This is a genomic window from Pseudarthrobacter sp. P1, assembly GCF_050156935.1.
Lineage (GTDB): Bacteria > Actinomycetota > Actinomycetes > Actinomycetales > Micrococcaceae > Specibacter.
The window spans coordinates 967,945-1,024,065 of record NZ_CP189584.1; the positions used below are offsets into that span (position 1 = coordinate 967,945).

Genomic DNA, 56,121 nt, shown 5'->3' on the forward strand with positions numbered 1-56,121 from the left:
TCGCCGGTTCCCAGGCGGACCGCGGCCGTATTGAGGCCATGGTGGATGACCTGCCGGACCACCGACGCCGGGGCGGTGCCGGCCTGGTGGTGGGAAATGGCAACAAGGGCCGCGTCCCGGGCAATCGCCCGGTAGACGTCCCCCAGCCCAGCGGCGAAGGGCCCGTGGGCCGTCACGGCCACGGGCATGGTGGGGGGCCTGTGCCGGTACAGGCCCCCGGCGAGGGTGTGGTCATGGATGATGTCCACGTCCGCCATGCCCGCGTAGGCGATGATGCTGTGCCGGAGTTCGTCCACGCAGGCCCCGATCGAGGCCGCGTCCCCGACGGGCAGGCCCGGCAAAAGGTCCACCGGGCAGGTGCTGTCGGCGGACGCCGCCAAAAGCACCTCGTGGCCGGCTGCAGCCAACCCGCGCGCCAGCGTGTCGACCATGGATTCTATGCCGCCGTAGGCGGGCGGCGGTACGGGGATCCAGGGCGGTGCCACCAAGCCGATGCGCATGCTAATCCTCCTGTTGTTGTCCGGCACCGACGCGGTGCACGTCAAGCAGATCCGACAACGGTTTGCGGGTCCCCAGATGAAGTCCAATGCTGTCCGGCAGGCCCCCGACCACGACGCTGCCGCCGGAAACCTCAACGGAAATCCGTGACCCGGCCAAGAGAATGTTCCCTATCCTGACGTCACCAAATCCGGCCGGCAGTTTCGGGGCCAACCAGAGTCCGCCGTGGGACAGGCAGGGATCAAAGCCAAGGAGGATGCGCATCAGATGAATCGGAGTAGCGGCGGCCCATGCCTGCGGAGAGCACGAGGCCGGGTACGGAACCGGCACGGGATACGCGGTCCTGTCCAGGCCGCAAAAGAGCTCCGGCAGCCGCCCGCCGAATGCCTCGGCCGCATCCAGGAGTCCGGTGGCGATCCGCTGCGCCGCGCCCACAAAGCCATAGTGCCTGAGGCCGCCGGCGATCAGCGCATTGTCATGCGGCCAGACCGACCCGTTGTGGTAGCTCGCCGGGTTGTAGGCCGCCATGTTCGAAGCCAGCGTCCGCACGCCCCAACCGGTGAACATCTCCTTGGACATCAGCCGTTCCGCGACCAAGGCGGCCTTGTCGTCGTCGACGATGCCGCTCCAGAGGCAGTGGCCCATATTGGATGCACACGAGTCCACGGGCTGCTTGTTCCGGTCCAGCGCGATGGCAAAATAACCCCGTTCCGGCAGCCAAAACCGCTCGTTGAATTCTTCCTTTAAGGCAGCCGCCCGCGCCCCCCACTGCGCTGCCAGATCCGCATCGCCGGCGTCCTGGGCCATCAACGCGCGGCTCAGATACGCGGTGTACACGTAGCCCTGGACCTCACACAAGGCAATGGGCGCCGCAGCCATCGTTCCGTCGGCGAAGTTGATCCCGTCCCACGAGTCCTTCCAGCCCTGGTTGATCAGACCGTGGTCGGTGGCGCGGGCATACTCCACGAAGCCATCACCGTCGGCGTCGCCATAGTCGCGTATCCAGTCCAGGGCCCGGTCCACGGCCGGAAGGAGGGATCTGGTGACGTCGGACTGGAATCCCCAGCGGGTCAGCTCCCCGGCGAGGGTGACAAACAGGGGTGTGGCATCGACCGACCCGTAGTAGGCGCTTCCGCCGCCCAGCGCCAGACCGGTGCTCGCCCCGAACCGGACCTCATGCAGGATCCGGCCCGGTTCCTCTTCACTGCGCGGGTTAACTTCCCGCCCCTGCCGATCGGCCAGCGTCTGCAGCGTTCCCAGTGCCAATGACGGATCCAACGGCAGGGTCATGAAGGAGGTGAGCAATGAATCACGCCCGAACAGCGCCATGAACCATGGGGACCCTGCGGCGACCACCACCCGGCCGGGATGGTCGGGATCAAAGATCCGCAGCGAGCCCAGGTCCTCCCGGCTCTGCTGGAGGACCTTCGCGACGGCGTCGTTGGCGAGTTTCGCCGTGGGGACGTGGCTTTGCCACGCCAACAGCCGTTCTTCCGGAAGGGCGGCCGACAGTACACGTTCGGAGGCCGGGATGTCCGCCTCGGGACCGATCCCATCAATGCTTGGCGTGATGGTGAGGGTGGCAGACCAGTACCCTTGTGGGGCGATGTCGACCTGGTAGGTGATCGTGTGGGAATCGATGGTGGCGCCGGGAGCCGCGATGGTGACCATCCGATGCTGGCCCTGCCGCGCTGACTCAATGACCAGCAGGTCGCCGTCGTGGCGGGCGGTATGCCCCAACTCGTGGCGCGTCCGGCCGTCCTTGACTTCGAAGAGGTCGGCAAAGTCCGCCCGGACGGTCAGTGCGACCGAACATTGGGCGGTTCCGCCGGAATAGTTTCTAACTGTCAGTTCCTCCCGAACTCCCCCGTACAGGCTTCTGCGGCGTTCGATCAGCAGGTGGCTGTCGGCCAGACCGTCGGTGCGCGCGGCACGTCCGATGAAGTTGGCCCGAAACGGGTCGGTGGTCGTGTTGCCCAGTGATTCGACGGGGCTGCCATTGATGGCCAGCGTCCAGCCGGACACAAACCGGGTGTCCCGGAAGAAGACGCCGTGCGGGCGCGCCGGCTCCATGTCCCCATTGGCGGCGGAGATGCAAAAGGATGTGCCGGCCAAAAGGGTCACGGCCCCCGCGCCGGCGGATCCTGCACCGTTCTCGGCGTTCCACCCGGCCATCACGGGCCCCCTTGTCCCAGGCGACGGGAGAGGGGAACATCTTCGTGCGAGCGGACTCTGGTGGGCGGCCCCGCGGCGGCACGCGGCGGTGGTGGACCGAAAACTTTCGTTGGGTTGCAGGTTCCGGGCATGGGCTTCCAATCCAAAACTCCGTTGTAGAGAAACTCGTTGGCGGCGTTCAAGTCAGCCGCAAACGGCTTGTCCCGCTTCCCCCATGCGGAAGGATGCTGTCTCTGTGAATCTTAGCAACGGCACCCTGGCATGAGAAGGTCGCGCGGTGGAGACGCGCACCCCTCATCCGGCCTATGCGATTCGTGGAACAGGGAGCGGCCCGGCGTGGCCGCCCCTGCAGATGGGCCTGGCCATGGACGAGCCCGCCCGGTGCCTACCGGTGCACCGGCGTCGGACTGTAGCTGCCCTGCCAGATGGCCCGCGAGCCGGCGTCGCCCACCAGCACCACCTCGACCACCATCCCGGCACAGGCAAACAGCACCACCACAACCGCGAGCGCGGTGAGCACGCGGGCGGCGGTGGTGCCGATCCGCCGGGTGAGAGTGGTGCCGAGGTTGAGTTTGTGCCAGAGCCAGGTGAGGATGCCTGCGCCAGCCAGTCCCCAGGCCCAGGGTGTGAGGTCGCGGCCGAGGGCGGCGTGGTGGGCGATGGCCGGCGTCTGGCCTACCCTGAGCAGGAGCCATTCCCCTGCCTGTTGGGCGATGTAGACCAGTGCGAGCGCCGCGATGGCGGCCAGGGGTGACAGCAGGCCGAGCCGGCGGCGTGCGGCCGGCCAGAGGACCGCGAGCGCGGTGCAGAGTGCGGCCAGTGGGACGATCACTACCACTGCGTGCACCAGCAGGATGTGCAGGGGCAGGCCGTTGAGCTCGTAGTCCATGTCTCTCTCCCGGGTAGTGCCATGATGGTGCTGTTAGCCTCAACTACGTGGTGGGTGCCCGTGCGGTTCACCTATGGGTGAACCATACCGGCTTCCCCTTCGTCTAAGGCGTAGGAGGTGGGCATGCACCCGTCACAGCAGGAGGCCCTGCGAGCGCTGCACGCGGACTATGCCGCGGTGTTGTGGCGCTTTGTCACGCGGTTGACCAGTGACAGGGCGTTTGCCGAGGATGTGGTGCAGGAGACGCTGTTGCGGGCCTGGCGCAACCCGTCCGTGCTGGAGCGTCCGGAGCCTGCGGTGCGGGCGTGGTTGTTTACGGTGGCCCGCAATCTGGTGATTGATGATTGGCGCAGTGCGCGGCACCGGATGGAGATTGGGACGGATGAGGTGCCGGAGTCCCCTACGGCCGATGCCACGGACCGGGTGCTGGATGCCTGGTTGGTCGCCGATGCGCTGGAGGCGCTTTCGGCCGAGCACCGCGAGGTGATCCGGCTTGCCTACTACGGGGGCCAGGACACCGCCGGGATGGCTGCGGCCTTGGGCATTCCGCCGGGTACGGTGAAGTCGCGTTTGCACTATGGGCTGAGGGCTTTGCGCCTGGCCTTGCAGGAGAGAGGGGTGAGCCAGTAGTGGATGCGCCATTTCCGGGTGGCGACCCCTACGCCCAGTGGGATGCTGCCTATGTCCTGGGGGCGCTTGTCCCTTCGGAGCGGCGCGAGTATGAGGCCCATGTTGCCGCTTGTGCGCAGTGCCGGGGCCAGCTCGCGGGCCTGTCGGGCGTGGGGGCTTTGCTTTCACTGGTCCCGGAGCCGTCGGAGGCTCTGCCTCCCTCCCCTGTGCCGGCGTATGCCGCGCTCGCGGGGAGGGTCCGACGGCGGCGCGCCTGGTGGGGGGGCGTGGCGGCGGCCGCGGGGATTGCGCTTGCGGCCGGTACGGCGGGGGTGACCGCCGCGGTGGTCGGCGCCGCGCCGCCGTCGGCCGGGCAGAGTGCCACGGCCTCTCCCGGAACGGTGGCCTTGGCCTTTTCGGCCCAGGCTCCGGGGCCCATTACGGCCGTTGGCTCATTGGTGCCGCTCCCCTGGGGGACGGGCATCTCCTGGGAGTGCTCCTATGCCCCGGGGGCGGCGGACTACGAGCAGCCCGGCGGCTCGGCCTACTATGTGCTGGTGGTGGTGGCCCGAGATGGGGCCGAGTCTACTGTGGCCAGCTGGAGCGCATCCCCCGGCAGCACTGTCTCGCCCACGGCAACGACAAGCCTTCCGGTGTCGGCCATTGCCCATGTGGACATCCGCAGGAGCGCGGATTCCTCCACGCTCCTGCGGGCGACTCCCTGAGACAGGGGTTTTAGTAGCCGGTGTTGGTTGCGCCGTTCCCTGTCACCTTGTCCCCATCGGGGCTGATGACCCACCAGATGCCGCCGAAGCCCTGGCCCGTGACGTCGCCGGGTTTGGCATCGGGGGTGTAGGTGTAGACGGGCAGGCCGTTGATGGTGACTTGCTTGGTGCCGTCGTCACGGGTGATGGTGCCGACCGTGCCCGTGACGCCATCCACGGCCGGAGTGGCGGAGGTGGCGACGACGGCGGGCCAGACGGCCGCGCAGCCGCCGCTGCAGGCGCTCTTGCCCGATCCGGCGGTGTCCTTGTCGAAGTAGTAGACGGTCTTCCCCACGGCGTCGACCACGATCTTGCCCAGCGTCGAGGTTGCCGCCTTGAGCACGGCCGCCGCCGAACTGCCGGCGGGCGTGGACGGGGCGGCGGAGCTGGTGCCGGGGGCCGCCGTGGTTCCCGGCGCGGTGGCGGCCGGGGTGGACGACGAGCAGCCGGCGAGCGCGGCTACGGCCAGGGCCAGCACCGCGAGGGTGGGCCAACTGTGCTTGTTCATGAGCGTGTCCTTATGTCTTGGCGAGCGCGGTGTGGAATGGCCGCACACTGGGTAAGACGGGGCGCAGCTCACTGCGGTTCATCGTCTCCGGCCAGTTCCCTGCTTAAACCCAGGTTGCCGCTCAACAGACCGCCCTCCACCGGCAGGGTGGCGCCGTTGATCCAGGCCGCCTCGCTGGAGGCCAGGAACAGCAGGGCATTGGCAATGTCGTCGGTGTTCCCTACCCGGCCTGTGGGGTACCAGCGGGCCGCCCGTTCAAAGAGGTGTGGGTCCCGGGCCAGGCGCGGCGCCCAATGCTCGGTGTCCACCGTGCCCGGTGCCACTGCATTGCATCTGATCCCCTGGCCGCCAAACTCGAAGGCAATGGAATGGGTCAGGCTGATGAGCGCGGCCTTGGCCGCCGAATAGGCCACATTGCCGAAGGACGCCAGGGCGTTGACCGAGGCCACATTGAGGATCACCCCGCCTCCCCGGGCCACCATGGCGGGGATGGCCTCCTGGCAAGCCATGAACGGTCCCATCGCGTTCACCGCGAAGTCCTGGAGGATCTCCGCGTCGCCCATAGCCAGGAACGGGGACTCACTGCAGGAGAGGGCATTGTTGATCAGGACGTCGATGCCGCCAAATTCCATTTCGGTGGCGGTCACCATAGCCTTCAGCGAGCTGCGGCGGGTGACGTCCACCTCCACGGCGAGCGCACCCGGAATCGATGCCGCCACCGCCTGGGCGGCCGGCACGTTGATGTCGGCCACCACGACGGCGGCGCCCTCGGCCGCGAAACGCCGCACCGTCTGGGCGCCGATACCGCTTCCGGCGCCCGTCACCACCACCGTGGTGCCGGCAAAGCGCCGGTCCCTGGCGGACATGCCAGCCTCTCCGGCCGCAGTGGATGCGGTGCCAGGCAAAGAAGCGGTGCCCATGGGTCCCCCTGCGGGTCGGTTCCGGCGTGTGCGCCGATCCTAACCCGCGGGGCACCCAAAGGCACCGCTTTTCAGTTTTCGAACATATATTCGAATTTGGGTTCTAGCCCCAGGGAATGGCACCCAGCACGATGCCCACGGCCAGCATCACCAGGGCCACCACCAGCGCGCGCCACAGGACCTTCTTGTGATGGTCGCCCAGCTCCACCTTGGCCAGCGAGACCAAAAGCAGGATGGCCGGCACCAGCGGGCTCTGCATATGCACCGGCTGGCCGGCGATGGACGCCCGGGCCATCTCGGCCGCGCCGATGCCGTAGTGGCTGGCGGTTTCGCTCAGGACGGGCAGTACACCGAAGTAGAAGGCGTCATTGCTCATGAAGAACGTCATCGGGATGCTCAGCAGCCCGGTGATCACGGCCATGAACGGGCCCATGCTGGCGGGGATGATGCTCACCAGGCGGACATGGCATCCACCATGCCGGTGCCGCTGAGCACGCCGGTCAGCACGCCGGCGGCCATCACCATGGACACCACTGCCATGATCGAGGGCGCATGGGCCACCAGCTGCGCGGCCTGGTCCTTCACTCGGGGGAAGTTGACCACCAGGGCCACCGCGGCGCCCACCATGAACACATATGCCAGCGGAACGACGTCCAGGACCAGGACCACCATGACGGCAACCGTCAGGGCAAGGTTGAACCAGAACAGCTTGGGGCGCAGGGTGGACCGGTGGGGATCCAGCGCGGAATCGGCCATGGCCGCATCTTTGAGGTCCACCAGCACCGGGGCATCCAGCACAGCCACGCCTCCGCCAGTGCCCCCACCATCGGTCGCCCGGCCGCCGCGCGGGCCGGACCCCGTGGCGCCGCCGGCCACGGAGCCGGCGGCCGCACCGCCGTCGCCCGTTCCCCAGAAGCGGGAATCGGCCGAACCGGCCAGCCCGGCCAGCCGGCGGCGCTCGCGCAGCCCCAGGAACCAGGCGAACAGCAGCACGGTGGCCATGCCGGCCAGCAGCGACGGGATCATCGGCACAAACACATCGCTGGGCGAGACCTTCAGCGCCGCGGCGGCGCGGGCGGTGGGCCCGCCCCACGGCACAATGTTCATGGTGCCGTTCGCCAGGCCCGCCACGCACGTCAGCACCACGGGGCTCAGGCCCAACCGCAGGTAGATCGGCAGCATGGCGGCCGTCGTGAGAATAAACGTGGTGGAACCGTCACCATCCAGCGAGACGACGGCGGCCAGCACCGCGGTGCCCAGCACCACCTTCGCCGGGTCATTGCCGAGCGTGCGCAAAATGAACTTCACCAGCGGGTCGAACAGGCCGACGTCGATCATCAGCCCAAAGAAAACGATGGCGAACATCAACAGGGCCGCGGTGGACGTGAGCGACTTCATCGACGCCAGGACCATGTCGCCCAAACCCAGACCGGCACCGGCGAAGAGGCCAAAAACGGTCGGCACAATGATCAAGGCCAGCACCGGCGTGAGCTTCTTGGTCATGATCAACGCCATAAACACCGCGATCATGGCAAATCCAAGGACTACCAACACGAGTTTCTCCTTCATACAGGGACGGCCCATCGTTGTGACCGACCCCACAGACCATATAGTGGCGCGGATCACCGTTGGCGCTTTCGGCCGGTTGAGGTGCATACTGCTTATTGCGCAGCTTTTGCGCATAAAACCCACAGTCTTTGGAGGGCATCGTGGCCCCACGGCGGAACACGCCGCTGCTGAGCTTCAGCGCCCGCATCCTGCTCTCCCAACTGGCCGTGCTGGGCGTGGTGGTGGCCCTCTGCGCCGCCGTCTTCGGCACGCTGACCTACCAGCGGCTGGGCACCGAGGCCGAACACTCCGCGCTCGCCGTCGCCCGCTCCGTGGCAGCCTCCGCCGAGGTGCGCGCCCAGACCGCCGCGCTCGCCGCCGCCCCGCCCAGCGAGCTCACGGCAGAGAAGCTGGCCGGCGGAGCGCTGCAGGCGGCCGCCGAGCAAGTCCGTGTCCGCACGGACTCGCTGTTCGTGGTCATCACGGACGAGCAGGGCCTGCGCCTGGCCCACCCGAACCCGGCATTGCTGGGCCAGATGGTGAGTACGGATCCCAGCAGCGCCCTCGCCGGCGTCGAATCCACCTCGCAGGAGCAGGGCACGCTGGGCCACTCGGCCCGGGCCAAGGTGCCCGTGTATGCGCCGGGCACCGGCACCGTGGTGGGCGAGGTCAGCGTAGGCTTCTCCAGCCAGGACGTGCTCGACAGCCTGGCCGGCAACATCCTCCCCGTGCTCGGCACCGCGGCCGTGGCCCTCGCGCTCGGCGCCCTGGCCTCCTATCTGCTGGGCCGGCGGCTCAAATCCCTCACCCTGGGCCTGGAACCGGAGGAGATGGCCACGCTCAGCCAGGACCAGGAGGCGGTGCTGCGCGGCGTGGACGAGGGCGTCATCGGCATTTCCGCCGGCCATCGGATCACCGTCTTCAACCGCGAGGCCAAACGGCTGCTCGGCCTGGAGATCAACACCGAGATCGTGGGCAGTGAACTTGCCATGGCGCCGGTTCCGGCCAGCCTGGCGCCCGTGTTGGCTCAGGTGCTGGCCCGGGCCACGCCGGAATCCGGTCCCATGGAGGCCCTGGTGGGTCCGCGGATCCTCATCGTCTCCGCCCGTGCGGTCCAACCCAGCCGCAAACCCGCCGCCCCCGGCCGCATTCTGGGCTGGGTGGTCATGCTGCGCGACCGCACCGAACTGGCCTCGCTGACCCGCCAGCTGGACGCCGTCGGTGCCTTGTCCTCCGCGCTGCGCGTCCAGCGGCACGAATTCGCCAACCGGCTGCACACCGTCTCGGGTCTGCTGGGGCTGGGTGAATACGCCGAGGCCACCAGCTACGTCCACACGCTGATGGAGCAGGGCCCGCTGCAATACCCGGCCGAGGGTGCTGCACTGCTCCGCGACCCCTACCTGCAGGCATTCATCGGCGCCAAGAGCATGGAGGCCCAGGAGCGCGGAGTCGCACTGCGCATCGGGCCCGAAACTCTGCTGCGCGGCCGGGTGACGGACCCGCAGGACGCCACCACGGTGATCGGCAATCTGCTGGACAACGCCGTCCGCGCCGCAGTGCAGGGCTCCGCGGCGGACCGCTGGGTCGAGATCGAGCTGCTGGACGAGTACACCGCCGACGGCGGCACGCTCCACGTGGTGGTGGCCGATTCCGGCGACGGCCTAGCGCCCACCGGCGGCGGACCCGGCAGCGGTGGCGCCGTCGTCGCAGGTGCCACCGGCGGTGCCGTCCCGGCGGACCGGCACGGCAGCCCTGGTGGCATCGCTGCGGCGTCCGGCGCCGCTCCAGCACTGCCCTTGCCCGCCCCGGAGCAGCCCGTCGGACCCGTGCACGGCAGGGGGTTGGGGTTGCCCCTGGTCCGCTCGGTGGCCCGGCGCCGCGGCGGGGACATCTGGGTGGCCGCATCCGGATCTCTCGGCGGCCCCGGCGCCGTCTTCTGCGCCCGGCTTCCCGACGTTGTCGAACCCATGGAATCCCAGGAGGAACCCAGTGTCGAGTGATCTCACAGTCCTGATTGTGGACGACGATTTCCACGTCGGACGGCTGCATGCCAGCTATGTGGACCAGGTCCCCGGCTTCCGGGCCCTGGCGCCGGTGGGCACGGCAGCGCTGGCGCTTCAGGCGGTGCACGCCCAGCAGCCGGATTTGGTGCTGTTGGACGTCTACCTGCCCGACGCCCTGGGGCTGGATCTGCTCCGCAGCCTGGATGTGGACGTCATGATGCTCACGGCCGCCGCCGACGCCGATTCCATCCGCCGGGCCGTGCGCCGCGGGGCCATCGGCTACCTGATCAAACCCTTCGGGCCCACTGTGCTGGCGGCACGGCTGCGGGCCTATGCCCGCTACCGCCGGCTGCTTCCCGGCCACATGGGCGTGACCCAGGACGTCGTGGAACGGGCCCTGTCGGCACTGCATCCAGTGGACGCCGCGGCCACGGGCCGGACCCGCAGCGCCACCGAGGCCGCCGTGCTGGCCGCCCTGGCCGGGGTCGAACCGCAGTCCGCCGCCGAGGTCGCCACCCGGGTGGGCGTCTCTCACGCCACCGCCCAGCGCTATCTGTCCACCCTGGCCGACGACGGCGCCGTGGAAATAAACCTGCGCTACGGCAGCACCGGGCGCCCCGAGCACCGCTACGGACCCACCGGGGCCTGAACCACGCCCGGTCGTCGGCCATGAACCATGGCCGGCACCGGGCGCCAGGCCATGGCACGGACACCGGCACCCAAGTTCCCACCGGCACGGGATCTCCGGCTCCAGCGGTGGCCACCGGCGGGCAGCCACCGGACGCACGTCCGGCCCGGCACAGCCCGGACGCAAGGAAGGGGCGTCCGCACCGGCGGACACCCCTTCCAACAACTGGCAGGCGCTAGGCGCGCTGGCCCACGGACTCCCGCGGCACGCCGTCGTCCAGGCCGCCATCCTCCGCGGCCGCACGGTCTCCGGTTCCCGCCGCCGCGGAGGCGTCTGCCCCGGCGGACTCCGGCGCACCGCCGTCGGCCTTGGCCGCCGCGACCGGCACTACGTCAATGGTGCGGCGCAGCGGGATCTCCTTGATGAACAGCACCGCAACCAGCGCCACCACGGAAATGATGGCGGAGACCAGGAAGATCATGGCAGCACCGTCGCCGTAGGCTGCCCGCACGATCATGGCGATCGGCGCGGGCATGGAGGCGATGTCCAGCGAGCCGGCACTGTTGCCCGAGCCGCTGACCGGCACATGGGCGGCCGCCAAGCCATCGGTGATCAGCGAGGTGACATGCGTTCCCATCAGGGCACCAAGCACCGACACGCCGGCGGCGCCACCGACGGTGCGGAAGAACGCCACGGAGCCGCTGGCGGAGCCAATGTCCTTGGCCGCCACGGTGTTCTGCACGGCCAGCACGAGGTTTTGCATCATCATGCCCAGCCCCAGGCCGAAGACGAACGTGTACACGCCCACCAGCGCCAGGGAGGTCTGGTGGTCCATGGTGCCGGCGAAGCCCAGACCCAGGATCAGCAGGATGGCACCGCCAACCAGGAAGCGCTTCCACTTGCCGAAGCGGCTGACCAGGATGCCCGACACCACGGAACCGGCCAGGTTCCCGGCGATCATGGGCAGCGTCAGCAGACCCGCCTCTGTGGGAGTGGCACCACGGGCGACCTGGAAGTACTGGCCCAGGAAGGTGGAGGAGGCGAACATCGCGATGCCCACGGCCACGGAGGCCAGGATGGCCAGGGCCGTGGTGCGCTGGCGGATGATCTTCAGCGGGATGATCGGCTGGGACACCTTGGTCTCCACCCAGATGAGCCCGGCGAGCAGCACGACGGCGCCGCCCACCATGAGGGCCGAGGTGCCGGAGATCCAGTCGTAGTACCCGGCCTTGCCGGCAAAGGAGACCCAGATCAGCAGCAGGCTGACACCGGCGGTGAGCAGGATCGAGCCGGCCCAGTCCACCTTGGCGGGGCGGCGCACGTGCGGCAGCTTAAGGGTGACCTGCAGCAGGATCAGCGACACCACGGCCAGCGGAACGCAGACGTAGAAGGTCCAACGCCAGCCCAGCGGGCTGTCCACAATGAATCCGCCCAGCAGCGGGCCGCCGGCGGTGCCCACGGCCATGACCGCGCCCATGTAGCCGGAGTACTTGCCGCGGTCCCGCGGCGGAATGATGGTGCCGATGATGGCCTGGGCCAGGGCCGTCAGACCACCCATGGCCACACCCTGAATGACGCGGGCGGTGAGCAGCGTCGGCATATTCTCCGACAGGCCCGCCAGCACGGAACCTGCCACGAAGATGACGATGCTCAGCTGGACCAGCAGCTTCTTGTCAAAGAGGTCGGACAGTTTGCCCCAGATGGGCGTGGTGGCCGCATTGGCCAGCAGGGCCGCGGTGATGACCCAGGCGAAGTCCGTCTGGGAGCCGTGCAGATCGCTCATGATGGTGGGCAGCGCGTTGGCCACGATGGTGCTGGAGAGGATGGCTGTGAAGAATGCCGCCAGGAGGCCGGTCAGGGCCTCCAGGATCTGCCGGTGGGTCATCGGTGCCGCGGCGGAGGCGGCCACCGCCCCGGGCTTTGCATCGGTGGTGGACTTGGCGCTCATTGGGCGGCTCCTGCGGCTGGGGCGGTGGGTGCGGTTGCGGCCGGGATGCCGGCGTGGTTCGTGCGGAAGGCGTGGGACAGCTTTGCAAGGGTGGCGGCGGCCTCGGCGGCCTCGGTTTCGCTCCAACCGGCCAGCATGCGCTCCAGTGTCCGTGCCCGGCGCGCTCCGGCGGCGGCCAGGTACTCCTGCCCCTTCGGCGCGAGGGACAGCAGCTGGGCCCGGCCGTCCGCGGGATCGGGCCGGCGATCAATCATGCCCAGGCCCGTCAGGTCGCAGACATGGCGGCTCAGGGCGGAGGCGCCGATGCCCAGCATGCTGGCAATGTCCGATGCGCGGCAGGTGCCCCGCTCCCCGACCAGGCGCAGCACACCCTCGACGGCGAGGCCGACGTCGCTGGTTGCGTCTGTGTTGGCCACCACCACACGGATGGCCCGGTTCAGGTCAAAGATGTTGTGCACCAGTTCCGATGCGGTGCCTTGCTGGACGGACATGACGGCCTTTCATTTGTTGCCTACAACAACTATATGGTAATTGGTTGGTTAGGACAACTAAATAAGGCGTGGACTGGATCACGCCGCACAGGGTGCGGACGGAATCCAGCCCACGCCGGGCCACTCAGTGCGGATCCAACCGCGGGGTGCCTGCGGGCAACCGCTACCTCAGACGCCGGGGCCACTCAGTGCGGATCCAACCGCGGGGTGCCTGCGGGCAACCGCTACCTCAGACGCCGGGGCCACTCAGTGCGGATCCAACCGCGGGGTGCCTGCGGGCAACCGCTACCTCAGACGCCGGTGAGGGTGCGGATCCAGTCGCGGCTGCCGGTCAGGTTCGCATAGTTTGATCCGGCACCGGTATCGGCGCCCGGATCGGACAGATCGCCGGTGGAGCAGACGCCCACGATTTCACCGTCAACGATCAACGGCCCGCCGGAATCGCCGTGGTTGGGGGCGCCGGAGAGGCCGTAGATGTGGATGGCCAGGCCACCATAGGCATCGTTGGAGACGTTGGTGACGGCAACGTCCGCCTCGTACAGGCCCTTGGCGGCCTGTTGGTTGGCCCTGAGCCCGTAGCCCATGATCTGCCCGGTGTCGTCACCGCTGGGCTCATAGCTTCTGGCCAGGTCGGGGTAGTGCCGCAATTCGTGCGGCGCCGAGAGATGGATCAGCCCCACATCCCCGGCGGATGAGGCATAGAGGTGGTCGGCCGGCACGGGCGTTCCCTGCTCGGTGGTGCTGTTGCTGTAGTAGACGTCCATGGTGGTGGCCTCGGCGACGCAATGCCTGGCCGTCAGAACCCAGGCATCGGCAATCGCCACGCCGGTGCACCTGTACACCGCGCCGTGCGAGGCAAAGAGCAGTTGGACGGCCCAGGCCGTGCGGTCCGCCCGGTCGCCGCCGATGACATACGTGCTGGCGCCCGACGGCGGCAGCGGAACCGCCGCAGAGGCGGCGGTGGTGCCGGCGGCCGCGAACAGCGTGGCGACGGCAAAGACAAGAAGTGACTTGAGGATTTTCTGCATGGCTTTCCCTCGCTCAGGAACAGCGCGGCCCTGGCCAGCGGGCCGTATCGAATGGAACGCCCCCACGGAGGACGGGCGGCGTTGGGCGCAGGCAGGCGCGTTCCGGATGCCTGAACCGGACGGAAGGCCCACGGGCGAAGACAGCCCGCGGCGCAATCGGACCCGATGCATGTTGGCCTGCGGATGGAACCACGGCCTCCTCCAATGCTCGCACCGAGCTTGTGGCACCCGTTTCTTTTTCAAGAGTCCAGAATGCCGCCGCACACCTGGGACTCCGTGCATCCGGGGCCGGGCATGCGTCACCCGCCAGTATGGGCCTCCCGCCGCACCAAGTCCAGCACTTTGGCGCGAGTCAGCGCCCGCGGGCCGGGTGGGCCTACCCGGCCAGCTCGGCCCGGATGGCGTCGACGCCCAGCCACACCTCGGCAAAGGAGGTGGACAGCGGGGACAACCCCAGCCTGATGCCGTCGGGGTTGCGGAAGTCCGGAATCACACCATCCCCCCAGAGCGTGGCCGTGACCTCGCGGAAGGTGGGGTGGTCCACCGTGATGTGGCCGCCCCGCCACGCGGCATCACGCGGGGAGGAAAGTTCAACACCCAATGGGGCCAGCACGCCGTCATACAACGCGATGGCGTACTCCGTCAGCGCCACGGACTTGGCCCGCACGGCGGCCATGCCCACCTCCGCCAGCAGGGCGATCGTGTCCTGCATGGCCAGCATGCCCAGGATCGGCGGCGTGCCGGAGGTGAAGGCACGGATGCCCGCGGCAGGCTGGTAGCCCTCCCCCATGCCAAACGGGTCAGCCGTGCCCAGCCAGCCCTGGATCGGCTGGCGCAGCACGCCCTGGTGCTCGGCGCGGACATAGGCGAACGCCGGCGAGCCGGGGCCGCCGTTGAGGTACTTGTAGGTGCATCCGACCGCCAGGTCGGCCCCGCAGGCATCCAGTTCCACGGGCACCGAGCCCACCGAGTGGCACAGGTCCCACAGGATGAGGGCGCCGGCACGGTGGGCGGCGGACGTCAGCGCTGCCATGTCCGCCAGATAGCCCGAGCGGTAGGCCACCTGCGAGAGCACCACGAGCGCCGTCTTCCCACTGAGGGCCGCCTCAAGGTCCGCCAGCGTGACGCCGGCCGCCGGGTCGGGGCTGATCCACCGCAGCGTCATCGAGCACTCGGCCGCGATGCCCTCCAGGATGAACCTGTCCGTCGGGAAGTTCTCGGTGTCCAGCACGATTTCCGTCCGCCCGGCGTCGGCCGAGAGCGCGGCGGCGACGGCGGCACGGGCCAGCTTGTAGATCAGCACGGTGGTGGAATCACCGATGGTGGTCTGTCCCGGCGCCGCGCCGAGCGCCACCCGGCCCAGCTCGTCCCCAATGGCTCCCGGCAGCGCCAGCCAGCCCTCGTCCCAGCCGCGGATCAGGCGCCCGCCCCACTGCTCGGTGATGAACCGGGCAATGCGTCCGGCACTGGCAGCCAGCGGGCGGCCCAGCGAATTGCCGTCCAGATAGGCCCGCACGCCGGGATCATCGCTGCCGAGAAAGCCGTCGCGGTGGTGCGCAAGGGTGTCCGCCAGGTCCAGCTGCTGGGCGTGGTAGAACGACAAAAGGGAAGCATCGGTGCTGTGGTGGGCCGTCATCCAGCCATGATACGGCCCACCACAGCCCGGTACGGCTAACCCCGCAGGGCGGACACGGTCCCCGAAAAGTGCTTGCGCCCGGTCCGCCGGTTCCAACCCACAAAGGACGACGCCGTCCACGCACCGTCGGCGTCCGTGGCATCGGCGATCCGCACCGCCACCTGGGCCGGCAGGAACACCGGGGCCGCAAAGCTGATGTCCCAGCTGAACGTCTCCGGCTTGGCGCTGCCGACGTCGCCCAGCACCCGGGAGGAAAGGTACATGCCGTGGGCAATGGAGCGGCGCATGCCCAGCGCCTTGGCACTGAACACGCTCAGGTGGATCGGGTTGAAGTCACCGGACACCGCGGCGTAGGCGCGCCCGGCGTCGACGCCCAGCTGCCAGATGCCGGTGGGGTCCGGCGCCAGGAAGTCCTCGCGCCCCTGACCACCCTCATCGGGAACGCCCCCGCCGGCAACAGGCTTGTCGAGCCCGGGCAGGTAGATCCCCTTGGCCAGGTACGTGGACACCCCGCGCCACAGAACCTCGGTGGCGCCGTCGGGCCGGATCTCCACCACCAGCTCCACGGTGGTGCCGGCTCGGTGCCCGGCCAGGTTCCGGGCCCAGGACCTAATGGACAGCGGCTGGGAAAACTGCACGGCGGCCAGGTGGTCCACCTGGTTGCGCAGGTGGATCATGCCCAGCAAGGGCAGCGGGAAGTCCTCGCGGACCATCACGCTCATGGCCACCGGGAACGCCAGCGCATGCAGATAGCCCGAGGGCATGATGTCGCGGGCCGGTTTGCCGAGCAGGTGCTGGTATTGGGTCAGCTTGGCCACGTCCGCCAGCACGCCGTGCACTTGAGTGGCGCGCGGCGGCAGGGCGACAGTCGGCACGGAACCGAGCACCCGGGTGCGGGCCGCGGTGGCCGCGGCGTGCAGGTACAGCTTGGCCAGCGAGGGCATCTCCGCCAGCTGGTAGTCATCAGCGCTCACTGGCCCACCAGGTTCTGCCCGCACACGCGCAGCACATTGCCGCTGATGCCGGCCGCGGCGTCGGAGGCTAAGAAGGCGATGGCCTCGGCCACGTCCTCCGGCGTGCCGCCCTGCTGCAGGCTGTTGAGCCGGCGGGCCACCTCGCGGGTGGCGAAGGGGATCTTGGCTGTCATCTCGGTCTCGATGAAGCCGGGTGCGACGGCGTTGATGGTGCCACCGTACGGTGCCAGCAGCGCCGCCGTGGCGCGGACCATGCCAATCACCCCGGCCTTGGAGGCGGCGTAGTTGGTCTGGCCGCGGTTGCCCGCGATCCCGCTGGTGGAGGCCACCGAGACAATCTTCGGCTTCGCATGGAAGCGCGCGTCGGCCAGGAACGCCGCATTCATCCGCAGCTGGGAGGAGATGTTGACGGCCAGCACGGCGTCCCAGCGGCCGGCGTCCATGTTGGCCAGCAGCTTGTCCCGGGTGATGCCGGCGTTGTGCACCACAATGTCCAGCCGGCCGTGGCGGGCAAAGGCGTGCTCCAGGATGCGCTCGCCGGCGTCCGCGGCGGTGATGTCCAGCTGCAGCGCTGTGCCGTGGATGGCATTGGCGACGGCGGCCAGGTGGTCCCCGGCGGCGGGCACGTCCACGGCCACCACCTGGGCGCCGTCGCGGGCCAGCGTGCGGGCAATGGCAGCGCCGATGCCGCGCGCGGCACCCGTCACCACGGCCACCCGGCCGGTGAGCGGACGGGCCCAGTCGACGGGTCCGCCGCCCCCGGGCGCGCCCGCCGTGAGGAATTGGCCATCCACAAAGGCGGACCGGCCGGAGAGGAAGAAGCGCAGCGCGGCCAGGGCGCTGGCGGCATCGGGCTCCACGCCGTCGGCCAGCAGAATGCCGTTGGCGGTGGCCCCGGCGCGCAGCTCCTTGGCCAGCGATCGGACAAAGCCGTCCACGCCGTGCCGGGCCGCGGCCAATGCCGGTTCCAGCTCCGCCGCGGCAGGCCGGGACAGCGTGACGATGCGTCCGTTGGGCAACAGGTCCCGCAGCGAGGCACCCACGGAGCGCACCGGGACGGAAAACTCGCCGGGATCACCGATGGCGTCCAGCACCAGCACGATGGCCGCCAGCTTCTCCTTCGGCGTCGCGTGCCGGCGCACATCCAGCCCCCAGCCCAGCAGGGCGGTGGCCAGCGCATCGGCCCCGGGGGTGGAGCCCTCCACCAGCACCGGCCCGGTGAGCAGCGGTGCGGTGGGGTCGAACCGGCGCAGGAGGGCCGGCTGGGGCAGGCCCAGACGCTTGGCCAGGTCCTTGCCCACGCCGCGGGAGACGAATTGGGTGTACTTGTCAGCCTGTGGTGCGGCCACGGTCCTAGCGCCCTTCCAGGATGGCAACAACGCCCTGCCCGCCCGCGGCGCAGACGGAAATCAGGCCGCGGGCCGGGCGGGTGTCCGTGGGGCCCTTCTCCGCGAGCATCTTGGCCAGCGTGGCCACCAGGCGCCCGCCCGTGGCGGCAAACGGGTGGCCGGCGGCCAGCGAGGAGCCATTCACGTTCAGCTTGCTGCGGTCGATGCTGCCGAAGGCACCGTCCAGGCCCAGCCGTGTCCGGCCGAAGTCCGCGTCCTCCCAGGCGGCCAGGGTGGAGAGCACCGTTCCGGCGAAGGCCTCGTGGATCTCAAAGAAGTCGAAGTCGTCCAGCGTCAGCCCGTTGCGGGCCAGCAGGCGCGGCACGGCGAACACGGGGGCCATCAGCAGCCCGTCCTTGCCGTGCACAAAGTCCACGGCGGCGGCCTCGCCATCCACCACGTTGGCCAGCATGGGCAGATCGTGCGCGGTGGCCCATTCCTCCGAGGCCAGCAGCACCGTGGCGGCGCCGTCGGTCAGCGGGGTGGAGTTGCCGGCCGTCATGGTGGCCTCGGCGCCCAGGCTCTTGCCGAACACCGGCGCCAGCGTGGACAGCTTCACCAGCGAGGTGTCAGCGCGCAGGTTGGCGTCCTTCGCCAGCCCGCGGTACGGCGTCATCAGGTCATCGAAGAAGCCGCGGGCATAGGCCGCGGCCAGGTTCTGGTGGCTGGCCAGCGCCAGTTCATCCTGTGCCTGGCGGCCGATGTGCCATTGGGCGGTGGTCAGCGCCTGGTGTTCGCCCATGGAGAGTCCGGTGCGCGGCTCCGCGGTGTTCGGAGCGTCGGGGGCCAGGTCCTTGGGGCGGATCCGGGCCAGGATGGCGAGCTTCTGGCCCAGTGTCTTGGCCCGGTTGAGGTCCAGCAGGATCTCCCGGAGGCCCTCGCTGACGGCGATCGGCGCGTCCGAGGCGGAGTCCACACCGCCGGCAATGGCGGAGTCGATCTGGCCGAGCTTGATCTTGTTCGCCAGCCCGAGCACCGTCTCCAGCCCTGTCGCGCAGGCCTGCTGCAGATCGTAGGCGGGCGTCTGCGGGGCCAGCGCGGACCCCAGGACGGCCTCGCGGGTCAGGTTGAAGTCGCGGGAGTGCTTGAGCACGGCACCGGCGGCCACCTCGCCGATCAGTTCGTCCGCCAGGCCAAAGCGGGCCACAAGGCCGTCCAGGGCGGCCGTCAGCATGTCCTGGTTGGAGGCCTTCGCATAGGCGCCGCCGGCCCGGGCAAACGGGATCCGGTTGCCGCCGACGATGACGGCGGGGCGAACGGGGCGCGGGGCGGATGCGTGTTGCTGGGCGGGGGTGGCAGTCATGCTCGCGGACTCCTAGGGTGTGACCGACATTACTAATACCAATCGTACCTGATACGCTGGGTATCGTGAACAACGTTGACACGCAGCAGTCCACGCCCGAAGCCGCCCTTGCCGCCTCCGGCGTGGACGGACGCTCGGTGCGCTGGGAGGCCCACCGCGGTGAACGCCGCCGGGAGCTGATCCGCACCGCGCGCCACGCCGTGCACCAGCTCGGCGCCGATGCCTCCATGGAGGACATTGCCACGGCCGCGGGCACATCCAAATCCGTTTTCTACCGCTACTTCGGCGACAAGGCAGGGCTCCAGCGGGCCGTCGGCGAGATGGCGATTGCCCACCTGCAGCAAAAGGTGCTCGCGGCGGCGCAGACGGCCGGCACGCCACGCCAAGGCCTGTTCAACATGGTTGACGCCTACCTGCAGATGGCCCAGACCTCGCCCAACGTCTACGCGTTCGCCACCGCCAGCCATGCCGGCGACGCCGCGGTTGGCCCGGCCAGCGGACCGCTAGGGCACTTTTTCGACGCCGTCGCCACCATGATGGCCGACACCATCCGCACCCATGTCGGCACCGCCGGCCCGCACCTGCTGGGGTATTGGCCGACGGCGGCGCTGGGCCTGGTCCGCAGCGCCGGCGAGCTCTGGCTCGCCGCCCCGGAGGGCCCGGGCAAACCCGACCACACCGTGCTGGCCGAACAGATCACCAGCTGGCTGTTCGCCGGCATCGCTCCCGACATGGCCTAGCTCCACCGCAGTCCCCCGCACTGTCCAGCACCGTCGCGCACCAGAGAATCCATCCCCGAACACCCTCGAAGGAATGACATGACTGACGTACTTTCATCCGCACCGGCCACCGGCAACGCAGCCGGCAGCGTTGACGTCGCCGCCCTGGGTGAGCTGCTGCTGGGCCGCTGGGCCGATGCCCGCCGGCATGCACGCTCGCTCGCCGCCATGCCCGAGCTGCACAAGATTGAGGGCCTGGCGCACACCGAACACCGCAAGCGTGCCTTCGGCCAGCTGGGCCTGCTGGTGGAAAACCATGCCGTGCACCGCGCCTTCCCGGCCCGACTGGGCGGCTCGGACGACCACGGCGGCAATGTGGCAGGCTTCGAGGAACTTGTCACCGCCGATCCCTCCGTGCAAATCAAGGCCGGCGTGCAGTGGGGACTCTTTGGTTCCGCAGTGATGCACCTGGGCACGGCCGAGCACCAGGACAAATGGCTGCCGGGGATCATGAGCCTGGCGATCCCGGGCTGCTTCGCCATGACCGAGATCGGCCACGGTTCCGATGTCGCCTCCATTGCCACCACCGCCATCTACGATGCCGTCACGCAGGAATTCACCATCCACACCCCGTTCCGTGCGGCCTGGAAGGAGTTCATCGGCAACGCCGCCGTGGACGGGCTGGCCGCCGTCGTCTTCGCCCAGCTGGTCACCAAGGGCGTCAACCACGGGGTGCACGCCTTCTACGTCCCGCTGCGCGATCCGGCGACCAAGGAGTTCCTGCCCGGCGTCGGCGGCGTGGACGACGGCGTCAAGGGTGGCCTGAACGGCATCGACAACGGCCGGCTGCACTTTTCCAATGTGCGGATCCCGCGCACCAATCTGCTCAACCGCTACGGAAATGTCGCCGTCGACGGCACCTACTCCTCCCTCATCGCCAGCCCCGGCCGGCGCTTCTTCACCATGCTGGGCACGCTGGTCCAGGGCCGGGTGTCGCTGGACGGCGCCGCCGTCGCCGCCTCCAAGGTGGCCCTGAAGATTGCCATCCAGTACGCCACAGAGCGCCGCCAGTTCAACGGCGCCTCCGACACCGAGGAGGTGGTGCTGCTGGACTACCAGCGCCACCAGCGCCGGCTGTTCCCGCGCCTGGCCACCACCTACGCTGCCTCCTTTGCGCATGAGCAGCTGCTGGCCAAGTTCGACGACGTGTTCTCCGGGGCACACGACACCGACGCCGACCGCGAGGATCTGGAAACATTGGCCGCCGCGCTGAAGCCGCTGTCCACCTGGCATGCCCTGGAGACGTTGCAGGAATGCCGCGAGGCCTGCGGCGGCGCCGGTTTCATCGCCGAGAACCGCCTCACCTCGCTGCGCGCCGATCTGGACGTCTACGCCACGTTCGAGGGCGACAACACTGTGCTGCTCCAGCTGGTGGCCAAGCGGCTGCTGGCCGACTATGCCAAGGAATTCCGCACCATGGACTTCGGCGTGCTGGCCCGCTTCGCGGTCAACCAGGCGGCGGAGCTGACCCTGCACAAGACCGGCCTGCGCCAGGTGGCCCAGTTCGTGGCAGACACCGGCTCGGTGCAGAAATCGGTGCTGGCCCTGCGCGACGAGGATGGCCAGCGCTCCCTGCTCACCGAACGGGTGCAGGCCATGGTGGCCGAGGCGGGCGGGGCCCTGAAGGATGCCGGCAAGCTGCCCAAGGCCCAGGGCGCGGCATTGTTCAACGCCCACCAGCACGAACTCATCGAGGCGGCCACGGCCCACGCGGAACTCCTCCAGTGGGAGGCATTCACGGAGGCCCTGGGCTCCATCGAGGATGCCGGCACGCTGAAGGTGATGACCTGGCTGCGCGACCTCTTTGGCCTGGGCCTGGTCGAGAAGCATCTGGCCTGGTACCTGATGAACGGCCGCATTTCCATGCAGCGGGCCCGCACCGTGGGCGAATACATCAACCGGCTGCTCACCAAGCTCCGCCCGCACGCGCTGGACCTGGTGGACGCCTTTGGCTACGGCCCGGAGCACCTGCGCGCCAGCATTGCCAGCGGGATCGAGCAGGAACGCCAGGACGAGGCCGCGGAGCACTTCCGCGTCCAGCGTGCCAGCTCGCACGGCCCGATCGATGAAAAGCTGCTGCTGCTCAAGCAAAAGACCGCGGCCAGGAACAATTAGGCACTTGGACAGGCTCAACAGCGGGAACGCCGGTGGTTGAGCCTGGGGAGCGAGACTCAGCGGCCCGTCTTACAGCACGGAGCGGTAGACCCCCATGGCCCGGGCCGGGTTGCTGACGACGGCGGTGAGCACGTGCAGAGATTGCACCCAGAAAGTGGTTGCGAATTGCAATGACACGATCAGAACCATTGCTGCTGTCTGAGGGTGCTGATATACCGAGAATGGGCGCAGTTTCCACACCAACGTTGTTCTGACAACCGCCCGGGCAACGGTGCTTGGAGCCCTCCATGAAGAAGGTTCCCGGTATGAAAGGCAGCAAACCACCGGTCGCAGACCCGACGGATGCGGATCTGCAAGTCAGCGAACCGAAGCGTTGGGCGGCCGGCTGGCCCAGCCTGATTGAATCCATTCCACGTGCCCTCAATGAGATGGGGGTGGACCGGTCGATCAAGACGCTAACGGCCATGAACCAGAAACGTGGTTTCGACTGCATGAGTTGTGCCTGGCCGGACCCGCCGGAACGCAAGACAGCGGAATTCTGTGAAAACGGTGCCAAAGCCGTCAGCTGGGAGGCGGACCTGCTGAAAGTCCCGGCGTCGTTCTGGTCGGAGCATGCTGTCTCTTCGCTGCGCGACCGCAGCGAATACTGGCTCGGCCAGCAGGGCCGGTTGGTCGAACCCATGTACAAACCCTCGGGAGAGGACCACTACCGTCCCATCGGCTGGAACGAGGCCTTCGCCGTCATTGCCCGTGAACTGAATTCCCTCGATTCCCCCAACGAGGCAACGTTCTATACGAGTGGGCGGACCAGCAACGAGGCGGCCTTCGAATACCAGCTCTTTGCCCGGGCCTTCGGCACCAACAACTTGCCTGATTGTTCGAACATGTGCCATGAATCCACGGGCGCAGCCATGGGTGAGGTCATTGGTGTTGGCAAGTCCGCGATTTCCTATACGGACTTCGCCAAGTCCGACCTGATCATCATCATGGGCCAGAACCCCGGCACCTGCCATCCGCGGATGCTGACCGCCTTGGAGGAAGCCAAACGCGGCGGAACGAGCATCGTCGCGGTCAACCCGCTTCCCGAGGCCGGACTAATCAACTTCCGCAACCCCCAGCGGCCCCGTGGCCTGATCGGCAAGGGCACGGACCTCGCAGACCAGTACCTGCAGATCCGCCTCGCCGGCGATATGGCCCTCATGCAGGCCGTCTCCAAGCGCGTCCTGGAGGCCGAGGCAGCAGCCCCCGGAACTGTGCTGGACCACGCCTTCCTAACCAAACACTGCGAAGGGCTGGACGAGTTCAAGGCCCATCTTGAGACTCTGGATGAGGCGGAAGTGCTGGCTGCCACGGGCCTGCGGAGCGCGGAGATTGACGAGCTCGCCGCTCGCTACCTGAAGGCGGACAAGGTCATTATCACCTGGGCGATGGGCCTGACCCAGCATAAGAAGGCAGTCCCCACCATCAAGGAAATCATCAATCTGATGCTGCTGCGCGGAAACATCGGCAAACCCGGCGCCGGGCCGTCGCCGATCCGCGGCCACAGCAACGTCCAGGGCGACCGCACCATGGGCATCTGGGAGCAGATGCCGCCAGAGTTCCTCGACGCCCTGCAGAACGAGTTCGGCTTCGGCCCGCCCCGGGCGCCCGGACTCGACGTCGTCGACAGCATTCGTGCCATGCGGGATGGAAAGGTCAAAATCCTGATCGCGATGGGCGGCAATCTGGTCTCTGCCGTCTCGGATACGGCCGTGGCGGAGACGGCCATACAGAAAACCACGTTGTCCGTGCAGGTCTCCACGAAGCTCAACCGCTCCCATGCGTTCGTCGGCGACCAGGCACTGATCCTGCCCACGATGGGCCGCAGCGAGATCGACCGGCAGTCCGGCGGCCCGCAGTTCGTCACGGTCGAGGATACCGTTTGCGCCGTCCACGGATCCGCCGGCAGGGTCGAACCCATCTCGAAGGATGTCCTTTCCGAGGTCGCCATCATCTCCCGGCTGGCCCGCGCCGTCCTCGGTTCGGACCACCCAGTGAACTGGGCCGGATTCGAGGCCAGCTACGACACGCTGCGCGAACACATCGGGCACGTATGCGCCGGCTGCGAGGACTACAACGCCAAGGTCCGCCAGCCCGACGGGTTCGTGCTGCCGCACCCGCCGCGGGACAGCCGCACCTTCCCCACGGCTAGCGGCAAGGCCATGATCACTGTCAACGAACTGGAGACCATCGAGCTCCCGGAGGGCTGGCTGCTGCTCCAGTCCATCCGGTCGCACGACCAGTTCAACACCACCATGTACAGCCTCAACGACAGATACCGGGGTGTGAAAAAGGGCCGGCACGTGCTCCTGGTCAACCCCGGGGACCTGAGGCAGTTGGGATTCACGGACGGCGAGTACGTCGACGTACACGGCGAGGCAGCCGACGGCGTCGATCGGGTCCTGCCCCAACAGCGCATCATCAGCTACCCGACGGCCCGGGGGTGCGTGGCAGCCTATTTCCCGGAGGCCAACGTCCTGGTGGCCCTGGACGATGTGGCCGAGGTGAGCAACACACCCATCTCCAAGTCCGTCGTCGTCCGGCTGGAACGTGCGGCGGCCCCCACCTACTGACATGGTTCCAGATCTTCAAGGAACCGCCGCCGGTCCGTTGGCCCCACCGGGCGCAACATGCCCCTTCGGCCGCCGAAAACACGACCCCCAGATCACGGCCTCGCCGATACGGCACTCCAAGCGGAGGACACCCCCGGCCAGTAGACACAACCGCCCCGCAGCCGGCATCCACCTGAAACGGACGTTGGCTGCGGGGCGGTATGCGCTGGTCTCGTTACAGCACGGAGCGGTAGACCTCCATGGTCTGGGCCGCGATGGATTCCCAGGAGAAGTGCTCGGTGGCGCGCTTCCGGCCGGCGTCGCCCATGGCCTTCGCCCGGGCCGGGTTGCTGACGACGGCGGTGAGCGCGCGCGCAAAGTCGTCCACGAACTGGTCCGGGTCCAGCGGGGTGCCGGTGCCGTCGGACACCTGGGCCAGCGGCACCAGCAATCCGGTGATGCCGTCGTCCACCACCTCGGGGATGCCGCCCGTGGCACTTGCCACCACTGCCGCGCCGCACGCCATCGCCTCCAGGTTCACGATGCCAAGAGGTTCGTAGATGGACGGGCAGGCAAAGACGGTGGCGTGGCTGAGCACCTGGATCAGCTCGGCGCGCGGAAGCATCCGTTCGATGACCACCACGCCGCTGCGCTGGGCCTTCAGCCCCTCGATCAGCGCGTTGACCTCCGCACCCAGCTCCGGCGTGTCGGCCGCACCGGCGCAGAGCACCACCTGGACCTCCGGCGGCAGCAGGGCCGCGGCCTTGAGCAAGTACGGCACGCCCTTCTGCCGCGTCACCCGGCCCACCCAGACCACGCTGGGGCGGTCCGGGTCGATGCCCAGCGCGCGCACGGCATCGTCGTTGGAATCCTGCTGCCACATGCTGGCGTCGATGCCGTTGTGGACCACCTTGACCTTGGCGGGATCGACGTTCGGGTAGCTGCGCAGGATGTCCTGGCGCATGCCGTCGGACACGGCGATGATCGCCGCGGCGGCCTCGTAGGCGGTCTTTTCCGCCCAGGACGACACAGCGTAGCCACCGCCGAGCTGCTCGGCCTTCCAGGGGCGCAGCGGCTCCAGGGAGTGCGCGCTGAGCACGTGCGGGATGCCGTGCAGCAGCGAGGCCAGGTGTCCGGCCATGTTGGCGTACCAGGTGTGGGAGTGCACCAGATCGGCTCCGGCGATGTCCGGGACGATGGTCAGATCCACGCCCAGCGTGGCCAGCGCCGGATTGGCACCGGCCAATTCCGCCGGCTGGCTGTAGGAGGAAACCGTAGCTCCGTGGTAGTCGGCCGGACGTTCGGCGCCGAACGCACGCACGCGCAGGTCAACCTGGTCGGCCAGCACCCGGCTGAGCTCGGCAACATGCACGCCTGCTCCTCCGTAGATCTCCGGCGGGAATTCTTTGGTCACAATGTCAATTCGCACCCCTTCAAGGTAGCTGGTTGCTTCGCAATTGATCTAGTGTGAAGTTCATCGGTCAACCCGGTTCCAATTAGGCTTCAATTTCGATGCGTGGGGGTATGTGGAGATGGCATTCAAGAAGGTTCTGGCCATTGTTCTGGCTGGAGGCGAGGGCAAGCGCCTGATGCCGCTGACGGCAGACAGGGCCAAGCCTGCAGTGCCGTTCGCGGGCGGCTACCGCTTGGTGGACTTTGCACTTTCGAACCTGGCAAATTCCGGGTTCCTGAGAATGGTTGTGTTGACGCAGTACAAGTCGCACAGCCTTGACCGACATATTTCCGAGACTTGGCGGATGAGCACCCAGCTGGGCAACTACGTGGCCTCCGTCCCCGCGCAGCAGCGCATGGGCAAGAGCTGGTTCCTCGGCAGCGCCAACGCCATTTACCAGTCCCTGAACTTGATCAACGACGCCCAGCCCGACATTGTCGTCGTGGTGGGCGCGGACCACGTGTACCGGATGGACTTCGAGCAGATGGTCCAGAGCCACATCGCGTCCGGCGCCAAGGCCACTGTGGCCGCGGTCCGCCAGCCGCTGGCCCTGGCCAATCAGTTTGGCGTGATCGAGGTGGACAACTCCACCGACACCGGAGTCATTGGTGCCCACAAGATTGCCGCTTTCGTTGAGAAACCGGCATCCACGGCACCGCTGGCGGAGGACCCTGACTCGTTCCTGGCCTCCATGGGCAACTATGTCTTCGACGCCGACGCCCTGGTCGAGGCGCTGAAGAGCGACGCCGAGCGGTTGGACACCCAGCACGACATGGGTGGAGACATCGTGCCGCACTTCGTCAACCGCGGCGAGGCGTATGTCTACGACTTCTCCACCAATGACATCCCCGGTGCGACGGACCGCGACCGCAACTACTGGCGCGACGTGGGCACCCTCGATTCCTACTACGAGGCCCAGATGGACCTCATCTCCCCCATGCCGGTCTTCAACCTCTACAACTCGGCGTGGCCCATCTTCACCCGGCACAACATAGCACCGCCGGCGAAGTTTGTCCGCGGTGAACGCAACGCCGTGGGTGTGGCCATGGATTCCATCGTCTCCAGCGGTGTGGTGGTCTCCGGCGGTGTGGTGGAAAACTCGGTCATCTCCCACGATGTCTTTGTCGGCACCGGCGCGCGCGTCGTCGATTCCGTCATCATGGACAAGGTCGTCATCGGCGCCGGTGCCGTGGTGCGCCGGGCCATCGTTGACAAGAATGTGCGCATCCCGGCCGGCGCTGCCATCGGCGTCGACCATGAGCTGGACCGGCGCCGGGGCTTCACCGTCACCGAATCCGGGATCACGGTGCTGATCAAGGACCAGGTGGTTCCGGAACCCGACGAGCGCGAGCTTGCCCTCTCCGGTGCGCTGATCCTTGAACTCCCCACGGCCGTCAAGGACGCGGCCGCGGAGAACGAGGAAACCTGCGTGACCCTGACTAAGGCCGCCGAGAATGCCTTGGCGGCGGCCAAGGCCAGGTAATCGGCGAGTGTGCCGGTGCCGTAAAATTGCCTGGTGAGCGCACCAGAACTGACCCCCGAGGAAATCCAGACCTGCCTAAAGGTTCTGGACACCATCCACGTCTTCGACGAGGAGCACCCTGACTACGTCCAGGTGCGCCGGGCCACGGGGAAGATGTTCAAGGCAGTCAAGCGGTTCCGGCGCACCACCAAACGGGACGCCATCAACGAGGCCGACAAGGCCGTGCTGGCGCAGACGGCGACGGCGGCGCCAGACCGCATTGACGACGAGACCCGTGGCAACAAGCTCAAGCCCTCCACCACGGGCGAGGTGGCCGGCACGCTGATCCGGTCGCGGCCGTGCTACATCTGCAAGCAGCACTACACGCAGGTGGATGCCTTCTACCACCAGCTCTGCCCGGAGTGTGCCTCCTTCAACCACGGCAAGCGCGATGCCCGCACCGACCTGTCGGGGCGGCGCGCGCTGCTGACCGGCGGCCGGGCCAAGATTGGCATGTACATTGCGCTGCGGCTGCTGCGCGACGGCGCACACACCACCATCACCACCCGCTTCCCCAAGGATGCCGCGCGCCGCTACGCCGCCATGGAGGACAGCGCCGAATGGCTGCACCGGCTGCGGATTGTCGGCATCGACCTCCGCGACCCGGCCCAGGTCATCGCCCTGACCGACTCGCTGGACGAGGCCGGCCCGCTGGACATCATCATCAACAACGCCGCCCAAACGGTGCGCCGCTCGGGCAACGCCTACAAGCCGCTGGTGGATGCCGAGCTGGAGCCGCTGCCCACCGATGTGCCGATGCCCGAGCTGGTCACCTTCGGCCACGCCCACGACAAGCACCCGCTGGCCCTGGCCAGCCAGATGATGGAACACCCGATTCTGGCCGGCGACGAGATTGCGGCCCTGGCACTGTCCATGGGTTCGGCGTCGCTGGAGCGCATCGAGGCCGGCACCGCCATCGACGCCGGAGGCCTGGTGCCCGATGTCGCCGCGACCAACAGCTGGACCCAGGTGGTGGACCAGGTGGATCCGCTGGAGATGCTCGAGGTCCAGCTGTGCAACGTCACTGCACCCTTCCTGTTGGTCTCCCGCCTGCGCCCGGCCATGCGCCGCTCCATGGCGGAGCGCAAATACATCGTCAACGTCTCCGCCATGGAGGGCCAGTTCAGCCGCGCCTACAAGGGCCCCGGACACCCGCACACCAACATGGCCAAGGCAGCCCTGAACATGATGACCCGCACCAGCGCCAAGGAAATGCTTGACACCGACGGCATCCTGATGACGGCCGTGGACACCGGCTGGATCACCGACGAGCGTCCGCACTACACCAAGATCCGCCTCGCCGAGGAGGGCTTCCACGCTCCCCTGGACCTGGTGGACGGTGCCGCGCGCGTCTACGATCCGATCGTGATGGGCGAGTCCGGCGAAGACCAGTACGGTGTGTTCCTGAAGGACTACAAGCCCAGTCCCTGGTAAGCCGGTGCCGCCGACTCTGGACAGATTCCGCGTGCTGGCACCCGGACTGGCCGCCTGCGCAGTTGCGGTGGTCCTGGCCATGGGCATCCATGCCCTCCTCCCGGCGCTGCCGGCCATGACGGCCGCCGTCGTGCTGGGCATCGTTGCAGTCAACGTGCCCGGCACCGGCCCGCTGTGTGGCGGCGCCTGGCAGCCGGGCCTGCACTTTGCCGGCAAACACCTCATGCGGGTAGGCATCGTTCTGCTGGGCCTCAAGCTCAGCCTGGGCGACATCGCCGCTCTCGGCTGGAAGGCCGCGGGCCTGGTGGCCGCCGTCGTGCTGCTCTCCTTTGCCGGCACCTATGCGCTGGGGAAACTGTTCAAACTCACCGGCGACGCCCCTCTGCTGATCGCTACCGGCTTTTCCATCTGCGGCGCCTCGGCCATCGGTGCGATGGCGGCCGTCAAGGGAACCAAGCATCAGGAAACCGTGCTGCCGGTGGCGTTGGTGACGCTCTGCGGCACGCTGGCCATTGGCGTGCTGCCGCTGCTGATGCACCCGCTGGGGCTGGATGCGCTGATGTTTGGCCAATGGGTGGGTGCCTCCGTGCACGACGTCGGCCAGGTGGTGGCCACCGCACAGACGGCCGGGGCCGTGGCGCTCAGCGCTGCCATTGTCATCAAACTGACCCGCGTGGTGCTGCTGGCCCCGATGGTGGCCACGGCCGGCCTGCTGGAGCGGCGCCGGCACCTGCGCAACGCCGCCGCGGCCCGCGCCGGCGGCCCCGGTACGCCCGAGGCGGCGGCGAATTTCCCGCCGATTGTGCCGCTCTTTGTGCTCGGCTTCCTGGCGATGATCGGCATCCGCACCCTCGGCTGGACCACCCCGGGCATCCTGGAGGCCGGCGGCATCCTGCAGGACATCGCCCTCGGCGCCGCCCTGTTCGGCCTAGGGTCCTCGGTGCACATCCGGGTGCTGCTGCACACCGGCGCCCGTGCCTCGGCCATGGCACTGTGCGCCTGGGCGCTGATTGCCGCGCTGGGCCTGGGTGCCATCCACCTGATGGCCTGAGGCTCCGGGACATGCAACGGGGCGCGGCTGCTGCAGGGACCGGCAGGGTTCCGTGCCGTTGCCGCGCCCTGGTTGGGTGCGGTGGTGCTGGGGGTTGGCGATGATCTCGCGCGGGTTCCCGGACTCGACCACGACGCCGCCGTCCATGAACGTCAGCACGTCCCCGACGAGTTCGGGGTCCAGGGCGGAGGTCGGTTCGTCGAAGAGCATCAGTTCCGGTTCCATGGCCAGGGCGCGGGCGATCGCGACGCGCTGCTGCTGCCCGCCGGAGAGCTGGGACGGGTAGTGGTTCGCCCGGTCCGCCAGCCCGACCCGGTCCAGCAGGTCCAGGGCCGCGGTGCGCGCGGCGTTCCGGGACTGGCGCTTGACCTGGGTGGGGGCCTCCATGATGTTCGCCAGCGCGGTCTTGTGCGGGAACAGGTTGAAGCGTTGGAAGACCATGCCGATCTCCCGGCGCTGGGCCGCGATGGCCTTCGTGGACAAATCGTGCAGGCGCCCGTTGGCTTCCTTGTAGCCGATCAGGTCCTCCCGGACGTAGATCCGGCCCGCGGAGATCGTCTCGAGCAGGTTCACGCAGCGCAGCAGCTGGCCCAGTGGCCGGAAGTCGCCACAATCGAGGTCGCCACCGGAGGCAACGACCTCAATACTGACGTACTGACCCGAGACCCCAGGGAACTGGATCGCTCCTTGCCCGACCACCTGGTGCACGATGGGCGACTCAGCTGGGCCGAACTGGCTTCGCTGACAGGGGCCGGTACTGCCACGGCCCGCCGTCGAGTCAATAGGCTCATTTCCTCGGGGATCGTGACATTTCGGTGTGAAATTGCCCATTCCCTGGCCGGGTGGCCCATCCAGGCTTCCTTGTTGGGACAAGCACCAGCTGCGGCTGTAGACCGGATCAGCCAGGCCCTGACCACATGTCCGGAATGTCGCTTTGTCGCCACCGTTACCGGTACGGCAAACATCTATTCCACGTTCTGGGTGCGTGACCTCGGAGCGCTCCAACGTTTGGAGGCGAGGACGAGCAGCAACTTCCCATCTCTCACTGTCGTTGACAGGATGGTGGCCTTGAGCACGCCCAAACAGATGGGACATTTGTGTGATCAGGAGGGTCGGCGCATTGGAACTGTTCCGATTTCTCCCTGACTCCGGTCAGCAGCCTCGGCTATGGTGGATTGAATGCTCCCTCTCATCTCGCCTCCGCGTCACGCCACCCCTGGGAATCCGATCCCAGGGAACGCCGGACCGGATAGCGCCGGGGTGGAGCGTTCCCGGTCGAAAAGCGCTAAGACGGAGCTGGAGCGGTCCCGGCCTGATATCGGGACGCTGACCGCACTGCGTTTCGTTGCGGCGCTGTGGGTGGTGCTCTTCCATCTCCAAGCCATGCGGCACACCTTCCTGGCCCCCATCTATGAGCTGTTCCGTCCGGTCATTGCCAACGGCGACCTGGGCGTGGACGTGTTTTTTGTGCTCAGCGGCTTCATCATCACCTACACCTATCTGGACCGGCTGGGCCCTCGGTTCCGCTGGCGTGCGGCCGGGGACTTTGTCTGGGCCCGGTTCGCCCGGATGTGGCCGGCGTTCGCACTGGTGGTGGGGGTGCTGGGCCTGTGGTTCGCGTATGGGGCCGGACAGCACCCCGTAGGGGCCTGGTCGCTGCAGACCCAGGCTCCGGATCTGTCGCCGTGGGGGATGGCCAGGCAGCTGCTGATGGTCCATCTCTGGTTCCAGCCGGGTACCGATGGCGCCAGCTGGTTCGGCCCGGGCTGGACGGTCAGCGCCGAATGGCTGGCCTACCTGGCGTTTCCGCTGCTGGCGCTGGTCCTCTTCAGGCTGCGTCGGCTGCATCCGCTGGCGGCGCTGGCCGCCTCGGTGCTGGTCCTGGTGCCGACGGCCCTCTGGGGTGAGGACCTGCCCATCGCCACCGGCGGGCCCCAGCCGTTTGAGTGGCTGCTGCGGATCGCCTGCTGCTTCACCGCCGGTGCTTTCGGTTGCATCGCGGCACGGAACGCGGACCGGATGAACTTCAACCCGGCCCTGGCCGGGCCCGGCGCCGTGCTGGCCGGAGCCGCCGTCGCGGTCTTCCTGGCCGCGGCCGGAAAACCGGGTCCGGGACGGCTGGCCGTGCTGGCCTTCCCGCTGCTGATCGCCCTGCTCAGCCTGGCCCGCGGACGGGTCCGCGCGGCGCTGTCCGCGCGCTGGCTGCAGTACAGCGGGCGCTGCTCCTACAGCCTGTACCTGGTCCACATGTTCTTCATCTACCTCTTCTACTGGCTAAACAGGGACTGGCTCCATGGCGCCGGTCCGCTGGCAACTAACCTGCTCGCGGCGGCGTGCCTGGCCGGCATCGCCCTGGCCACCCATCTGCTGTTCAGGTACGTCGAGGAACCGGCCCGGCACCGGCTGCGCGCACTGGTCCCCCCAGGGCGGGGTTCATCGATCCAGATCTGATGATGGTAGCCACGGCCATCGAGTCAACTTCTGAGATTCTCACTGTGCGGGGGACGCACCAACCTACCGTCGGATATTCGACCTTTTCACAAGCCACAGCGGGTAGCGTATGGGCATGGTCCCCCAGCTCCTGATCCGTCAATCCACTGCCGCCGACGCCGCAGCCATTGCTCGGGTTCACCTGCGTGCCTGGCAGGAAAGCTATGCGCATCTGGTGCCGGCCGCCGTGCTGGGCACTCTGGACCCGGCGCACCGTGAGGCGCGGTGGGCGGACACCATCGCCGACGGCGGCACGGATGTCTGGGTGGCCGAGGGAGCCGGCGAGGTCATCGGGTGGGCCACGGCCAGCGCCGGCCGGGACACGGGCTCCCCCACGCCCGTGGAACTCGAGGGCCTCTACGTCCTGGCCTCGCACCAAGGAACTGGCGCCGGGCAGCGGCTGCTGGACGCCGCCGTCGGAAGGTCCCCGGCCTTCCTCTGGGTCGCGGCGGACAACCCCCGCGCCCATGCCTTCTACGCCCGCAACCGGTTCCGCGCAGACGGCACCACCGATGTGCACCAATTGGCCGGCTTCCCCGTGGAAGCGGTGCGGCTGGTCCGCTGGGCGGGATGCCGCCCGCCGGGAGGAAGGCAAGAGTGGCCCCGCCCACATGGTTGAATGTTGTGGTGTCGAATGAGAATCTGCGCCGCGACGAAGCCGCCGCCCGCGCCGCCCTGGTCACCGTCCACAGCTACGATGTCAGCGTTGACGTCACCAATGCACAGGATCCACACGCCGCCACCTTCGCCAGCCGCAGCGAGATCCGCTTTTCTGCCGCCGGGGCCGGGACCACAACGTTCCTGGACTTCATCGGCCCGGCCGTGCACGCCGTCGAACTCAACGGCCGCGCCCTGGACCCCGCCGAGGTGGTGGACGGCGCCCGGATCCAGCTGGCCGGCCTGGCACTGGAGAACACGGTGGTGGTCACCGCCGCGGCCGCCTATTCGCGCAGCGGCGAGGGGCTGCACCGCTTCGTGGACCCCGCCGACGGACAGACCTACCTCTACACCCAGTACGAACCCGCGGATGCGCGCCGGGTGTTTGCCAATTTTGAGCAGCCGGATTTGAAGGCGCCGTTCACCTTCCACGTCACGGCAGCCGCCGGCTGGGAGGTGGCCTCCAACGCCGTCGCCGCCGCCAGCTCTCCGGCGCAGGACGGTACGCACTGGGACTTCGCCACCACCTTGCCGATGTCCACCTACATCACCACCCTCCTGGCCGGTCCCTATTTCAAGGCTACGGACCACTACCGGCACGAGGGCTATGCGCTGGACGTGCCGCTGGCCGCCTACTGCCGCGCCTCGATGGCCGCGCACTTCGATGCCGAGGCCATCTTCACCGTCACCAAGGACGGGCTGGACTACTTCAATGAGCTTTTCGACTACCCCTACCCCTGGGGCAAGTACGACCAGGCCTTCGTGCCGGAATACAACCTGGGTGCCATGGAAAACCCCGGGTTGGTCACCTTCACGGAGAACTACGTGTTCACCTCCCGTGCCACGGACAGCCAGTACCAGGGCCGGGCGAACACCATCCTGCACGAGATGGCGCACATGTGGTTTGGCGATCTGGTCACCATGGCCTGGTGGGACGATCTGTGGTTGAAGGAGTCCTTCGCCGACTACATGGGCCATTTGGGCGTCGCCGAGGCCACCGAATGGCGCGCCAAGTCCTGGACCCTCTTTGCGGCGCGCCGAAAGGGCTGGGCCTATGTCCAGGACCAGCTGCCCACCACGCACCCCATCGTGGCGGACATCCCGGACCTCGAGGCGGCCAAGGGCAACTTCGACGGCATCACCTATGCCAAGGGCGCCTCGGTGCTCAAGCAGCTGGTGGCCTATGTGGGCTTTGAGGCCTTCACCGCCGGCACCCGCGAGTACTTCCGCACCCACGAATACGCCAGCACCTCCCTGGCGGATCTGCTGGCCCCGCTGGGCGCCGCCTCCGGCCGGGACCTGGGCGACTGGGCGCAGGCCTGGCTGCAGACCTCCGGGCCGTCCACGTTGACGCCGGAGGTGGAAGCGGCCGACGGCGCCATCACCAATGTGCTCATCCGCCAGGATGCGGTGGATCCTGTCACAGGCCTGGCGACCCTGCGCCCGCACCGGCTGAAGGTGGGCCTCTACTCCTTCGACGGCGCCGGCACCCTGGTGCGCACGGCACAGGCCAGCACGGATGTCACGGGCACGGAAACCACCCTTGGCGAACTGGCCGGGCTGCCGGTGCCGGACCTGCTGCTGGTCAATGACGAGGACCTCACCTACGCCAAGGTCCGCCTGGATGCCCGCAGCCAGGCCACCGCACTGGCCAGCCTGGACAAGCTGGCCGACCCGCTGGCCCGGGGTTTGGTGTCTTCCGCCCTGTGGGGCGCCGTCCGCGATGCCCTGCTGCCCGCATCCGACTACGTTGAGGCCGTGCTGCGGCTGGCCCCGGCCGAAACCGATCTGGTGCTGCTGCAGACGCTGGTGGACAACGCCGTTTATGCCGTGGAGCATTTCTGCCCCGCCGGGACGCGCGAGGCATTGGCCGGCACGGTGGCCGCCGCCGTCGCACACCTCGTGGACACGGCCCCGGCCGGATCCGATTCGCAGCTGGTGTGGGCCCGTACCCTGGCCCAGCTGGGCCGGCACACCGACGCCGCCACGGTGCGGATCCGCTCGCTGGTGGATGGCACGGATGTTCCGGCCGGCCTGGCGGTGGACTCGGCCCTGCGGTGGTCGCTGCTGCAGGCCCTGGCCAGCCGGGGCCAAGCCACCATGTCCGAGCTCGATGCCGCACTCGCCGCCGACAACACGGCCTCCGCCCGGGCCGGCCACACCGTGGCATCCACGGCCCGCCCGCTGGCCCAGATCAAGGAACGCGCCTGGGAATCCGCCGTGGTGGGTGCCACGCTGTCCAATGAACTGCTCGGTGCCACCATCGAAGGCTTCATGCTGGGCAGCCACGAGCTCCTGGATCCCTATATTGAGCCCTACTTCGAGGCCCTGGCGGGACTCTGGGCGGACCGGAGCATCGAGATTGCCAGCCGGCTGGTGCGCGGACTCTACCCGGCCACGGCGGATCTGGCCCCGGGACAGCTGCCGGCGGACCACGCGGTGGTGGCCCGCACCGATGAGTGGCTGGCCGGCCACGCCGATGCTCCGGCCGGGCTGCGCCGCATCGTTCTCGAACAGCGTGAGCACCTGCTCCGTGCGCTGCGGGCCCAGTCCGTCTAGGATCGTGCTGAATAAAGCCGATTTTGGCGGGAACGAAAATCAAAGCCGCAGGTCAGCGGCTTGCTGTTTCCGCCGTTAGCCAAAATTATTCAGCAGTTTCCTAGGAGCGCGCACGCCGACCGGCGCCGTCGGCGAGCAGTTGTTCCGTCAGGGGGTCCGCCTGGCCTTGGAAACACCGGGCCAGGACGCGCTGGAACACGGCCTCGCCCGGCGCGGCACGGGCAAACAGGGTCATGCAGGAGCGCAGTTTCTGCGCGTCGATCCGGCCAAAGATCTGCACGGCGCTGCGCCCCTCGGCATCGGCCACCATACGGGCGCACTCCAGCAGCCGCGGGCCCAGCACAGGATCACCGAGGTACACCCCTGCCTGCGCCAGGGAGGCTATGGCGTACAGCTCCGACATGGCGCTGTGCCCCAGCCCGGCCAGCTGCGGAAAGATGAACCACATCCAGTGGCTTTCCGTGGAGCCGCGGGCCAGTTCCTGGGCCGCACGCTCGTACACCCCTCCGCTCTGGGCGTCGATGAAGCGTTGCAGGTCCCCGTGCCCAGGGGCACGCCGCTCACCTGTATTCCGGGTTTTCGAAGTCGAAACGCGTGCCGGCCTTCCACTCCTCCGGCAGGTTGCCGTAGGCGGGTATGCCGCCGGCGTCCTTGAGTAGGCGGGCCAGGTGCATCAGGTTCCACGTCATGAACGTAGTGTTGCGATTGGTGAAATCGCTTTCCGGTCCGCCCGATCCCTCGTCGAGGTAGCTGGGGCCCGGCCCCACCGCGCCGATCCAGCCGGCGTCGGCCTGCGGCGGGATGGAAAAGCCCACATGCTGGAGGCTGTAGAGGATGTTCATGGCACAATGTTTGATGCCGTCCTCGTTGCCGGTGATCAGGCAGCCGCCCACCTTGGGGTAGAACGCCCACTGGCCCTTGCTGTTCAGGTCCCCGGACTGTGCGTACAGGCGTTCGATGAGCTTCTTGGTCTGGGAACTGTTGTCCCCGAGCCAGATGGGTCCGGCCAGCACCACAATGTCCGCCTGTTTCACCTGGGCATAGATCTCCGGCCAGACGTCGGTGTCCCAGCCGTGCTCCCGCATGTCCGGATAGACACCCGTGGCAATGTCGTGGTCCACGGTGCGGAAGAGCTGCGTGCCCACGCCCTGCTTTTCCATGATCCGCCGGCTGATCGCAATGAGTCCGTCGGTGTTGCTCTTCTCCGGTGATTTCTTCAGCGTCCCATTGAAAAACACGGCCCGCAGATCCGAATAATCCAGCCCGGGCATGACCGCCCTCAGCTTTCCTGCAGGACGCTGAGAATGTTCCCGGCCGGGTCCTTGAACCACGCGATCAACGGCCCTCCCCCGCGGAAAATCCCCGCGGCATCGGTCTCCAAGGGCGTGCCGGCATAGTGCTCAAAAGTTATGCCGAGCCCGGCCAGCCCCCGCACCGCTTCCTCGATGTCCGGCACGGGAAAGTTGAGGATGGTGAAGGTCGCCGGCTGGTGGCTGGAGCCCTTGGGGTAGACCACGATCGACCCGCCGCCGGCCGGATGCAGGCGCAGCATGCCGTTCGCCTCGCTCACCTCCAGCCCCAGAGTCCCGCCGTAAAAGTCCTTCGCTGCCGCAATGTCGTCGACCGAAAAGCCGCTGAACGCCTGACTGTTGTGAAACATGGCTGCCTCCACGCTGGGGTGAACACCTGTTGGGATGCCCCCAACATACGTTCCGGAGGCGGCAGCTGGCTAGGCCGGGTCCATGCCGGCCCGCTCTCCGACGGTTCACTGAGGGCGTACCGGGATCCGGATTAGCCGCGCGGCCGGCGTCGTTCCATATACAGGCACCAGCCCAAGGAGGTGTGCCGTGGACACCGGATCCGACCCGCACGTTGCCCCGTCCCCCGACGCCCAGGACCCGCTTGACGCCTATTCACAGGCCGTCATCCGCGTGGCCGAGACGGTCATCCCGCATGTGGCGGCGATCGAGATGTCCGGCACGGGCCCCGGCGGGCGGACCCTGCTGGGCAGCGGCTCCGCCGTCGTCTTCACCGAGGACGGGTACCTGCTCACCAACGCCCATGTGGTGGCCGCGGCCTATGCGGGGCGGGCCATCTTTGCCGATGGCAGCACCACCGAGGTGGACATCATCGGCTCGGACGCCCTCTCCGATCTCGCCGTGGTCGGCGCCCGGACGACGGCGCCGCCGCCGGCCACGCTGGGCGACGCGGAATCGCTGCGCGTGGGCCAGCTGGTGATTGCCGTCGGCAACCCGCTCGGCCTCGCCGGCTCCGTGACGGCCGGCGTCGTCAGCGGCCTGGGCAGGTCCATCCCCACCCGCGCCGGCACGGCCCGGCGGGTGATCGAGGACGTGATCCAGACGGACGCGGCGCTGAACCCCGGCAACTCCGGCGGCGCGCTGGCCGACACCCGGGGCAAGGTGGTGGGCATCAACACCGCCGTCGCCGGGGCCGGGTTGGGGTTGGCCGTGCCGATCAACACCACCACCCGCAAGATCATCTCCGCGCTGTTGTCGGACGGCAAGGTCCGGCGCGCCTATCTGGGCCTGGTCAGCACGCCGGTGGGGCTGAACCCCGCCGCCGCGCGCAGCACCGGCCAGCGCCAGGCGCTGCGCGTGGTCGAGGTGATCGCCGGCTCCCCCGCCGAGCAGGCCGGGCTGAAGGCCGGCGACCTGGTGCTCAGCGCCGGACGACGCCCCGTCGCCAGTGCGCAAAGCCTGCAAAAGCTGCTGTTCACCGACGCCATCGGGATCCCGTTCCCGCTGACGGTGCTGCGGTCCGGGGCCGCCGTGGACGTCGTCGCCATCCCGCGGGAGATGGCGTAGGCCCGTTCCCGGGACCGGCCCGCGGCGGCACCCGGCCCCAGGCCGGCGGCGGGCCGTACGGCCGGCCGGCCCGCCGTACGGTCCGCTACGGGATGCGGTTCAGCCACTCGTCGGTGGCAAACTTGCTCTCCACCCGCCGGGCCGCCTCGGCCAGCTCGGCCTCGGTGAGCGTGGAGCTGCGGGCACCATAGCGGGCGGTGAAGGTCGCGGCCATGGCCTCGATGATCTCCGCGCGGCCCAGCCCTGTCTGCCGGCGCAGCGGGTCGACGCGCTTCTTGGCCGAGGTGGTGCCCTTGTCGGAAAGCTTCTCCGCCCCGATCCGCAGCACCTGAACCATCTTGTCGGCGTCGATGTCGTAGGACATGGTCACGTGGTGCAGCATGCCGCCGTTGCCCAAGCGCTTCTGCGCGGCGCCGCCGATTTTGCCCTGGTCGGTGGCGATGTCGTTGAGCGGCACGTAGAAGGCCTCGACGCCAATGGACCCCAGCGCCTCCATCACCCAGCCGTCCAGGAACAAATACGAATCCGCAAACGTGAGCCCGTCCACCAGGGTCTGGGGCACATACAACGAGTAGGTGATGCAGTTGCCGGCCTCCATGAACATGGCCCCGCCGCCGCTGATCCGCCGGGCCACTGTGATGCCGTGCCGGGCGACGCCGTCAGGGTCCAGCTCATTGCGCACCGACTGGAAGCTGCCGATCACCACCGACGGCTCCTCCCAGTCCCAGAAGCGCAGCGTGGGGTTGCGCCGGCCGGCCCCGACCTCCTCGGTCAGGACCTCGTCCAGGGCCACGTTGACGTAGGTGGGCAGCACCGACGGCGCAATGACCTCCCACTGGTGGTCCGCCCAGCCGGTGGCCTGGGCCAGCGCGCGGCGCACGGCAATGGCCACGGCCTGGGCCGAGAAGCCAAAGAGCACGACGCCGGGGCGCAGGGCGGCCTCGATGGCTTCGGCGAGTGCGGCGGCGGGGGTGTCGGAGGGCTGGCCCTCGAGCGCGGCATTGATGTCCGCCAGCGCTTCGTCGGGCTCCAGGAAGAAGTCTCCGCTGATGGACACCCGGGCCAGCCGGCCGGCGTCGACCGCCAGATCGGCCACCACCAATTTGCCGCCGTGGACCTTGTACTCACCGTGGAAGAAATCAGACATGACTCCATCCTAGGGCGGCCGGCAGGGCCCCTTAACGGCGGAAGGCCCGCACCAAACGGTGCGGGCCTTCCGGCAAAGCGAAGAAGTGGATTACTTCTTGCCGAAGCCGGAGAAGCGAGCGTTGAAGCGCTCCACGCGGCCGGCGGAGTCCATGATGCGCTGCTTGCCCGTGTAGAACGGGTGCGACTCGGAGGAGATTTCGACGTCGATGACGGGGTAGGTGTTGCCGTCTTCCCACTCGATGGTCTTGTTGGAGCTGACCGTGGAGCGGGTCAGGAACTTGGTCTCGGAAGCCAGGTCGTTGAAAACTACTGCTTCGTACTTCGGGTGCGTGTTCTGCTTCACGGTTCTACCTCTTGAGTAATCGCCTGGATTTTGCCAGACGGACGGGTTCATATGGCCTTGATGGCCAGCAGTCAATACTACCGTGCCGGTGCGCGTTTCCAAACCCGAAAGCGCACGCCGCCTGCAGCCGCCGGACGGCGGAGGGCGCCTATCGTTGGGTAGGTCTCGTTTTGTGGCAGTCCTGGGCGGCAAACCGACGGGCTGGTCCGTCTTTGGCTGGATGGTGCATGTCCCGTCGGAAAGCCTGCGCGCCATGGGAACACACAAATTGCCCCCGAAGACCGGGCGGTTGATGCCGCTGAACATCGTCCTTGTTGCGGGCGGCTGGGCCGCCTCCGTTGCACTTGGGTCAATCCTGACCGTTCCGTCCGGCGTGTTCCGCGTGGGATTGGTGGTGCATGTCATTGCCTTGGTGGCATCCTTTGGAGCCGTCCTGTTGGTGGACTGGTACGGCTTCCTGTGGCATGTCCGCCAGCGCGGCATCCATGAAATGGGCCGGCTGGAGCATGCCGCCCGGCCGATCATTTGGGGCGGAATTGTCGGCATATTGGCCAGCGGCACCGTACTGCATCCACACCTCTCCAGCGGCCTGACCTGGCTGAAACTGGTCTGCGTGCTGCTGATGATCAACGGCGTGGTGGTTGACCTCCTGGTGCATGAGCTGCACGCCAATCCTGCGGACACGCGCTTCCACGATCTGCCGTGCGGCATCAGGGCCCACATGCTCATCGCCATGGCCCTGTCCCAGTTGTGCTGGTGGACAGCCATAGCCGTGGGCTTCATCAACACGGTGTAGTCCGGCCAAGCAACGTCCCGGCCCGCGTGCGGGCTGGCCGTCAGTGCAGTTCCGGTGCCCGGCAGGCCCAGAACGCAACGGCGCTGGCGGCTGCCACGTTGAGCGAATCGACGCCGCGGCGCATCGGGATCTTCACCGTGCAGCTGGCCGCCTCGAGGGTGGCGTCGGAGAGGCCCTCCCCCTCGGTGCCCAGAATCAGCGCCAGCTTCGCGTCCTTGCGGGCGGCCAGCTCATCGATGGTGAGGGAATCATCGGTCAGGGCGAGCGCCGCCGTCGTGAATCCTGCCTGGTGCAGCAGCTCGATGCCGGCGGGCCAATCCTCCAGCCGCGCCCAGGGAATCTGGAACACGGTGCCCATGCTCACCCGGATGCTGCGCCGGTAGAGCGGGTCCCCGCAGCGCGGGGTGACCAGCACGGCGTCGACGTCCAGGGCCGCGGCGGAGCGGAAGATGGCGCCCAGGTTGGTGTGGTCCACGATGTCCTCCAGCACGGCGATCCGCCGCGCCCCGGCGAGCAGCTCTGCCACCGGGACGGGGTCCGGGCGGTGCATGGCGGCCATGGCGCCGCGGTGCAGGTGGAAGCCGGTGATCTCCTCCAGGATGCCCGGGCTGCCGACAAAGGCCGGGACATCGGGGTATTCGGCGAGAACATCGGCCAGGTCGTCCAGCCACTTGGCGGTCAGAAAGAACGAGCGCGGCCGGTGGCCGGCCTCCAGCGCCCGGCGGAGCACGCGGGAGCTTTCGGCGATGTACAGCCCCTCGGCGGGCTCGCGCACGCGGCGCAGCTGCACATCCGTCAGCTGCGTGTAGTCCGCCACCCGGGGGTCGGCGGGATCGGTCAGTTCAATGATCATCAGGCATTCACCAATTTCGCCATCATGAAGTACAGGGCGACCAGGCCCAGCAGGACAATCACGGTGCGCAGCACCACGGGCGAGAGCCGGCGCCCGATCCGCGAGCCGAGCAGCCCGCCCACCAGCGAGCTGACGGCGATCAGGCCCACCACGGCCCAAATGATCTTGTCGCCGGCAAACAACAGGTAGGACACGGCCGCCACACAGTTGACGGCCAGTGAGAGCACGTTCTTGACGGCATTGGCATTCTGCAGGGTGCCCGACATGAAGATGCCCAGGATGCCCACCAGCAGGATGCCCTGGGCCGCCACAAAGTAGCCACCGTAGACCCCGGCCAGGAACACCAGCAGCACCATCACGATGTTGTGCGAGGGATGCGGGATGCCGTTGTTGGCCTCGGCCCGGGCCTTAAGGACACGCTGGAGCCGCGGCTGCAGGATGACCATGGCCAGGGCCAGCACGATCAGGAAGGGGGCCACCACGCCAAAGACCGACGCCGGCAGATGCAGCAGCAGCCAGGCGCCCGTGACGCCGCCCAGCACCGAGGCCGGCAGCAGCCGCAGCAGGTTGGTGCGCATGCCCGCCAGCTCGCGCCGGTAGCCCCAGACGCCGGAGACGCCGCCGGCAATGAGCCCCATCGCATTGGAGATGGTGGCCATCACCGGGGCATAGCCCAGCGCGATCAGGATGGGGAAGGTGACAAGCGTGCCCGACCCCACCACGGAGTTGATGGTGCCGGCCCACAGACCGCCCAGCAGGATGAAAAAGGCGTGCAGCGGCTCCATGGCGTCGGGTGTCCGGTGCTAGTGGCGCGCGGTGGCGGTGAAGCGGCCGCCGTTGGCGCTCACGGCCAGCGGCAGACCAAAGGTGGCGCTGAGGTGTTCCTCGGTGAGCACCTCGGCCAGCGGGCCCTTGGCGACGACGGCGCCGTCGCGCAGGAGCAGCGCGTGGGTGAAGCCCGGGGGGACCTCTTCGAGGTGGTGGGTGACCAGCACCATGGCGGGGGCGTCCTCGTCGTTCGCCAGCTCGCTCAGGCGGCGGACCAGGTCCTCGCGGCCGGCCAGGTCCAAGCCGGCGCCGGGCTCGTCCAGCAGCAGCAGCTCGGGGTCGCTCATCAGGGCACGGGCAATCTGGACGCGCTTGCGCTCCCCCTCGCTGAGCGAGGCGAACGAACGGTTCATGAACGTGGACATGCCCCAGTCCTCGAGCAGGTTGAAGGCACGGCGCTCGTCGGCGCGGTCGTAGGCCTCGCGCCAGCGGCCGGTGAAGCCGTAGGCGGCCGTGACCACCACGTTGAGCACCTTTTCGTTCTCGGGGATCTGGTTGGCCAGGGCCGCGGAGGCCAAACCGATGCGGGGGCGCAGTTCAAAAACGTCCACCGCGCCGAGGACCTCGTCCAAGATGCCGGCCACGCCGCGGGTGGGGTGCATCCGGGCGCTGGCGATCTGCAGCAGAGTGGTCTTGCCGGCACCGTTGGGGCCAAGAACCACCCAACGCTCGCCTTCCTTGACTTCCCAGTCCACCGAATCCAACAGGGTCTTTGTGCCGCGGACTACGCTGACGCCGGCCAAGCCAAGAACTTCACTCATAGACAAAGACACTAGGGCACGCGGGCGGGCGAATGCTAACTGTGGCGGCGGGTGCCGGCTGTGGGCCTCGACACGCCCCCGTTTGGCTGGCGCTTGGCTAGAATGGGGCCATGCCTTCCACCTTTGCCGCGGTCAGCTATGGCCGCTCCCTGTCCCCGGAAAACATCGAGCACCTGCGCACCGTGCTGGCCGACGGCGGCGCCCGGCTGCTGGGCGAGCACCGGCGGCAGGATCCCGGCTTTGAGGCCCATGTGATCGACGTCGAGCTCGACGGCGCCGCCTCGGACAGGGACGCCCTGGCGTCGCTGCGCGCCGGCCTGGCCGCCGCCGCCGTCGAGGGTTTCGACACGGCGGTGGTGCCGTCCGCACTGCGCGGTGCGGCGCGCAAGCTGATCATCATGGACGTCGATTCCACGTTGATCCAGCAGGAGGTCATCGAGCTGTTGGCCGCGCACGCCGGCACCGAGGCCCTGGTGGCGGAGGTGACGGCCGCCGCCATGCGCGGCGAGCTGGACTTCGCGCAAAGCCTGCACTCCCGGGTGGCTACGCTGGCCGGGCTGCCCGAAAGCGTGCTGGCCGTGGTGGGCGCCAAGGTCAAGCTGACCCCCGGTGCCGAGCGGCTGGTCCGCGAGGCCAAGGCCGCCGGGCATGTGGTGGCAGCCGTCTCCGGCGGTTTCAGCCAGATCCTGGCCCCGCTGGCCGCGGAGCTGCAGCTGGACTTTGCGCTGGCGAACGACCTGGAAATCGTCGACGGCGTGCTCACCGGCCGCGTGGTCGGTGACGTGGTGGACCGGGCGGCCAAGGCCACCGCGTTGCGCCGCTGGGCCGGCGAGTCCGGCATCGAACTGGCGCATACCATGGCTATCGGAGACGGCGCGAACGACCTGGACATGATGGCCGTGGCAGCGCTGGGCGTCGCCTTCAACGCCAAGCCCGCCGTGCGCGCCGCGGCCGACGCGCAGATCAACCTGCCCCAGCTGGACGTGGCCCTGGCCCTGGCCGGCATCTAGCCTCCTTATAAACGCAGCAGGGCCCGTCCGGGTGGACGGGCCCTGCTGCGTTAACGCGTGGTGCGCCTACTTGCGGAAGGACTCCGCGCCGCCCACATACTCGGTGTGGCCGCTCTCGACGTCGGCGGTGGCCATGGCGGCCACCTCGGCGCCGAACTCCTTGACGGAGTAGAGCTTGCCGGCCTCGGCGCGGCGGGCCTCGATGGCACCCGGGTTGGCGCGGTCCAGCAGCGTGGCGGTGACGGTGCCCTCGATCATGTCGCCGGAGACCACCACCAACTTGATGCCGTGGTCGGCCAGGTTCGGGATGAGTGCGCGCAGGGCGTCCTCGCCGGCACGCTTGCTCTTGGCCACCGGAAGGTATTCCGGCATGGTCTCCGCCGTGTCGACGAAGTGCGCCTGGTGGCTGGTGACGAACACCACGCGGGAGCCGTCCTGCATGAGCGGCAGCGCGGAGTTGAGCATGTTGACCTGCGCGTCGCGGTTGAGCTTGAGCGCGTAGTCCTCCGCCATGCCCGTCTCCATGCCGCCGGAGGCGTTGAGCACCAGCACGTCCAGCGAACCAAAGTTCTCCATGGCGGCGCTGACCAGGGCCTGCACACCCACCTGGGTGGTCAGGTCCGCACCCACGGCCACGGCACGGCCGCCGGCGGCCTCGATCTCGGCCACCACCTTGTTGGCGCGGGGCGCCTTCTGCCGGTAGTTGATCACGACGGCGGCGCCCTCGGCGGCCAGGAACTTGGCCACCTCCGCGCCGATGCCGCGGGAAGACCCCGTCACAATTGCTGTCTTGCCGTCAAGCTGACCCATTACATACCTCCATGGTGTCGGTTTTCATGTCTTAGAGCGGGCGCCCGGGAACGGGGCCCGTGTGGAGCAGGCGCTAGTGGCCCATGCCCAATCCGCCATCCACGGGGATGACGGCGCCGGAGATGTAGGCGGCCTCGTCGCTGGCGATCCAGCGGACCACATTGGCAACTTCCTCGGCCGAGCCAAAGCGGGCGGCCGGGACGCTGGCCAGGTACTGCTTCTGCGTCGCCTCGGGGAGCTCGGCGGTCATGTCGGTGGTGATGAATCCGGGGGCCACCACGTTGGCGGTGATGCCGCGGGAGCCCAGCTCGCGCGTCAGCGAGCGGGCCATCCCCACCATGCCGGACTTGGAGGCGGAGTAGTTGATCTGGCCCGGCGCGCCGTAGAGGCCCGACACCGAGGAAATCAGCACCACGCGGCCCTTGCGCAGCCGGATCATGCCCTTGGAGGCACGCTTGATGACGCGGAAGGCGCCGGTGAGGTTGGTGTCGATCACCGAGGTGAAATCGTCCTCGCTCATGCGCATCAGCAGGGTATCCTTGGTGATCCCGGCGTTGGCCACCAGCACCTCCACCGGCCCATGGGCCGCTTCCACCTGGGCAAACGCGGCGTCGACGCTGGCCTCGTCGGTGACGTCGGCCTTGACGCCGAGCACACCCTCGGGCAGCTCGGACTCGCTGCGGTAGGTCACTGCCACTTTGTCACCGTTGGCCAGGAAGGCCTTGGCAATGGCCAAACCAATGCCGCGGTTTCCGCCCGTGACCAGGACGCTGCGTCCGGCGGACGGTGCGGTTGTCGCTTCGCTCATCTGTTCCTCTTGTAGTTCGCACGGCTGGATATCTCGAACTGAATCCTACGGCGTAGCGGCACGCGGCACACAGTTTGCTTTTGGTGCAGACATGCGGCAGTGAGAGAATGGAAGGGTCCCTTGGAGCGTGATGAAACACAATACTGCAGAGCATCCGCACGGCACTGCCGGCGATGCATCCGGCGACGGAAGCCACCCGCATGGCGCCGCCGCACCCGATGTGCACAACATCACGGACGCCCGCACCGGGCACAGTGACGAGATGCGCACGCGGATGATCAAGTACGCCCTGGCCATGGGCATCCGCATGGTCTGCCTGGTGCTGATCTTCGTCTTTGACGGCTGGTTCAAGCTGATCCCCGTGGCCGGCGCAGTCCTGCTGCCCTGGATTGCCGTGGTCATCGCCAACGGCGGCAGCGACACCGAGCAGATGCATTCCACTGCCCTGCTGGACGAGGCTCCGATGGAGGAGCTGGAAGCCCCCGCCACCGATCCGGACTCCGGTCCGGACGTGCTCCAGGGCGAAATCATTGACGACGAGGACGGCAAGTGAATCTGATCGACATGCTGCCCGGGCAGGGCCCGGCCGCGGAGACGGTGTGCTCGCGCAAGGGCTGCCGCACCGCGGCCACCACGCAACTGCTCTGGAACAACCCCAAGATCCACACGCCCGAGCGGCGGAAGATCTGGCTGGCCTGCGACGAGCACGTGCAATGGCTTCAGGACTACCTGAACACCCGCGACCTCTGGCGCGAGACCCGGCCGCTGGACGCCGCGCCGGCCCGGAACACCCCGGAGGCCCTGGGCTGATGCGTGCCTATTCATTCCTGCTGACCAGCAAATGGCTGGGCTACTTTGTACTGGCCTGTTTCTTCGCCGCGCTCTGCGCCGGCCTGGGCGTCTGGCAGATGGACCGCCGCACCGAGGTGGTCGCCAACATCAACAAGATCACCACCAACTACACCGCCACCCCGGTGGACTTTGCCCAGGCCAAGGGACAGTTCAGCACGCTGGACCCGGCCCGGGAGTGGAGCCAGGTCACCCTGCGCGGCAGCTACGACGTCGCGGGCCAGCGCATTGTGCGCAACCGCCCGCTCAACGGCCAGCCCGGCTACGAGGTGGTGGTCCCGCTGCGGCTGGACAGCGGCGAGACGGTCATCGTTGACCGCGGCTGGCTGCCCATCGGCAACAAGGAAAACGGCTACCCCGATTCAATTCCCGAGCCCGCCACCGGACCCGTCACCGCCGTCGTGCGCCTGCGTCCCGCGGAGCCCAAGCTGCAGCGCGGTGCGCCCGCCGGCCAGGTGGCCTCCATCGACCTGGGGGCCTACGCTGCGGAATTGCCGTACCCGATCCTGGCCGGCGCCTACGGCCAGCTGGCCTCCGAATCACCGGCCGCGACCCAGAACCCGGTGGCGTTCCCGATGCCCTCCGTCGATGAGGGATCGCACCTGAGCTACTCCATGCAGTGGTTCTGCTTCGGCCTGCTGATGTTTGTCGGGTTTGGCTACGCCGCGCGCCAGCAGGCGCTCAACGACGCCTTTGCCGCCGACGAGGCCGCCAACGGGGTGGACCCCGAGGAGCTGCTGGGCCGCGGCTCGGCCTTTGCCCCCAAGCGCGCCCCGAAGCGCCGGCGGCCGGGCCAGCGGGCCACCGCCGAGGAAGAGGAAGACGCCCTGCTGGACGCCCAGGGCTTTTAGACTGGTGGCATGACCTCCGATCCTTCCGCCACCGGATTCGCCCTGGCCCCCGTCGAGAATGTCCGACGGGCCCTGCTCGCCGCCGGCGTGGCCGACACGGTGGCCGTCTTTGACGACAGCGTCCCGACGGCCGAGGCCGCCGCGGCCACCCTTGGCTGCCCGGTCGGCGCCATTGCCAACTCCCTGGTGTTTGTCTGCGGCGGCGAGCCCTTGTTGATCCTGGCCAGCGGCGCCGCCCGCGTCGATGTCAAGCTGACGGCCCGGCTCAACGGGCTGCCCGCCATCAAGCGCGCCGCCGCCGATTTTGTCCTTGAGCACACCGGCCAGGAGGTGGGCGGCGTCGCTCCCCTGGGCCATCCGGCGCCGCTGCGCACGCTGCTGGACACCAGCCTGGCGCAGTACGGCGTCCTCTGGGCCGGCGGCGGCCACCACAGTGCCATGTTCTCCATCGGCTACGCCGATCTGGCCCGCATCACCGGCGCCACACCCACCCAGGTCCGCTAGGCACCCATACCAACGCAAACTGTCCCGCATTTAACGTTCGCTTGGGGGCCCAAGCGGACGTTAAATGCGGGACAGTTGCAGGAAAGGCCGGGTGGCTAGGCCAGGGTGATCAGGTCCAGGTAGTCCTGGTTCCAGATGTCCTCGACGCCGTCCGGCAGCAGCACCACGCGCTCCGGGTCCAGCGCCTCGACGGCACCCTCATCGTGGCTGACGAGCACCACGGCGCCGCTATAGTTTTTCAGCGCCTGCAGGATCTCCGCGCGGCTGGCGGGGTCCAGGTTGTTGGTGGGCTCATCGAGCAGCAGCACGTTGGCCGAGGAGGCCACGATCGTGGCCAGGGCCAGACGCGTCTTCTCACCACCGGAGAGTACGCCGGCGGGCTTGTTGACGTCATCGCCGGAGAACAGGAACGAACCCAGGATGTTGCGCACCTCGGCGTCGTTCATGTCCCCGGCCGCGCTGCGCATGTTCTCCAGCACCGAGCGGTTGGTGTCCAGGGTGTCGTGCTCCTGGGCGTAGTAGCCGATCTTCAGGCCGTGGCCCGGGATGACCTCGCCGGTGTCGGGCTTGTCCACGCCCGCCAGCATGCGCAGCAGGGTGGTCTTGCCGGCACCGTTGAGGCCCAGGATGACCACCTTGGAGCCGCGGTCGATGGCCAGGTCGACGTCGGTGAAGATTTCCAGCGAACCGTAGGACTTACTCAGGCCCTCGGCGGTCAGCGGGGTCTTGCCGCAGGGGGACGGCTCCGGGAAGCGCAGGGCTGCCACCTTGTCGTGGGCCCGCACCTCCTGCAGGCCGGCCATCAGGCGCTCGGCGCGCTTGGCCATGTTCTGTGCCGCCACGGCCTTGGAAGCCTTGGCACGCATCTTGTTGGCCTGGTCCATCAGGACGCCGGCCTTCTTCTCGGCGTTGGCACGCTCGCGCTTGCGGGCACGCTCGTCCGTCTCGCGCTGCTCCAGGTACTTCTTCCAGCCCAGGTTGTACTGGTCGATCGTGGCCCGGTTGGCGTCCAGGTGGTAGACCTTGTTGATCGTGGCTTCGAGCAGCTCGGTGTCGTGGCTGATCACGATCAGCCCACCCTGGTGGCTCTTGAGGAAGTCGCGCAGCCAGGCGACGGAATCCGCGTCCAGGTGGTTGGTGGGCTCATCCAGGAGCATGGTCTCGGCACCGGAGAAGAGGATGCGGGCCAGTTCCACACGGCGGCGCTGGCCACCGGAAAGCGTTTTGAGCGGCTGGTTGAGGATGCGCTCGGGCAGGGCCAGGTTGGAGGAGATCGCTGCGGCCTCGGCCTCGGCGGCGTAGCCGCCATTGCTCAGGAACTCGTGCTCCAGGCGGTCGTAGCGGCGCATCGCCTTGTCGCGGACGGCCGGATCCTCGCTGGCCATGTCCATCTCGGTGGCGCGCAGCTTGGTAATCACCACGTCCAGGTCGCGTGCGGAGAGGATGCGGTCGCGCGCCAGCTGCTCCATGTCGGGGGTGCGGGGATCCTGGGGGAGGTAGCCGATTTCGCCGCTGCGGGTGACCTTGCCACCGGCGGGGAGGGTCTCTCCGGCCAATACCTTGGTCAGCGTGGTCTTGCCGGCGCCGTTGCGGCCCACCAGGCCCACCTTGTCGCCCTTGTCGATCCGGAAGGACACTTCGTCCATGAGCAAACGCGCCCCGGCGCGTAACTCAAGGTCTTGGACGATAATCAAGGTAGTAACCTTTCACAGAACGAATAAGAGGTGCAGCGGCCGCTTGCACGGACCCTTTGGATCCATCCTTGCAAAGCACAGCCTTTCCATTCTACCGAGCCGCGGGACACACATGCTCCGCCCCGGCTTGTAAAGCGTCCGTTGTGGCCAAAAGCATGCACTCCGGGCCAATAGAAAGCAGAACGATGACTGATCCGGCCTTCAGGCCCACCTCCGCCGCCCTGCCGAAGGCCGAACCGGCTCCGGGCACCGGACCTGCCGCCGGCACGACGGCGTCCGCGGCACCCGCACGGCACGGACGGCGCCGCTGGCGCTCTGCCGACCTGGCACTGATCGCCGTCTTCGCCGCCCTGATGGCCGCCTCCATCACCATCCCGGGCATTCCTGTCGGCGGGCTGGGCGTGCCCATCACGCTGCAGACGCTGGTGGTTGCCCTCTGCGGGCTGGTGCTGGGCCTGGGCCGCGGCGTGGCCGCCGTCGGGCTCTACACCCTGCTGGGCCTGGTGGGCCTGCCCATCTTCAGCGGCTTCCGCTCCGGCGTCGCCGTGCTGGCCAGTCCCTCGGCCGGCTACATCATCGGCTTCCTCGCCGGTGCCGCCGTCACCGGCGCGCTGGCCACCCTCGCCGTCCGCAGCCGCTTCAAGGCCGCCGGCCTGTTCGGTGCGGCCATGGCCGGGATGCTTGCCATCCACGCCTTCGGCATCGCCGGGCTGGCACTGAAGGGCATGGGCCTGGCGGCCGCGCTGGCCGCCGATGTGGTCTTCCTGCCCGGGGACATCATCAAGAACATCTTGGCCGTGGCCATCGCACTGAGCCTGCACCGCGCCTTCCCCGACATCCTGGTGCGCCGCCGCAAGTGAGCCTGATTGAACTCGAGCAGGCCGGCTGCACTGTTGAACTGGCCGATGGCTCCCACCGCACCATCCTGTCCCCCACCACGCTGTCCCTGTCCGAGCAGCGCATCGCCGTCATCGGCGCCAACGGCTCGGGCAAGTCCACGCTGCTGCGGCTGCTGAACGGGCTCCTGCTGCCCGACGCCGGCCGGGTGCGGGTCAACGGCCTGGACACCCGCCAGCAGCCCACGGCGGTGCGCCGGTCGGTGGGGTTCGTCTTCACCGACCCGCTCTCGCAGCTGGTCATGCCCACCCCGGTGGAGGACATCGAGCTCTCGCTGCGCCGGCTCAAGCTCTCCTCGGCGGACCGGCGCGCCGCCGCCCTTACGGCCCTGGCAGCGTTCGGCCTGGCGCATGTGGCGCAGAACAGCATCTACGAGCTCTCCGGCGGGGAGCGCCAGCTCGTCGCCCTGGCGGCTGTGCTGGCGGTGGATCCGGCCGTCCTCGTCCTGGACGAACCGAGCACGTTGCTGGACCTGCGCAACACCCGGCTGCTGCGGGCGCGCTTGGCGGCCCTGCCCCAGCAGCTGGTCATCTCCACGCACGATCTCGACTTTGCGCTGGACTGCGACCGTGCCCTGGTCATCGAGGCCGGTGCCGTGGCCTTCGACGGTGCCCCGGCCGACGCCGTCGCCCGCTACCGCGCCATGGCCTCCTGATGCGCGGCCACGCCCACCTGATCGGCAGCTACCACCCGGGCACCTCGTTCGTGCACCGCAGCCCGTTGTGGGCCAAGGCCGTGGTGCTGGCGCTGGTGGCCGTGGCCTGCTTCGGCTTCCCGGCCCCGGCACCGACGACGGCGGTGCTGGCCGGCGTCGCCGTCGTCCACGTCGCCGCCGGACTGCCGGCGCGCCGGATCTGGCGGGCGGTGCGGATGATGCTGCCGTTCCTGGTGCTGATCGCCGCGTTCCAGTGGTGGCAGTACGGGCCCGCCACCGCGTGGACGGTGCTCGCCGCCATCGTGGCCACGGTGCTGGCCTCCAACATCCTCACCGCCACCACCACAGTGGCCGCCCTGTTGGACGGCCTCTCGGCAGCGGTCCGGCCGCTGGAGCGCTTTGGCGCCGATCCCGAACGCTTTGGCCTGACCGTACAGCTGATGCTGCGCAGCATCCCGTTTGTGATCGGCGCGTTCGACGACGTCCGCGACGCCGCGCGGGCCCGCGGGCTCGAGCGCAACATCCGGGCCCGGACGCTGCCCGTGGTGATCGGGACGGTGGCCTACGCCCGGCAGACCGGCGAGGCGCTGGCCGCACGTGGGCTGGGCGAACCCGACGACCTGCCGTAGCTCCCGGTGCTAGGCCCGTTCCCAGCGGAACAGCGTGGAAATCCCCATCCCGCCGGCAATGCTCACCATTGCCAGTGCCAAGGCGCCGTCCCGGTCCAGCGCGCGGGCCTGGGCGAACAGCCGGACCACCGACACCGCACCGGAGGCACCGTAGGGATGGCCCAGGGCCAGCGCCCCGCCCTGCCGGTTCAACCGCTCCGGATCGATCCCCAGCACATCGGCGACCGCCAGCACCTGGGCGGCGAAGGCCTCGTTGAATTCAAACAGCTCGACGCCGGCCAGCAGGCCGGCCTCCCCGCAACCGCTCCCGGGCCCAAGCTCACTGTCCGGCGCCGGGCCACTTTCCAATCCGCCCTGCAGGCCACCGTCCAGCCCACGTTCCAGCGCCGGCGCGGCCAGCGCCTGCCGGGCGGCGGGGCGGCGGAGCAGGGCCTGCGTCGAGTGCGCGGCACCGGCCCCCGTCAGCGTGGGGTCGTTGCCGGCGGCGGCACTGTCCACGAAGCGCAGCCAGGCCGTGGCACCGAGCTCGCGTGCATGCGCAGCGGTGGTGGCCAGCACGGTGGCCGCGCCGTCGCTGTATGGGCAGGAATTGCCGGCCGTCACAGTGCCCCCTTCGACAAAGGCCGGCGGGAACCGCGCCATCAGCTTGGCTGTGAGCGTGCCGCGCGGCCCCTGGTCGGCGGCCACGCCGTCGACCGGAACCAGCTCGGCATCGAACGCGCCGGCCTCCCGGGCGGCATGGGCCAGGGCGTGGCTGCGCAGGGCGTAGGCATCCTGCCGGTCCCGGCCAATGCCATAGTGGGCTGCCACATTGTCCGCGGCCACCCCCATGTCCGGATCGCCCAGCCAGGCCGGCGAGAACCGGGCCCGGTCGAAGAACTCCAGCGAGCCGTCCGCCCGCCGGTGGGCCCGCGCGGGGGCGGTGCTGATGCTTTCCACGCCGCCGGCCAGATACGTCTCCCCGGCGCCGGATTGGACCAGCCGCACGGCCAGGTTGATGGCCTCCAGCCCGGAGCCGCATTGCCGGTCCACGCTGAGCCCGGGCACGGACTGGTCCAGGCCGGCGGTGAGCGCCGCCAGCCGGGCAATGTTGCCGCCGCCGCCCGTCGCGTTGCCCAGGATGACGTCGTCGACGCCGGCCAACGCCGGAGCCGGGCCTGCCGGAACCGCCGGGCCCGGAAACCCGAGCCCCGCGTCGGCCAGCACGGCGCGCAGCACGGGCGCGGCAAGGTCCTCGGCGCGGATGGCCTTGAAGGCGCCGCCGGCCCGGCCGATGGGGGTCCGGCGCGCGGCGATGATGACGGCGTCGTGCTCAGAAGATCCGGTGTACAGCGCCATGTCCGCCCTCAATCCAGGTGCCCAGCAGGGCACGGCTCACCTTGCCCGCCGGGGTGGTCGGCAGGGCATCGAGGCGGTAGTACCGTCCCGGGCGCTTGGCCGGCGGCAAATGTTCCGCCCCCAGTGCCCGCAGCGGTGCGGCCTCCACGGTCTTTCCCGGTTCCGCCAGCACCGCTGCCACCACGCGCTGGCCGCGCACGGGGTCGGCCACGCCAACCACCAGCACCTGGGCCACGCCGGCCGCAGCGGCCAGGACGGCCTCCACCTCGTGCGGGTACACATTGTGCCCGCTGCTGAGGATCATGTCCGAGTCCCGGCCCAGCACATGCAGCCGTCCCTCGCCGTCGAGGAAGCCCTGGTCGTGGACGGTGGACCAGCCGCCGGCGCTGGTGAATGCATGGCCGTCGTCGCCCCACACATAGCCGCCGCAGACCAGCGTGCTGCGCACGTGGATGGTGCCCGGCTCCCCCGCCGGCAGGTCGTGCCCGTGGGTGTCGCGGATCCTGACCTCCGTGCCGGGGAAGGGAAGACCGACGGCGTCAGGCGGGCCGGGCACTTCCTGCGCCGCGGGCGCTCCGGGCGCGGGCTGCCCGGCGGCCACAAAACCCAGCTCGGACGAGCCGTAGTACTGGTGGATGGCCGCCTGCGGGGCCCAGCGCCGCAGCAGCTCCACCGTGTCTGCGTCCAGTGCGGACCCGGCGCAGATGACGCTCTGCAGCCCGGCGGCCGAGGCGCCGGTCGCCAGTCCGTGGCGCGCCATCAGGGCCGCCATCGTGGGCACCAGCACCAGCCGGGTCACGCCGTCGTGCGCCACCGACGCCACCGCGCCCGCCACGGACGGCTCGGCCAGGGCATGGAACGTGGTGCCGGCGTACAGGCATTCGGCCAGCGCGTAGAGGTTGAGGCTGGAGGCCAGCGAGCCGGGAGCCAGCGTGACGTCATCCATGGCGAGGCCAAAGTAGGCGATGCTGCGCTCGAAGGATTCCTGCCAGGTGGCACGGTTGCGGCGGAAGCCCTTGGGCACCGAACTCGTGCCGGAGGTCAGGCCGATGAGGAAGGTGGAGTCCGGCGGCCCGTCCACCAGCGCATCGCCGCCGGTTTCCTCGGCGCAGCCGATTCCCTCGGCAAGGGAGGCGATGCTGGCCAGCACGCCCGACCGCACGGCCTCCGGCCAGGCCGGGTCCAGCACGCCCACCATCCGGCGGCCGGCCAGGGCGGCGGTGAACCGGACCGCCAGGTCCAGCGAATTGGGCAGGCACAGGGCCGCGACGGCGGGCGTGCCGGGCAGCTGCGCGGCCGCCCGTTCGGCGAGCTGCGCAAAATCCAGCCTGTCGGCGCCGACGGCGACGGCGGTGCGCTGGGCCCGCTCGGTGGCCCAGCGCGAGAGCTTGTTCAAGTACGGCATCGGCACCATCCTAGGACAGCGCCCCCATCGGTGGCCCCGGATCCCTCTGCTGCGGCCGTTCGCGGGGCTATTCTGAGGCCATGAGTTTCAATGATGGGGCACAGCTTGACCCGTCGCAGGCGGAGGACCGCCGTGGGGGCATGGGTGCGGGCAAGAAGGTTGGCATTGGACTCGGCGGCGGGCTGGTGATCCTCATCGGCGCGCTGCTGGGCATCAACCCCAGCCTGCTTGAGGGGCTCACCGGGACCGGCAACGGGCAGGAACAGACCGCCCCGGCCACCGCGGGCATCTCCGAGTGCAAGACGGGCAGCCAGGCCAATGCCCGCCTCGACTGCCGCATCGTGGGCACCGCCAACTCGCTCAACACTTTCTGGCCCACCTTTTTGAAGCCCTACGGCGTCACCTACACCGTGCCCAAGACGGTCATCTTCTCCGACGGCACCAACACCGCCTGCGGCCCCGCCACCACCGACGTTGGCCCGTTCTACTGCCCCGGCGACGGCAAGGCCTACTTCGACCCCGCCTTCTTTGACGAGCTGGAGACCCGCTTTGGTTCCTCCGGCGGCCCGCTCGCCCAGGAATACGTCGTCGCGCACGAGTTCGGCCACCACATCCAGGATCTGCTGGGCACCATCGGCAAGGCGCAGGAGGACCCGCAGGGCGCCGCATCGGCATCGGTGCGCACCGAGCTCCAGGCGGACTGCTACGCCGGCATCTGGATCCGCTACGCCTCCAGCCAACCCGAGCCCAGCACCGGCCAGCCCTTCCTGGAGCCGATCACGCAGCAGGACCTCAACGACGCCCTCTCCGCTGCCTCCTCGGTGGGGGATGACAGGATCCAGCAGGCCGCCACCGGGTCGACCAACCCCGAGACCTGGACCCACGGCTCCTCGGCCCAGCGGCAAAAGTGGCTCTACACCGGCTACGAGAAGGCCGACCTGGACTCCTGCGACACCTTCGCCGTCGCCACCCCATAGCCCGGGGCACCTCCCGGAGACGCAGGCCGCGCGGGTCGAGCCTGGGGCCACGCCCGCAGGGTCCCTTGGCCGGGCGCAGTGCGGTCAGGGGGCGGGTGGGGAGCGTGACCCGGCCGCACGGTACCGCCGGGTCTCCGCGCGCTCGTTCCTCGCTCGGTCGACCACCGAAGGCGGTGGC

Annotated in this window: 50 protein-coding genes and 4 pseudogenes (1 of these 54 only partly in view); 26 read left to right on the forward strand and 28 right to left on the reverse strand. The window is 68.6% G+C overall.

Annotation, left to right across the window (positions count from 1 at the left end; all coding sequences use genetic code 11):
- From ACQCSX_RS04600 to ACQCSX_RS04610, 3 genes are all read right to left on the reverse strand, one after another.
- Positions 1-500, reverse strand: partial view of a glycosyltransferase gene (locus ACQCSX_RS04600; RefSeq protein ID WP_427017900.1) — the beginning only. It extends 601 nt beyond the left edge of the window; 500 of the gene's 1,101 nt are visible here — the first part of the coding sequence; its start codon is at positions 498-500; the stop codon falls past the left edge of the window.
- 1 nt (position 501) lies between these two features.
- Positions 502-2,814, reverse strand: coding sequence for a glycogen debranching N-terminal domain-containing protein (locus tag ACQCSX_RS04605; protein ID WP_427017901.1), 2,313 nt, complete (start codon positions 2,812-2,814; stop codon positions 502-504).
- A gap of 244 nt (positions 2,815-3,058) precedes the next feature.
- Positions 3,059-3,562 carry a hypothetical protein gene (locus ACQCSX_RS04610; protein WP_427017902.1) on the reverse strand — a complete coding sequence of 168 codons (504 nt, stop codon included), beginning with the start codon at positions 3,560-3,562 and terminating at the stop codon, positions 3,059-3,061.
- 123 nt (positions 3,563-3,685) lie between these two features.
- On the opposite strand from ACQCSX_RS04610, the gene ACQCSX_RS04615 reads away from it, so the two are divergent.
- From ACQCSX_RS04615 to ACQCSX_RS04625, 3 genes and pseudogenes are all read left to right on the forward strand, one after another.
- A complete protein-coding gene (locus ACQCSX_RS04615; RefSeq protein ID WP_427017903.1) occupies positions 3,686-4,192 on the forward strand; it encodes a sigma-70 family RNA polymerase sigma factor in 507 nt (168 codons plus the stop codon).
- Positions 4,192-4,305, forward strand: a pseudogene (locus tag ACQCSX_RS04620) (hypothetical protein); the annotation flags it as partial. The gene ACQCSX_RS04615 and the pseudogene ACQCSX_RS04620, both read left to right, overlap by 1 nt.
- A 153-nt stretch (positions 4,306-4,458) precedes the next feature.
- Positions 4,459-4,896, forward strand: a complete 438-nt coding sequence (locus ACQCSX_RS04625) for a hypothetical protein (protein ID WP_427019125.1) — start codon at positions 4,459-4,461, stop codon at positions 4,894-4,896.
- Between the two features lie 10 nt (positions 4,897-4,906).
- On the opposite strand, the gene ACQCSX_RS04630 is transcribed toward ACQCSX_RS04625, so the two are convergent.
- The 3 genes and pseudogenes from ACQCSX_RS04630 to ACQCSX_RS04640 form a co-directional block, all read right to left on the reverse strand.
- Complete coding sequence (locus ACQCSX_RS04630; RefSeq protein WP_427017904.1) at positions 4,907-5,443, reverse strand: COG4315 family predicted lipoprotein; 537 nt, start codon at positions 5,441-5,443, stop codon at positions 4,907-4,909.
- A gap of 68 nt (positions 5,444-5,511) precedes the next feature.
- Positions 5,512-6,309 carry an SDR family NAD(P)-dependent oxidoreductase gene (locus ACQCSX_RS04635; protein ID WP_427017905.1) on the reverse strand — a complete coding sequence of 266 codons (798 nt, stop codon included), beginning with the start codon at positions 6,307-6,309 and terminating at the stop codon, positions 5,512-5,514.
- Between the two features lie 157 nt (positions 6,310-6,466).
- Positions 6,467-7,917: pseudogene (locus ACQCSX_RS04640) on the reverse strand (CitMHS family transporter).
- 155 nt (positions 7,918-8,072) lie between these two features.
- Between ACQCSX_RS04640 and ACQCSX_RS04645 the strand changes: the two are divergent.
- On the forward strand, positions 8,073-9,911 hold the full coding sequence (locus ACQCSX_RS04645; RefSeq protein WP_427017906.1) for a Spo0B domain-containing protein: 1,839 nt from the start codon (positions 8,073-8,075) through the stop codon (positions 9,909-9,911).
- Entirely contained in the window at positions 9,901-10,563 is a 663-nt protein-coding gene (locus tag ACQCSX_RS04650; protein WP_427017907.1) for a response regulator, read from the forward strand. Before ACQCSX_RS04645 ends, ACQCSX_RS04650 begins: the two co-directional genes overlap by 11 nt.
- Before the next feature lie 280 nt (positions 10,564-10,843).
- Here the strand turns inward: ACQCSX_RS04650 and ACQCSX_RS04655 are convergent.
- From ACQCSX_RS04655 to ACQCSX_RS04685, 7 genes and pseudogenes are all read right to left on the reverse strand, one after another.
- A pseudogene (locus ACQCSX_RS04655) lies at positions 10,844-12,490 on the reverse strand (MFS transporter); the annotation flags it as partial.
- Positions 12,487-12,981, reverse strand: a complete 495-nt coding sequence (locus ACQCSX_RS04660) for a MarR family winged helix-turn-helix transcriptional regulator (protein WP_427017908.1) — start codon at positions 12,979-12,981, stop codon at positions 12,487-12,489. The gene ACQCSX_RS04660 and the pseudogene ACQCSX_RS04655, both read right to left, overlap by 4 nt.
- Positions 12,982-13,271: 290 nt before the next feature.
- Positions 13,272-14,009: a S1 family peptidase gene (locus tag ACQCSX_RS04665; RefSeq protein WP_427017909.1), complete on the reverse strand. Its 738-nt coding sequence runs from the start codon at positions 14,007-14,009 to the stop codon at positions 13,272-13,274.
- Positions 14,010-14,385: 376 nt separating this feature from the next.
- Positions 14,386-15,645, reverse strand: coding sequence for a kynureninase (locus ACQCSX_RS04670; RefSeq protein WP_427017910.1), 1,260 nt, complete (start codon positions 15,643-15,645; stop codon positions 14,386-14,388).
- Between the two features lie 35 nt (positions 15,646-15,680).
- Positions 15,681-16,589, reverse strand: coding sequence for a MaoC family dehydratase (locus ACQCSX_RS04675; protein ID WP_427018967.1), 909 nt, complete (start codon positions 16,587-16,589; stop codon positions 15,681-15,683).
- Positions 16,590-16,615: 26 nt separating this feature from the next.
- Positions 16,616-17,968, reverse strand: coding sequence for a 3-oxoacyl-ACP reductase (locus tag ACQCSX_RS04680; protein ID WP_427017911.1), 1,353 nt, complete (start codon positions 17,966-17,968; stop codon positions 16,616-16,618).
- A gap of 4 nt (positions 17,969-17,972) precedes the next feature.
- A complete protein-coding gene (locus ACQCSX_RS04685; RefSeq protein ID WP_427017912.1) occupies positions 17,973-19,310 on the reverse strand; it encodes an acetyl-CoA C-acetyltransferase in 1,338 nt (445 codons plus the stop codon).
- A 65-nt stretch (positions 19,311-19,375) separates the two neighbouring features.
- On the opposite strand from ACQCSX_RS04685, the gene ACQCSX_RS04690 reads away from it, so the two are divergent.
- The 3 genes from ACQCSX_RS04690 to ACQCSX_RS04700 all read left to right on the forward strand — a co-directional run bounded on the left by ACQCSX_RS04690 (position 19,376) and on the right by ACQCSX_RS04700 (position 24,816).
- Positions 19,376-20,050 (forward strand): TetR/AcrR family transcriptional regulator, encoded by a 675-nt coding sequence (locus ACQCSX_RS04690; RefSeq protein WP_427017913.1) that lies wholly within the window; start codon positions 19,376-19,378, stop codon positions 20,048-20,050.
- Between the two features lie 78 nt (positions 20,051-20,128).
- Entirely contained in the window at positions 20,129-22,204 is a 2,076-nt protein-coding gene (locus tag ACQCSX_RS04695; protein ID WP_427017914.1) for an acyl-CoA dehydrogenase, read from the forward strand.
- A gap of 305 nt (positions 22,205-22,509) precedes the next feature.
- Positions 22,510-24,816, forward strand: coding sequence for an FdhF/YdeP family oxidoreductase (locus tag ACQCSX_RS04700; RefSeq protein ID WP_427017915.1), 2,307 nt, complete (start codon positions 22,510-22,512; stop codon positions 24,814-24,816).
- Positions 24,817-25,030: 214 nt separating this feature from the next.
- Here the strand turns inward: ACQCSX_RS04700 and glgA are convergent, their stop codons facing one another.
- Complete coding sequence (glgA, locus tag ACQCSX_RS04705) at positions 25,031-26,224, reverse strand: glycogen synthase (protein WP_427017916.1); 1,194 nt, start codon at positions 26,222-26,224, stop codon at positions 25,031-25,033.
- Positions 26,225-26,321: 97 nt separating this feature from the next.
- Here glgA and glgC point away from each other — a divergent pair, with 97 nt between their 5' ends.
- The 3 genes from glgC (at position 26,322) to ACQCSX_RS04720 (ending at position 30,255) form a co-directional block, all read left to right on the forward strand.
- The gene (glgC, locus tag ACQCSX_RS04710) at positions 26,322-27,731 is read left to right on the forward strand and encodes a glucose-1-phosphate adenylyltransferase (protein ID WP_427017917.1); all 1,410 of its coding nucleotides are present in this window, start codon (positions 26,322-26,324) and stop codon (positions 27,729-27,731) included.
- A gap of 33 nt (positions 27,732-27,764) precedes the next feature.
- The gene (locus tag ACQCSX_RS04715) at positions 27,765-29,204 is read left to right on the forward strand and encodes an SDR family NAD(P)-dependent oxidoreductase (RefSeq protein ID WP_427017918.1); all 1,440 of its coding nucleotides are present in this window, start codon (positions 27,765-27,767) and stop codon (positions 29,202-29,204) included.
- 79 nt (positions 29,205-29,283) lie between these two features.
- Positions 29,284-30,255, forward strand: coding sequence for a YeiH family protein (locus ACQCSX_RS04720; protein ID WP_427018968.1), 972 nt, complete (start codon positions 29,284-29,286; stop codon positions 30,253-30,255).
- 72 nt (positions 30,256-30,327) lie between these two features.
- Here ACQCSX_RS04720 and ACQCSX_RS04725 read toward each other — a convergent pair.
- Positions 30,328-30,966: pseudogene (locus tag ACQCSX_RS04725) on the reverse strand (amino acid ABC transporter ATP-binding protein); the annotation flags it as partial.
- Between ACQCSX_RS04725 and ACQCSX_RS04730 the strand changes: the two are divergent.
- The 4 genes from ACQCSX_RS04730 to pepN all read left to right on the forward strand — a co-directional run bounded on the left by ACQCSX_RS04730 (position 30,958) and on the right by pepN (position 35,961).
- Positions 30,958-31,401 carry an Lrp/AsnC family transcriptional regulator gene (locus tag ACQCSX_RS04730; RefSeq protein WP_427017919.1) on the forward strand — a complete coding sequence of 148 codons (444 nt, stop codon included), beginning with the start codon at positions 30,958-30,960 and terminating at the stop codon, positions 31,399-31,401. The pseudogene ACQCSX_RS04725 and the gene ACQCSX_RS04730 sit on opposite strands and share 9 nt — an antisense overlap.
- A 114-nt stretch (positions 31,402-31,515) precedes the next feature.
- Entirely contained in the window at positions 31,516-32,706 is a 1,191-nt protein-coding gene (locus tag ACQCSX_RS04735; protein ID WP_427017920.1) for an acyltransferase family protein, read from the forward strand.
- Between the two features lie 115 nt (positions 32,707-32,821).
- The gene (locus ACQCSX_RS04740) at positions 32,822-33,364 is read left to right on the forward strand and encodes an N-acetyltransferase family protein (RefSeq protein WP_427017921.1); all 543 of its coding nucleotides are present in this window, start codon (positions 32,822-32,824) and stop codon (positions 33,362-33,364) included.
- A gap of 8 nt (positions 33,365-33,372) precedes the next feature.
- Positions 33,373-35,961 (forward strand): aminopeptidase N, encoded by a 2,589-nt coding sequence (gene pepN, locus ACQCSX_RS04745; protein WP_427017922.1) that lies wholly within the window; start codon positions 33,373-33,375, stop codon positions 35,959-35,961.
- A gap of 100 nt (positions 35,962-36,061) precedes the next feature.
- On the opposite strand, the gene ACQCSX_RS04750 is transcribed toward pepN, so the two are convergent.
- Genes ACQCSX_RS04750 through ACQCSX_RS04760 form a run of 3 tightly spaced genes read right to left on the reverse strand, consistent with a single transcriptional unit; the run spans position 36,062 to position 37,621 of the window.
- A complete protein-coding gene (locus tag ACQCSX_RS04750) occupies positions 36,062-36,496 on the reverse strand; it encodes a DUF1810 domain-containing protein (RefSeq protein WP_427018969.1) in 435 nt (144 codons plus the stop codon).
- 25 nt (positions 36,497-36,521) lie between these two features.
- Positions 36,522-37,232 (reverse strand): flavodoxin family protein, encoded by a 711-nt coding sequence (locus ACQCSX_RS04755; protein WP_427017923.1) that lies wholly within the window; start codon positions 37,230-37,232, stop codon positions 36,522-36,524.
- Between the two features lie 8 nt (positions 37,233-37,240).
- Positions 37,241-37,621 (reverse strand): VOC family protein, encoded by a 381-nt coding sequence (locus ACQCSX_RS04760; RefSeq protein ID WP_427017924.1) that lies wholly within the window; start codon positions 37,619-37,621, stop codon positions 37,241-37,243.
- A gap of 187 nt (positions 37,622-37,808) precedes the next feature.
- Here ACQCSX_RS04760 and ACQCSX_RS04765 point away from each other — a divergent pair, with 187 nt between their 5' ends.
- On the forward strand, positions 37,809-38,786 hold the full coding sequence (locus tag ACQCSX_RS04765) for a S1C family serine protease (RefSeq protein ID WP_427017925.1): 978 nt from the start codon (positions 37,809-37,811) through the stop codon (positions 38,784-38,786).
- An 85-nt stretch (positions 38,787-38,871) separates the two neighbouring features.
- Here ACQCSX_RS04765 and ACQCSX_RS04770 read toward each other — a convergent pair whose 3' ends face one another.
- A complete protein-coding gene (locus ACQCSX_RS04770) occupies positions 38,872-39,933 on the reverse strand; it encodes a lipoate--protein ligase family protein (protein ID WP_427017926.1) in 1,062 nt (353 codons plus the stop codon).
- A 90-nt stretch (positions 39,934-40,023) separates the two neighbouring features.
- Positions 40,024-40,278 carry a type B 50S ribosomal protein L31 gene (locus ACQCSX_RS04775; protein WP_427017927.1) on the reverse strand — a complete coding sequence of 85 codons (255 nt, stop codon included), beginning with the start codon at positions 40,276-40,278 and terminating at the stop codon, positions 40,024-40,026.
- A gap of 253 nt (positions 40,279-40,531) precedes the next feature.
- Here ACQCSX_RS04775 and ACQCSX_RS04780 point away from each other — a divergent pair, with 253 nt between their 5' ends.
- Complete coding sequence (locus ACQCSX_RS04780; RefSeq protein ID WP_427017928.1) at positions 40,532-41,074, forward strand: hypothetical protein; 543 nt, start codon at positions 40,532-40,534, stop codon at positions 41,072-41,074.
- 40 nt (positions 41,075-41,114) lie between these two features.
- On the opposite strand, the gene ACQCSX_RS04785 is transcribed toward ACQCSX_RS04780, so the two are convergent.
- From ACQCSX_RS04785 to ACQCSX_RS04795, 3 genes are read right to left on the reverse strand one after another with little or no spacing between them, the layout of a single operon-like run.
- Positions 41,115-41,927, reverse strand: coding sequence for a TrmH family RNA methyltransferase (locus tag ACQCSX_RS04785; RefSeq protein WP_427017929.1), 813 nt, complete (start codon positions 41,925-41,927; stop codon positions 41,115-41,117).
- On the reverse strand, positions 41,927-42,712 hold the full coding sequence (locus tag ACQCSX_RS04790; RefSeq protein WP_427017930.1) for a sulfite exporter TauE/SafE family protein: 786 nt from the start codon (positions 42,710-42,712) through the stop codon (positions 41,927-41,929). The genes ACQCSX_RS04785 and ACQCSX_RS04790 overlap by 1 nt, the downstream gene beginning before the upstream one ends.
- 18 nt (positions 42,713-42,730) lie before the next feature.
- A complete protein-coding gene (locus ACQCSX_RS04795; RefSeq protein WP_427017931.1) occupies positions 42,731-43,516 on the reverse strand; it encodes an ABC transporter ATP-binding protein in 786 nt (261 codons plus the stop codon).
- Positions 43,517-43,626: 110 nt separating this feature from the next.
- On the opposite strand from ACQCSX_RS04795, the gene serB reads away from it, so the two are divergent.
- Entirely contained in the window at positions 43,627-44,526 is a 900-nt protein-coding gene (gene serB, locus ACQCSX_RS04800; RefSeq protein WP_427017932.1) for a phosphoserine phosphatase SerB, read from the forward strand.
- Between the two features lie 66 nt (positions 44,527-44,592).
- Here the strand turns inward: serB and ACQCSX_RS04805 are convergent, their stop codons facing one another.
- Together ACQCSX_RS04805 and ACQCSX_RS04810 are read right to left on the reverse strand one after the other, a co-directional pair.
- The gene (locus ACQCSX_RS04805) at positions 44,593-45,336 is read right to left on the reverse strand and encodes an SDR family oxidoreductase (protein ID WP_427017933.1); all 744 of its coding nucleotides are present in this window, start codon (positions 45,334-45,336) and stop codon (positions 44,593-44,595) included.
- A 73-nt stretch (positions 45,337-45,409) separates the two neighbouring features.
- Entirely contained in the window at positions 45,410-46,144 is a 735-nt protein-coding gene (locus tag ACQCSX_RS04810; protein ID WP_427017934.1) for a beta-ketoacyl-ACP reductase, read from the reverse strand.
- 130 nt (positions 46,145-46,274) lie between these two features.
- On the opposite strand from ACQCSX_RS04810, the gene ACQCSX_RS04815 reads away from it, so the two are divergent.
- The 4 genes from ACQCSX_RS04815 to ACQCSX_RS04830 are packed head-to-tail and all read left to right on the forward strand — an operon-like array spanning position 46,275 to position 48,348.
- Entirely contained in the window at positions 46,275-46,697 is a 423-nt protein-coding gene (locus ACQCSX_RS04815; protein ID WP_427017935.1) for a DUF3099 domain-containing protein, read from the forward strand.
- Positions 46,694-46,954 (forward strand): hypothetical protein, encoded by a 261-nt coding sequence (locus ACQCSX_RS04820; RefSeq protein WP_427017936.1) that lies wholly within the window; start codon positions 46,694-46,696, stop codon positions 46,952-46,954. Before ACQCSX_RS04815 ends, ACQCSX_RS04820 begins: the two co-directional genes overlap by 4 nt.
- Complete coding sequence (locus ACQCSX_RS04825; protein WP_427017937.1) at positions 46,954-47,844, forward strand: SURF1 family protein; 891 nt, start codon at positions 46,954-46,956, stop codon at positions 47,842-47,844. The genes ACQCSX_RS04820 and ACQCSX_RS04825 overlap by 1 nt, the downstream gene beginning before the upstream one ends.
- A gap of 9 nt (positions 47,845-47,853) precedes the next feature.
- Positions 47,854-48,348, forward strand: coding sequence for a YbaK/EbsC family protein (locus tag ACQCSX_RS04830; protein WP_427017938.1), 495 nt, complete (start codon positions 47,854-47,856; stop codon positions 48,346-48,348).
- A gap of 95 nt (positions 48,349-48,443) precedes the next feature.
- Here ACQCSX_RS04830 and ACQCSX_RS04835 read toward each other — a convergent pair whose 3' ends face one another.
- Entirely contained in the window at positions 48,444-50,042 is a 1,599-nt protein-coding gene (locus ACQCSX_RS04835; protein ID WP_427017939.1) for an ABC-F family ATP-binding cassette domain-containing protein, read from the reverse strand.
- 185 nt (positions 50,043-50,227) lie between these two features.
- On the opposite strand from ACQCSX_RS04835, the gene ACQCSX_RS04840 reads away from it, so the two are divergent.
- Genes ACQCSX_RS04840 through ACQCSX_RS04850 form a run of 3 tightly spaced genes read left to right on the forward strand, consistent with a single transcriptional unit; the run spans position 50,228 to position 52,223 of the window.
- A complete protein-coding gene (locus ACQCSX_RS04840) occupies positions 50,228-50,902 on the forward strand; it encodes a biotin transporter BioY (protein ID WP_427017940.1) in 675 nt (224 codons plus the stop codon).
- Positions 50,899-51,594: an energy-coupling factor ABC transporter ATP-binding protein gene (locus ACQCSX_RS04845; protein ID WP_427017941.1), complete on the forward strand. Its 696-nt coding sequence runs from the start codon at positions 50,899-50,901 to the stop codon at positions 51,592-51,594. Before ACQCSX_RS04840 ends, ACQCSX_RS04845 begins: the two co-directional genes overlap by 4 nt.
- Positions 51,594-52,223: an energy-coupling factor transporter transmembrane component T family protein gene (locus ACQCSX_RS04850; RefSeq protein WP_427017942.1), complete on the forward strand. Its 630-nt coding sequence runs from the start codon at positions 51,594-51,596 to the stop codon at positions 52,221-52,223. Before ACQCSX_RS04845 ends, ACQCSX_RS04850 begins: the two co-directional genes overlap by 1 nt.
- Before the next feature lie 9 nt (positions 52,224-52,232).
- Here the strand turns inward: ACQCSX_RS04850 and ACQCSX_RS04855 are convergent, their stop codons facing one another.
- Both ACQCSX_RS04855 and ACQCSX_RS04860 read right to left on the reverse strand, forming a co-directional pair.
- Positions 52,233-53,561 carry a thiolase family protein gene (locus tag ACQCSX_RS04855; protein ID WP_427017943.1) on the reverse strand — a complete coding sequence of 443 codons (1,329 nt, stop codon included), beginning with the start codon at positions 53,559-53,561 and terminating at the stop codon, positions 52,233-52,235.
- Entirely contained in the window at positions 53,536-54,966 is a 1,431-nt protein-coding gene (locus ACQCSX_RS04860) for a class I adenylate-forming enzyme family protein (protein ID WP_427017944.1), read from the reverse strand. Before ACQCSX_RS04860 ends, ACQCSX_RS04855 begins: the two co-directional genes overlap by 26 nt.
- A gap of 80 nt (positions 54,967-55,046) precedes the next feature.
- Between ACQCSX_RS04860 and ypfJ the strand changes: the two genes are divergently transcribed.
- A complete protein-coding gene (gene ypfJ / locus ACQCSX_RS04865; RefSeq protein WP_427017945.1) occupies positions 55,047-55,943 on the forward strand; it encodes a KPN_02809 family neutral zinc metallopeptidase in 897 nt (298 codons plus the stop codon).
- Positions 55,944-56,121: the final 178 nt, after the last annotated feature.

Excerpts from the sequence above, each read along its gene's own strand:
- ACQCSX_RS04805 (WP_427017933.1), bottom strand. The coding sequence starts at position 45,336 with ATGGGTCAGCTTGACGGCAAGACAGCAATTGTGACGGGGTCTTCCCGC.
- ACQCSX_RS04700 (WP_427017915.1), top strand. The coding sequence starts at position 22,510 with ATGAAAGGCAGCAAACCACCGGTCGCAGACCCGACGGATGCGGATCTG.
- ACQCSX_RS04760 (WP_427017924.1), bottom strand. The coding sequence starts at position 37,621 with ATGTTTCACAACAGTCAGGCGTTCAGCGGCTTTTCGGTCGACGACATT.
- ACQCSX_RS04860 (WP_427017944.1), bottom strand. The coding sequence starts at position 54,966 with ATGCCGTACTTGAACAAGCTCTCGCGCTGGGCCACCGAGCGGGCCCAG.
- ACQCSX_RS04780 (WP_427017928.1), top strand. The coding sequence starts at position 40,532 with ATGGGAACACACAAATTGCCCCCGAAGACCGGGCGGTTGATGCCGCTG.
- ACQCSX_RS04855 (WP_427017943.1), bottom strand. The coding sequence starts at position 53,561 with ATGGCGCTGTACACCGGATCTTCTGAGCACGACGCCGTCATCATCGCC.
- ypfJ (WP_427017945.1), top strand. The coding sequence starts at position 55,047 with ATGAGTTTCAATGATGGGGCACAGCTTGACCCGTCGCAGGCGGAGGAC.
- ACQCSX_RS04610 (WP_427017902.1), bottom strand. The coding sequence starts at position 3,562 with ATGGACTACGAGCTCAACGGCCTGCCCCTGCACATCCTGCTGGTGCAC.
- ACQCSX_RS04785 (WP_427017929.1), bottom strand. The coding sequence starts at position 41,927 with ATGATCATTGAACTGACCGATCCCGCCGACCCCCGGGTGGCGGACTAC.
- ACQCSX_RS04830 (WP_427017938.1), top strand. The coding sequence starts at position 47,854 with ATGACCTCCGATCCTTCCGCCACCGGATTCGCCCTGGCCCCCGTCGAG.
- ACQCSX_RS04675 (WP_427018967.1), bottom strand. The coding sequence starts at position 16,589 with ATGCCCTCGCTGGCCAAGCTGTACCTGCACGCCGCGGCCACCGCGGCC.
- ACQCSX_RS04630 (WP_427017904.1), bottom strand. The coding sequence starts at position 5,443 with ATGAACAAGCACAGTTGGCCCACCCTCGCGGTGCTGGCCCTGGCCGTA.
- serB (WP_427017932.1), top strand. The coding sequence starts at position 43,627 with ATGCCTTCCACCTTTGCCGCGGTCAGCTATGGCCGCTCCCTGTCCCCG.
- ACQCSX_RS04670 (WP_427017910.1), bottom strand. The coding sequence starts at position 15,645 with ATGACGGCCCACCACAGCACCGATGCTTCCCTTTTGTCGTTCTACCAC.
- ACQCSX_RS04720 (WP_427018968.1), top strand. The coding sequence starts at position 29,284 with ATGGGCATCCATGCCCTCCTCCCGGCGCTGCCGGCCATGACGGCCGCC.
- ACQCSX_RS04695 (WP_427017914.1), top strand. The coding sequence starts at position 20,129 with ATGACTGACGTACTTTCATCCGCACCGGCCACCGGCAACGCAGCCGGC.
- ACQCSX_RS04795 (WP_427017931.1), bottom strand. The coding sequence starts at position 43,516 with ATGAGTGAAGTTCTTGGCTTGGCCGGCGTCAGCGTAGTCCGCGGCACA.
- ACQCSX_RS04840 (WP_427017940.1), top strand. The coding sequence starts at position 50,228 with ATGACTGATCCGGCCTTCAGGCCCACCTCCGCCGCCCTGCCGAAGGCC.
- ACQCSX_RS04755 (WP_427017923.1), bottom strand. The coding sequence starts at position 37,232 with ATGCCCGGGCTGGATTATTCGGATCTGCGGGCCGTGTTTTTCAATGGG.
- ACQCSX_RS04810 (WP_427017934.1), bottom strand. The coding sequence starts at position 46,144 with ATGAGCGAAGCGACAACCGCACCGTCCGCCGGACGCAGCGTCCTGGTC.
- ACQCSX_RS04770 (WP_427017926.1), bottom strand. The coding sequence starts at position 39,933 with ATGTCTGATTTCTTCCACGGTGAGTACAAGGTCCACGGCGGCAAATTG.
- ACQCSX_RS04850 (WP_427017942.1), top strand. The coding sequence starts at position 51,594 with ATGCGCGGCCACGCCCACCTGATCGGCAGCTACCACCCGGGCACCTCG.
- ACQCSX_RS04740 (WP_427017921.1), top strand. The coding sequence starts at position 32,822 with ATGGTCCCCCAGCTCCTGATCCGTCAATCCACTGCCGCCGACGCCGCA.
- ACQCSX_RS04665 (WP_427017909.1), bottom strand. The coding sequence starts at position 14,009 with ATGCAGAAAATCCTCAAGTCACTTCTTGTCTTTGCCGTCGCCACGCTG.
- ACQCSX_RS04615 (WP_427017903.1), top strand. The coding sequence starts at position 3,686 with ATGCACCCGTCACAGCAGGAGGCCCTGCGAGCGCTGCACGCGGACTAT.
- ACQCSX_RS04685 (WP_427017912.1), bottom strand. The coding sequence starts at position 19,310 with ATGACTGCCACCCCCGCCCAGCAACACGCATCCGCCCCGCGCCCCGTT.
- ACQCSX_RS04635 (WP_427017905.1), bottom strand. The coding sequence starts at position 6,309 with ATGTCCGCCAGGGACCGGCGCTTTGCCGGCACCACGGTGGTGGTGACG.
- ACQCSX_RS04815 (WP_427017935.1), top strand. The coding sequence starts at position 46,275 with ATGAAACACAATACTGCAGAGCATCCGCACGGCACTGCCGGCGATGCA.
- ACQCSX_RS04660 (WP_427017908.1), bottom strand. The coding sequence starts at position 12,981 with ATGTCCGTCCAGCAAGGCACCGCATCGGAACTGGTGCACAACATCTTT.
- ACQCSX_RS04825 (WP_427017937.1), top strand. The coding sequence starts at position 46,954 with ATGCGTGCCTATTCATTCCTGCTGACCAGCAAATGGCTGGGCTACTTT.
- ACQCSX_RS04790 (WP_427017930.1), bottom strand. The coding sequence starts at position 42,712 with ATGGAGCCGCTGCACGCCTTTTTCATCCTGCTGGGCGGTCTGTGGGCC.